This window comes from Streptomyces sp. NPDC030021 (assembly GCF_055574035.1).
In genome coordinates, this window is sequence record NZ_JBVIAH010000010.1 from 156,587 (window position 1) to 212,905 (window position 56,319).

Below are 56,319 nucleotides of genomic sequence, written 5' to 3' on the forward strand. Positions count from 1 at the left end.
GCTGCTGGCCTACGAGGAGATCTGGGCGGCGGCCGGTACCCCGGCCACGGTGTTCCCGATGGCCCCGGAGGAGCTCGTCGCGTACGCGGGGGCCACACCGGCCGATGTGCGCGAGCAGGCTCACGGGCAGGCCGACGCGCAGGGTTCAGAAGGCTGACAAGGCCGACTTCAGGGCCCGGACCAGGGCCTGCGCCCGGGGGTCCGCGGTGACCGACCTGGCCAGGGCGTTGGTGACGTAGCCGAAGCCGACGCCCGCCTCCGGGTCCGCGAAACCCAGGGAGCCCCCGCGGCCGGGATGGCCGAAGGAGGCCGGCGAGAGCAGCGGGGAGGCCGGGCCGTGCAGCATGTAGCCGGCCCCGAAGCGGGTGTTGACGACCAGCACCCGGTCCGGTCCGGCGGAGTGCTCCCGGGCGGCCAGCTCGGTGGCGGCCGGGGTGAAGATCCGTGCGCCGTCCTCGACCACGCCGATGGTGGCCCCGTAGAAACGGGCCAGGGCGCGGGCCGTCCCGATCCCGTTCGAGGCGGGGAGCTCGGCCGCCCGGTAGGCGGGGTCGTTCTCGTCCGGCACCGGTTCGATGGCGGCGAAGGCACGGCGGGTGAGGGAGTCCGGGTCGGCGTAGGCCTCGGAGACGTTGCGCCGCGGCCTGGTCCGCAGCATGCCCGCGCTCTCGGGCGGCTCGACCGGCGCCACCCGGCCCACCCGATGGGTCTCGGTCTCCGGCAGGCCGATCCAGAACTCCAGCCCCAGCGGTTCGGCGATCTCCTCCGCGAGGACCGAGCCCACCGTGCGGCCGGTCGCCCGCAGCACCAGCTCGGACACCAGCCAGCTGTAGGTCTGCGCGTGGTAGCCGTGCTCGGCGCCCGGCTCCCAGAAGGGCTGCTGCGCGGCGACCGCGCGCGCCCCGGACACCCCGTCGGCGGCCTCGGCGGCGCTCAGCCCCCGGTCCAGCGCCGGTATGCCCGCGCGGTGCGCGAGCACGTCGCGGACCAGGATCCGCTCCTTGCCGCCCGTCTTGAACTCCGGCCAGTACGAGCCCACGGGTGCGTCCAGGTCCAGCAGTCCGCGCTGGTGCAGCAGCAGCGGCACGGCGGCCGCCACGCCCTTGGTGGCGGAGCGGACGATCTGCGCGGTGCCCTCGGTCCAGGGCTCGGTGCCCTCCGCGTCGCGGGTGCCGCCCCACAGGTCGACGACCTTGCGGCCGTCCCGGTAGACGGCGACGGCCGCGCCCCGGTCCCCGAGCACCTCGAAGTTGCGTACGAACGCATCTCTGACGGGCTCGAAGCCCTCCGCCACCGTCCCGTGGACATCCACGTCTACTCCCAGCACCTGCTGCGGCGCCCCGACGACGCCTACGCAACAATGCAACGCCTGCCGGACGGCCCTGCTTCCCGGGTCCCCCCCGGAGCGGCTCACCGGGCCCGGGCCCCCGACCGGCGGACGGAGTCCGACGCAGCGGTTCGAAGCCTGGGAGGCGCCCCGGCGCCGATCAGCGCGAGGGGCGCGCCAGAAGGGGCGTGCGCGGGTCGAAGCCGAACGGGAGCTCCAGCCGGTGGGCCCGCATCAGCTTGTCGTCGCACAGGAGCTCCTGCGTGCGGCCGTCCGCCGCGATGACCCCTTCGCTGAGGATCACCGAGCGCGGGCACAGTTCCAGCGCGTACGGCAGGTCGTGCGTCACCATCAGCACGGTGACGTCCAGCGAGCGCAGGATGTCCGCGAGCTCGCGTCGCGAGGCGGGGTCCAGGTTGGACGAGGGCTCGTCCAGGACCAGGATCTCGGGCCGCATGGCCAGGACGGTCGCCACCGCGACGCGGCGGCGCTGGCCGAAGGACAGGTGGTGCGGCGGCCGGTCGGCGAAGTCCGCCATCCCGACCTGGTCCAGGGCCGCGCGGACCCGCTCCTCCAGCTCCGCGCCCCGCATTCCGGCCGCTGCCGGACCGAAGGCCACGTCCTCGCGGACGGTCGGCATGAACAGCTGGTCGTCGGGGTCCTGGAAGACGATCCCGACCCGGCGGCGGATCTCGGCGAGGTTCCGCTTCTCCACCGGCAGCCCGGCGACGGCCACGGTGCCGACCCCGCCGCCGAGGATGCCGTTGAGGTGCAGCACCAGGGTGGTCTTGCCGGCGCCGTTGGGTCCGAGCAGGGCCACCCGCTCGCCCTGCCCGACGGTCAGGTCCACCCCGAAGAGGGCCTGGTGACCGTCCGGGTAGGCGTAGGCGAGGCCGGCGACTTCGAGGGAGGGGGTAGTGGTCACAGGGTCCATCCCATCAGACAGACGGCGAGGGCCGTCACCGGGAGTGCGGCCGCGTACGCCCACTGGGCGCGCGAGGCCGAGACCTCGTCGATCACCGGCATCGAACCGGCGTAGCCGCGGCTGACCATCGCGAGGTAGACCCGCTCGCCGCGCTCGTAGGAGCGGATGAACAGCGCGCCGGCGGTCTTGGCCAGCACCCCCCAGTGCCGGATGCCGCTCGCCTCGAAGCCGCGGGAGCGGCGGGCGATGGACATCCGGCGCAGCTCGTCGCTGATCACATCGCCGTAGCGGATCATGAAGGAGGCGATCTGGACGAGCAGCGGCGGCAGCTTCAGCCGCTGCAGGCCCAGCAGCAGGGCCCGCAGCTCGGTCGTCGAGGCGAGCAGGACGGACGCGGCCACGCCGAGGGTTCCCTTGGCGAGGACGTTCCAGGCGCCCCACAGGCCCGAGACGCTGAGCGACATGCCGAGCACCTGTACCCGCTCGCCCCCGGCCACGAAGGGCATGAGCACGGCGAAGGCGACGAAGGGCACCTCGATCAGCAGCCGCCGGAGCAGGAAGCCTGCCGGGATCCGGGCGACGGCCGCCACTCCCACGAGGAGGGCGGCGTACAGGCCGAAGGCCCACACCGCCTCGCGCGGTGTGGACACGACGACCACGACGAAGGCCAGGGCCGCGGCGAGCTTGCAGTGCGCGGGCAGGTCGTGGACCGGCGAGTGGCCGTGGCGGTAGAGCTTGTGGGCGTGGCCGACCCCCATGTCAGCCTGCCGAGACGGAGGTGGAGACGGAAGCGGCGGTGAGGTCTTCCGTCCGGCGGCGGCGCACGGCCCAGAAGATCCCGGTGCCGGCGACGACGGTCACGCCGACGCCGATGACCCCGGCGAGACCGCCGGACAGGCGGGCGTCGTCGACGTCCTTGACGCTGTAGTCGGCGAGCGGGGAGTTCGCGGCGGCGTGCTCCTCGACCTTCTCGTCGATCCCCTTGTCCGCGGCGACCTTCTCCAGGCCGTCGGGGTCGGCGGAGGCGTAGAAGGAGACGAACCCGGCGAGCACGAGGGCGGTGACCAGGCCGGTCACCCACACCTTCTTCGTCGATCCGGCGCCGGCGGCGACGGGCGCGGCGGCCGCGGCCGGGGCGTCGACGAGCGCGCCGCCGACGCGCAGCTTCAGGGGCGAGGCCAGCCCGCGGGCCCCGTGGACCAGGTCGGGACGTACGGCGATCACGGCGCCCACGGTGGCCGCGGTGATGGCGGCCTCACCGATGCCGATGAGCACGTGCACGCCGACCATGGCGGTGATCACCTTGCCGATGGGCACGTCGGTGGTGCCACCGACGGCGTAGACGGCGGTGAAGGCCGCGGCCGCGGCGGGCACCGAGAGCAGGGCGCCGGTGAAGGCGGCCACGGTGACCGAGCGGCGGGTGGGCGGCAGGATCCCGAGCAGGCCGCGGAAGATCGCGTAGGCGACGACGACGGTGACGACGCCCATGACGGTGACGTTGACACCGAGGGCGGTCAGGCCGCCGTCGGCGAAGAGGATGCCCTGCATGAGCAGGACGACGGACACGCACAGCACGCCGGTGCAGGGGCCGACGAGTATCGCGGCGAGCGCCCCGCCCAGCAGATGGCCGCTGGTGCCGGCCGCGACCGGGAAGTTCAGCATCTGGACGGCGAAGATGAAGGCGGCGACGAGACCGGCGAGCGGCGCGGTGCGCTCGTCGAGTTCGCGCCGGGCGCCGCGGAGGCTGACGGCCACCGCGGCGGCGGCCACCACTCCGGCGGCCACCGAGACGGGTGCGTTGATGAATCCGTCGGGCACGTGCATGCAGTGGCTCCGCTTCTTACTCAGTCTTTAGCTGTTCAACCATAGTGCCCAGTTGCAAATCGTTGGCAAGAGCGGACGCATCACAAATAGAACCGCGCGCTTTCGTGGGAATGTGCGAGGCTGGACGGGACAAAAGGACGCAAATGTTCTGATTTCGAGGAGTCTTGTCGATGTCAGCAACCGCCGAGAATCCCCCTGCGACCGCCACCGGCACCGCGACGGCCACCGCCACCGCCGTCGAGGAACGGGTCCGTGCCCGCGTCATCACGGACGATCCCCTCTACCGGACCATCCCGGTCGCCCTGCGATTCGCCGGCGACGAGCCGCTGGCTGTGCGGATCGTGTTCCCGGCGGGCCTGTCCCCCGAGGGCACCGACAACGAGTGGGTCTTCCCCCGGGCTCTCCTGGAGGCGGGCCTCCAGGCCCCGACCGGGACCGGGGACGTACGCATCTGGCCCTGCGGCCGCGTCCAGGCGGTCGTCGAGTTCCACTCCCCGGAGGGCGTCGCCGTCGTCCAGTTCGACATCGCCGCGCTGCGCCGCTTCCTGCGGCGTACGTACGCCCCCGCGGCCGCCGTCACCCGTCGGGCGTAACCGGGCCCGGCCCCGTACCGCCTGGTGATCAGGCGGTACGGGGCCGGGCTGTGTCCTGTCGGCAGGTGCGGGGCCGACGGGGTCGGGCGGGGTCAGGCGTTGACCAGCTCGCGGTCCTTGTCCGGTCCCTCCGGGGACTGCGCGGCCTCCAGATGCTTGCGCAGGCTCTCGCCCTCCACGTCCACGTTCGGCAGCAGCCGGTCGAGCCACTTCGGCAGCCACCAGGCCTTGTGCCCGAGCAGGGCGAGCACCGCGGGGACGATGGCCATGCGGACCACGAAGGCGTCGAAGAAGACGGCGACGGCCAGACCGAAGCCGATCATCTTGACCATCTGCTCGCTGGCCCCGATGAAGCCCGCGAACACCGCGATCATGATGACGGCGGCGGCCACGACGACCCGCGCGCTGTACTGGAAGCCGGTCACCACGGCCTGGCCCGGGCGCTCGCCGTGGACGTACGCCTCACGCATCCGGGTGACGAGGAAGACCTCGTAGTCCATGGCCAGACCGAAGACGACACCCACCATGAAGATCGGCATCATCGACATGATCGGGCCGGTCTGCTCCACTCCGAAGACCGAGCCGAGCCAGCCCCACTGGAAGACCGCGACGACCGCGCCGAGGGCGGCGACGACGGAGAGCAGGAAGCCGAGGGCCGCCTTGAGCGGGACCAGGACCGAGCGGAACACCAGCATCAGCAGCAGGAAGGCGAGGCCGACGACGAGTGCCAGGTAGGGCAGCAGCGCGTCGTTCATCTTCTGCGAGAAGTCGATGTTCATCGCGGTGGCGCCGGTGACGAGGACGTCGTCGCCGCTGCCGTCGCGGATCTCGTGGACCAGGTTCTCGGTCTGCGTGGAGGACGGACGGTCCTTCGGGATCACGGTGATCACCGCGGCGTCGCCGGCCGCGTTGGGGGTCGGCGGGGTGACCGCGACGACGCCCTCCAGGCCCTTGATCCGGTCGACGGTCTCGTTGGCGAGCTGCTTGTCCCCGTCCACGACGACCATCAGCGGGCCGTTGAAGCCCGGGCCGAAGCCGTCGGACAGCAGGTCGTACGCCTGGCGCTGGGTGGTGGAGACCGGCTGGGCGCCGTCGTCCGGCAGGCCCATCTCCAGCTTGCTCGCCGGGATGGCGATGACGCCGAGGCCGATCACGCCGGCCAGCAGCACCATGACGGGGCGGCGCAGGACGAAGCGGGCCCAGCGGGTGCCGCCGTTGGCCTTCTTCTCGGCGCCCGCCGGCTTGCCCTTGCCGAACAGCCGGCTCTTCTCGCCCGCGGGCAGCACCTTCTTGCCCGCGAAGCCGAGGATGGCCGGGACCAGGGTCAGCGCGACGAGCACGGCGATGACCACGGTGCCCGCGGCCGCGAAGCCCATCTTGGTCAGCATGGGGAGGTTGACGACGGCCAGGCCCACCAGGGCGATGACCACGGTCAGACCGGCGAAGACGACGGCGGAGCCGGCGGTTCCGACGGCGCGGCCGGCGGCCTCGTCCCGCTCGCGGCCCTCGGCGAGCTCCACGCGGTAGCGGGAGACGATGAAGAGGGCGTAGTCGATGCCGACCGCGAGGCCGATCATCGTCGCGAGGGTGGCGGTGGTGTTGCCGAGGTCCAGCACGTTGGCGAGCGCGGTGATGGAGGAGACGCCGATGCCCACGCCGATGATCGCGGTCAGCAGCGGCAGACCGGCGGCGATGAGCGAGCCGAAGGTGATGACGAGGACGATCGCGGCGACCGCGATGCCGATGATCTCGCCGGAGCCCGTCTCGGGGGCCGCCATCAGCGCGTCGCCACCGATCTGGACGTTCAGCCCGGCGGCCTTGGCGGCCTCGCCCGAACCCTTGAGCGCCTCGCGGGTGTCGTCCTTCAGCTCCATGCCGCTGACGGTGTACTTGGCGCTGATGTAGGCGGTCGAGCCGTCCTGGCTCACGGCCTGGACCTCGTACGGGTCGGCGACGGAGGAGATCTCGGCCGCGCCCGGTCCGGTCTTCAGACCCGAGACGATCTTCTGGACCTCGGCCTTGGGGCCGGGGTCGGTGACCTTGGCGCCCTCGGGGGCCTTGATGACGATGCGGGCGGTGGCGCCGTCGGCGGCCATGCCCGGGAAGCGCTCGTCCAGCAGGTCGAAGGCCTTCTGGGCCTCCGAACCGGGTATCGAGAACGAGCCGGAGGTGGGCGCCGCCGCCGAGGCGGCGCCGAAGCCGGCGGCGAACAGCAGTGCCACCCAGAGGAGGGCGACGAGACCGCGGCGCCGGAAGGCGCCTCTGCCGAGTCGGTAGAGGAAGGTAGCCACGTCGGTGGTTCTCCCGTTCTGGTCGTGGGATGGATCCGGATCGGATCAGGGCGTGAAGAGCCGGCCCGACGACGAGAGCGGCGTGTCAGGAGCAGCAGAGGGGCGTGCCGGGGACGGGGAGGAGTGAGGATCAGACGCCGAGGGCGGGGAAGACCACGGCGTCGATGAAGTCACCGAGGAAGGCCCGGTCCACCGGGCGGTCCTCGATCAGCGGGAGCGCGATGAACGCCCCGATGAGCATGTGCGGTACGAAGTCGAGCGCCGGACAGTCCGGGCGGATCTCGCCCCGGTCCACCGCGCGCCGCAGCATCGCCTGGAGACCGTTGATCTCCGGGTCGACGAGCAGGTCGCGCAGGGCCTTGTGCAGCTCCGGGCTCTCGTGGACGGCATGGGCCAGACCCCGCATCAGCGCGGTGTCCTTGGCCATCTGCGCGTCGTCGGAGTGCTCGACCATGAGCGCGAAGTCCCCGCGCAGGCTGCCCGTGTCGATCTCGCGCAGCGAGACCGGCTGCGTGCAGCGCAGGGCCTTGGCGACCAGCTCCGGCTTGCTCCCCCACTGGCGGTAGAGGGTGGCCTTGCTGGACTTCGTACGGGCGGCGACCGCGTCCATGGTCAGCGCCTCGTAGCCGACGTCACGCAGGAGGTCGAGGACCGCCTCGTGCAGTTCGGCCTGCCGCTCGGGGGTGATCCGGCTACGCCGGGCCGCCATCGCCTCGGTCATGTCCGTGCCTCCCGTCGAAGCGAAACTGTTCCGTACGCTTAAGACGATACCCCTCCCCCAAGCGAAACGAAACCGTTCCGTTTCGCTTGGGGGAGTGGCATGGATCACCTGTACGAGTTGCCAGGGCCCCTCTACGCGGAAAGCATTGGGGGGTGAGTCACGACGTCGCGTACCTCCGGTTCCCGCACCTGCACGACGACCTTCTCTGCTTCGCCACCGAGGATGACCTCTGGGTCGCCCCGCTGGTCCCCGACGGCCAGACACCCGGACGGGCCTGGCGCATCACCGTCGACCGGACCCGCGTCGGCCACCCGCGCTTCTCCCCCGACGGCAAGCACATCGCCTACACCACCTGGCGCAGCCTCGACCCCGAGATCCACCTCGTCCCCGTCGACGGCGGCCCCGCCCGCCAGCTGAGCCACTGGGGCGCCCTCGACACCCGCGTCTGCGGCTGGACCCCGCCCGACGAGGACGGCCGCAGCGACATCCTGGCCGTGTCCTCGCACAGCCAGCCCTTCTCCTACTTCGCCTGGTCCTACACCCTGCCGACCGACGGCAGCCCCGGCGGGCGCCTGCCCTGGGGACCCGTCTCCGACATCCAGGTGCACGCCACGGAGGAGGGTGAGCGGCACTCCCTGCTGCTCACCGGCAAGCCCCCGCACGAGCCCGCCGCCTGGAAGCGCTACCGCGGCGGGGCCACCGGCCGGCTGTGGCTGCACGGACAGCGGCTGCTGGAGGACGTCGAGGGCCACCTCGACTCCCCGATGTTCGTGGGCGGCAGGATCGCCTTCCTCTCCGACCACGAGGGCATCGGCAATCTGTACTCCTGCCTGCCCGACGGCACGGATCTGCGCCGCCACACCGACCACGAGGAGTTCTACGCCCGGCACGCCTCCAGCGACGGCTCCCGCGTCGTCTACCAGTGCGCCGGCGACCTCTGGCTCGTCGAGTCCCTGGACCGGGACGCCGTCCCGCGCAAGCTCGACGTCCGCCTCGGCGGCCCGCGCGCGGGCCGCCGTACGTACCAGGTACCGGCCGCCAGCCACGTCGACTCACTCTCCGTGGACGCCACCGGGCGCGCCAGCGCGGTCGTGGTGCGCGGCAGCCTCTACTGGCTGACCCACCGCGACGGCCCGGCCCGCACCATCGCCGACACCCCGGGCGTGCGCGTACGGCTGCCGGAGATGCTCGGCAGCGGCGGGCAGGTCGCCTACGTCACCGACGCCGAGGGCGAGGACGCCATCGAGATCGCATACCTGCCGCGGGCCTCCGGGGAACGGGAGCCGCGCCGGCTGGCCTCGGGCGAGCTGGGGCGGGTCACCGAGCTGCTCTCGGACCCGGACGGCGAGCGGCTCGCCATCGCCTCCAACGACGGCCGCCTGCTGCTCATCGACGCCACCGAGGGGTCCAACGGCGAGGTCACCGAGCTGATCCGGTCCATCAACGGCCCCGTCACCGACCTCGCCTTCTCGCCCGACGGGGCCTGGCTGACCTGGTCGCACCCGGGCATCGGGCGTTCGCTGCGGCAGATCAAGATGGCCCGGATCTCCGGCCCCGGCGCCCGCACCGTCGTCGACGTCACCAACGGCCGCTTCGAGGACGAGAACCCGGTCTTCACCCGGGACGGGCGCTACCTGGCCTTCCTGTCCTGGCGCGGTTTCGACCCGGTCTACGACGTGCACACGGGCGACCTGTCCTTCCCGCTGGGCTGTCGCCCCTATCTGGTGCCGCTGAACTCCGCGACCCCCTCCCCCTTCGCGCTCTCCGCCGAAGGCCGGCCCGCGGCCGGCGGACTCGACGTGGCGGACGGCGACTCGGGCGAGGCCGACGGCGCCGTGACCGTGGAGGTGGAGGGGCTGGAGAGCCGCGTCACCCCGTTCCCGGTGACCGCGTCCAAGTACTCGGCCCTGTACCCGGTGCACGGCGGCGGGCTGGTGTGGCTGCGCTGGCCCATCTCGGGCGCGCTCGGCGAGACCTTCGCCAACCCGGCCGACATCAGCGGCAAGCCGACGCTGGAGCACTTCGACCTCACCAAGGCCCGCAAGACCGAACTGGCCTCGGGGCTGGACTGGTTCGCGGTCAGCGGCGACGGCACCCGGCTCGTGATCAACGACGACGGCGACCTGCGCGCGGTCCCGGCGACCGAGTCGGGCGACAGCGACTCGACCGTCTACCTGGACCTGCGGCGCATCCTGCACGAGGTGGACCCGGCGGCCGAGTGGCGCCAGGCCTACGAGGAGGCCGGGCGGATCATCCGCGCGTACTTCTGGGAACCGAAGATGTGCGGCATCGACTGGGACGGGATCCTCGCCCAGTACCGCTCCCTGGTCGAACGGGTCGCCTCGCCCGACGAGTTCGCCGACCTGCTGCGCGAGGTCCTCGGCGAACTCGGCACCTCGCACGCCTACGTCTCCCCCGCGCGCCGCAACGAAGGCCCCCCGCACTACCAGCGGGCGATCGGCCTGCTCGGCGCCAACCTCTTCCCCCGGGACGGGGAATGGGTGGTCAGCCGGATCCTGCCCGGCGAGTCCTCGGACTCCAAGGCCCGTTCCCCGCTGGCCGGCACCGGCATCCGCGAGGGCGCGGTGCTCACCCACGTGGACGGCCGTCCGGTGGACCCGGTCGCCGGGCCCTATCCGCTGCTGGCGGCGGCGGGCGGCACCACGGTGGAGCTGACCTTCCAGCCCGCGGCGGGCGAGGGCCGGGCCCGCCGGGTCGCCATCGTGCCGCTGATCGACGAACGGCCGCTGCGCTACCAGGACTGGGTGTCCAAGCGGCGCGAGGCGGTCCGGGAGATCAGCGGCGGCCGGTGCGGCTACCTGCACATCCCCGACATGGGCGGCTCGGGCTGGGCGCAGTTCAACCGCGACCTGCGGATGGAGATGTCCCGGCCCGCGCTGATCGTGGACGTACGGGGCAACGCGGGCGGGCACATCAGCGAGCTGGTGGTGGAGAAGCTGACCCGCTCCATCCTCGGCTGGGACCTGACGCGCAACGCGCAGCCGGTCAGTTACGCCTCCAACGCGCCCCGCGGTCCGATCGTGGCGCTGGCCGACGAGGCGACCTCCTCCGACGGGGACATGATCACCGCGGCCTTCAAACTGCTGGGCCTGGGCCCGGTGGTGGGCCTGCGCACCTGGGGCGGGGTGGTCGGCATGACCGGCCGCCACACCCTCGGGGACGGCACGGTGATCACGGTGCCGATGAATGCCGCCTGGTTCCCGGAGTACGGCTGGTCGGTGGAGAACCACGGCGTGGAGCCGGACCTGGAGATCCAGCGCACTCCCCTCGACTGGGCGGAGGGGCGCCACGCCCAGCTGGACGACGCCGTGCACCTGGCGCTGGAACTGCTCGAACAGGACCCGGCCGCGGTGCCGCCCGGCTACACGGACGTACCGGACCGGCGCCGTCCCAAGCTGCCGCCGAGGGAGTGAGCAGGCGGGGCATGCGGGAGGGGCGCGATCCCCGGATCAGCGGGGAACGCGCCCCTCGGCGCTGCGTGCGGGCCCGTAACGGTCGGGCCAGAAGCCTAGGTCCGGTCGTCGAGCTCGTCCCGGATGTCGTCGAACGACCGCTGCGGCGAGTCCTTCGGCTGCGGGGTCCGCTGGGACTTCGGGTCCTGCGGGACCTTGCCGGGCTGCTTCTGCCCCTTCTGGGCCTTCTCCTTGAGCTCCTGCGCCTTGTCCTGGAACTGGTCCTTGATACCCATGCTGTTCACTCCATGAGGGGTGTTGGTGGTTGGGCCTCGACCAGACTTGCACGGGCGGACAAAGGTCGCATTTCGATCAGTGACTCTGTGTGCGCTCCTTCTCGTCCGCTGCCCCGCCGGCCCCGACGAGCCCCTTGGACACACCGCCCAGACGCGGCTCGAAGCGCTTCATCTCGCGCTGCCCGACCGTCGCGATCATCCCCGGCAGGTAGCCGCGCATCCCCTGCATGCCGCGCAGCCACCACTGCGCGTACACGTGCGGCGAGCGCCGCTCGATGCCCGCGACGATCCGGTCGACGGCCGGCCCCAGCGGGTACGTACGGTTCGACGGCCACGGCAGCCGCTGCCTCAACTCCCGCATGACCTCGTCCTGGTCGGCGCCGCGCACCATGTCCGTGTCGGTCCAGGAGAGGTAACCGACGCCGACCCTGACCCCCTTGTGGCCGACCTCCGCGCGCAGGCAGTGCGCGAAGGCCTCGACCCCGGACTTGGAGGCGCAGTAGGCGGTCATCATCGGCGCCGGGGTCATCGCGGCGAGCGAGGCGATCTGGAGGAAGTAGCCGCGGCTCTCCATCAGTACGGGCAGGAAGGCGCGGGCGGTGACGGCCCCGCCGATCAGGTTGACCTCGATCACCCGGCGCCAGGCGTCCGGGTCCGAGTCGGCGAACGGCCCTCCGGCGGCCACGCCCGCGTTGGCGACGACGATGTCCACCTTGCCGAAGCGCTGCTTGACCTCCTCGGCCACCCGGGCCATGGCCTCGTGGTCGGTGACGTCGGCGTACCAGTGGTCGCTGTCGGTGTGCAGCCGCTCGGAGACCTCCTTGAGGGCCTCCGGCTCCAGGCCGACGAGCGCGATCTTCGCGCCGCGGGCCGACAGCTTGCGCGCGAGCAGCTCGCCGACCCCCCGGGCGGCGCCGGTGACGACGGCGACCTGGCCTTCCAGACTCCTGCGAGCGCTCACGGCGTCTTCTCCTTCACGGTGGTGTCGAGATCGGTGGTGCCCAGGTAGAGCTCGGCGAGCTCGCGCAGGGCGCCGGTGACGGCCTCGGGGGCCTCGACCGGGGTCATGTGCCCCATGCCGGTGAGCTCGGTCAGGCCCACGCAGTTCGGCAGCGCGGCGGCGAGCCCGCGGGCGTGCACGATCGGGGTGAGCCGGTCGGCGGTGCCGCCGATGACGGCGGTGGGCACCGTGAGGCGTGCCACGTCGGCGTCGAGGTCCAGGCCGGCCAGCACCTGGGACCACGCGTGGCGCACCCCGGTGGGGCAGGCGTGGACGATACGGGCGCACGCCTCGACCTTGTCGGGCGCGGACCCGGGGCCCATGGTGGCGTACTTGAGGACCTTCCGGGCGACCGGCGTGACCGGCCCGAGGGGGGCGCGGGAGCCGAGGACCGCGGCGGTGACACGACTCCGGACGCGCCCGGCGCGCACCGGCAGGACCAGCGCCTCGGAGACCAGCCGGGAGCTGCCGGTGCTGCACAGCAGCACCGCCGCGGCCCGCTCGGCGAACTCCGGCCGGCCCGCGGCCGCCATGATCGTCATTCCGCCCATGGAATGCCCGGCGACGACCGCCCGCTCCCCGGGGGCGAGGGTGGCTTCCAGGACGGCCACCAGGTCGTCGGCGAGCGCGGTGGTGCTGTGCCCCGCCGCCCCGGCGGTGGTGCTGTGCCCCGCCGCCCCGGCGGCGGGGCTGCGCCCGTGCCCGCGCTGGTCGTAGGCGACGACCCGGTGGGTGGCGGCCAGGGCCCTGATCTGCGCGGCCCAGAAGGCGGTGGAACAGGTCCAGCCGTGGGCCAGCACCACGGCCGGCGCGTCCTCGTCCCCGTGGACCTCGACGTGCAGACGGGCCCCGTCGGCGGAGACGGCGACGAACTCCCGCCGCGCGACGGGCGGGGCGTAGGGCCCGGAGACGACGTGCATCGACCGGCTCACGCGAGTTCCTCCGACTCAAACCCAGCCCCGCCAGGGGGCACCTCCCAGCGGTAGCTGGGGGAGTTTGAGGCGCGGGGGTCCGGGGGCAGAGCCCCCGGCAGCGGCGCCGCAGCGGACCCCACGGCGGCGGCCGAAACCGCCACCGGCTCCCGCTCGTGCTCCCCCACCCGCAGGACCTCGTACTCCGCCAGATCGACGCTCCGCGTCTCCCGGCGGAACTCCCCCGTCGTGCCCGGCCAGACCGTCGTGTTGCGCCCCTGCGCGTCCAGGTACCAGCTGGTGCAGCCGCCGGTGTTCCACACCGTCCGCTCCATCCGGGCCTGCACCTGCCGGTTCCACCGGTTCACGGCGGACGGCCGGGCGCCGAGCGCGACCTTCCCGCCCAGGCTGCTTCCATCGAGGAGGGCGAGCTGCCGCAGGTAGTCGGCCATGTAGTTCAGCTGCGACTCGATCATCAGGATCATCGAGCTGTTCCCGAGTCCGGTGTTCGGCCCGATGATCGTCATCCAGTTGGGGAAGCCTGCGGCGGTGGCCCCGCGCAGCGCCTGCATCCCGTCCTTCCAGGCGTCCGCAAGGGTCTGGCCCTCCGCGCCCACCACCCGGTCCGCGATCGGCATGTCCGTGACGTGGAAGCCGGTGCCGAAGATGATCGCGTCGGCCTCGGTCTCGGTTCCGTCGGCGGCGACCAGCACCGAGCCGCGGATCTCCTTGAGCCCGGAGGCGATCAGGTCCACATCGGGCCGGGCCAGGGCCGGGTAGTACTCGCTGGAGAGCAGGATCCGCTTGCAGCCGATCCGGTAGGAGGGCGTCAGCTTCGCGCGCAGGGCCGGGTCCTTGATCGAGCGCGCCATGTTGGCCTTGGCCAGGGACTCGATGAGGCCGAGCTGGTTCGGGCGCTTGGTGAAGGCGCTGACCTGGAGCTCCCGGATCCCCCACAGCAGCCCGCGCCGCGCCGCCCGGGTGAAGGGCAGCTGGCGGTGGAGCCAGCGCTCCACCGCGGTGATGGACCGGTCGGTGCGGGGCATGACCCACGGCGGGGTCCGCTGGAAGAGGGTGAGGCGCTCCGCCTCGGGGGCGATGGCCGGCACGATCTGGATGGCGGAGGCGCCGGTCCCGATCATGGCGACGCGCTTGCCGCGCAGGTCGTAGTCGTGGTCCCAGCGGGCGGAGTGGAAGACCTTGCCGGGGAACTCGGCGAGCCCGGGGATCTCCGGCATCTTCGGGTCGGACAGCGGCCCGGTCGCGGAGACGACGACGTCGGCGGCAAGCGATCCGGCCGAGGTCTCGATCTCCCAGCGCAGCTCGTCCGCGTCCCAGCGCATCATCCGCACCTCGGAGTCGAGCCGGATGTGCGGGCGCAGTCCGAAGGTGTCGGCGACGTGCTCCAGGTAGGCGCGGATGGCCGGCTGCCCGGAGAAGGTCCGCGGCCAGTCGGGGTTGGGGGCGAACGAGAACGAATAGAGGTGGGAGGGCACGTCGCACGCACACCCGGGATAGCTGTTGTCGCGCCAGGTGCCGCCGACCGAGTCGGCCCGTTCCAGTACGACGAAGTCCGTGATCCCTTCGCGCCGCAGCCGTACGGCCGCGCCGAGCCCGCCGAATCCGGACCCGATCACCGCCACCCGTACGTGCTCGCGTCCGCCCATGCCACTCGTGCCACCCATGCCCGCCGCCTTCCGCTCATCCGCAGTCCCAGCCACGCACCGCAACGCCGCACCGCACCATCGAAACACTGCCAGCAATCACTGGCACAATCGGGAGGGTAGAGCAGCCCCGTACCCATGGGTAGGGGTCCGACCCGGAAAGTTACTGCCGGTACGCCATAAGGTGCGTCTGTGGCGAAGGAAGAGACGCGAGCGAAGACGGTGCGCGAGTACCGCACGGAGGAACTGGCCGAAGCGGCCGGCATCCCGGTCCGCACCCTGCGCTTCTACCGCGAGCGCAAACTGCTCCCACCACCCCGCCGCGAGGGGCGGATCGCCTGGTACGACGACCATCACCTGGCCCGGCTGCGCACCATCGCCGCCCTGCTGGAACGCGGCCACACACTCGGCGGCATCGCCGAGCTGACCGCCGCCTTCGAGAGCGGCCGCGACGTGAGCCAGCTCGGCGAGCTCCTCGGCATCGGCTGGTCCGAGGAGACCCCGGTCCGGCTCACCCCGGAGGCGCTGGCCGACTACTTCGAGGGCGAGGTCACTCCGGAGAACCTGGCGGCCTCCCTGGACCTCGGCTACGTCGCCGTCGACGGCGACGCGATCGTGCACGTCAGCCGCCGCCTGCTGGACGTCTCCTCGGCCCTGGTCCGCGAGGGCGTCCCGCTGGCGGCGGTCCTGGAGACCGGCCGCCGCGTCCGCGAGCACGCGGACGCGATGGCCCTGCTCTTCACCGAGCTGATATCGGCCCACATGTCACCGGACGCGCTCACCCGGTTGCGCCCGCTCGCGAAGAGCGTGGTCGAGGCCGAGCTGACGATGGCGATGGACCGGCTGCTGGCCACGGGCGGCTCCGCCGCCGGCACCGAATCCGGTCAGACACCCAGCTCGTAGACCACGGTCACGGGCGCGTGGTCGGACCAGCGCTCGGGGTGCGTCTCGGCCCGCTCCACGAAGGCCTTCACGGCCTTCGCCGCCAGCCCGGGGGTGGCCACCTGGAGGTCGATCCGCCAGCCGGCGTCGTTGTCGAAGGCCCGCCCGCGGTAGGACCACCAGGAGTACGGCCCCTCGGTGTCCGGGTGCAGTTCCCGCACCACGTCGACGTAGCCCGCGTCCGAGTACACCTTGCCGAGCCACTCCCGCTCCTCGGGGAGGAAGCCCGCGTTCTTGCGGTTCGTCTTCCAGTTCTTGAGGTCGGCCTCCTGGTGGCAGATGTTCCAGTCACCGCACACCACGACCTCGCGGCCGTCGGCGGCGGCCCGCTCCTTCAGCGCCGCCAGGTACGTCAGGAACTCCCCCATGAACCGGTACTTCTCGTCCTGCTTCTCCGTCCCGGCCTCGCCCGAGGGCAGGTAGAGGCTGGCCACGGTCACACCCGGAAGGTCGATCTCCAGGTACCGCCCGGCAGTGTCGAATTCCTCACTGCCGAACCCGGCCTGCACGCGCTCGGGCGCCCGCCTCGTGTAGAGCGCGACCCCGGCCCGCCCCTTGGCGGCGGCCGGCGCGAAGACGGTGTGCCAGCCCGTGGGGGTCCGGACATCGGCCGGGATCTGCCCCTCCTCGGCCCGTACCTCCTGCAGGCAGACCACATCGGCGTCGGATCCCTCAAGCCACGCCCCGAAGCCCTTCTTGGCGGCGGCGCGGATCCCATTCACATTCACGGAGGTCACTGTGAGCATCCCAGCACCATAGCGGGAGGGTTCCGTACGATATTCGAATGTCTCACCGGATAGACCTCCGCACCGTGCCGTACGACCACCCGGACGCGGTCAAACTCAACGACCAGGTCCAGCTGGAGTACCAGGAGCGGTACGACGGTGAGGGCGACGTCACCTTCCTGGACCCGGCGATGTTCGCCCCGCCGCAGGGCCTGTACCTGCTCGCGTACGACGCCACGGGCACCCCGGTGGCGAGCGGCGGCTGGCGCACCCAGGACGAGAACGACCAGGGCTACGCGGACGGCGACGCGGAGCTCAAGCGCATGTACGTCGTCCCGGAGGCCCGCGGCCTGGGCCTCGCCCGCCGCATCCTGGCGGTCCTGGAGGCGGACGCCCGCGCGGCGGGCCGCCACCGCATGGTCCTCGAAACGGGCGACCAGCAGCCGGAGGCGATAGCCCTGTACCTCTCCTCGGGCTACACCCTGTCCGCAAAGTTCGGCCACTACCGCTTCTACGACTCCAGCCGCTGCATGACGAAGCCCCTCGCCCCGACCCCACCCAGCCCCGCCGGCGCTTGAGGCGATCCTTCAGCCCCGCAGGGGGGCAGCTCCCAGCGGTAGCTGGGGGAGTTTGAGGCGCGGGGTCCGGGGGCAGCGCCCCCGGCAACGGCGCCGCACCCGCCCCGCCCCGCCCCGCCCACCCCTACCGCGGGAGCCAGACGGCCCGGTCCGTCCCCCACCGGGACGGCCCCACCCCCCACTCCCCGAAGGGACTGGCGGCGTGCCGCAGCACCCCGTACCCCGACGGAGTCACCCGCAGCCACGGCTCCGCCGCATACCCCGAAGCCCGCGTCCCCGCACCCGCCCCCGCTCGGGGGAGCCCCCGCACCAGCCACGACCCCGTCCCGGCGAGGGAGAACCGCAGCCCCCGCCCGCCCCCCTCCGCCAACGCCCGCAGCACCCCGGCGGCCACCAGGTACCCCGTCCCGTGGTCCAGCGCCTGCGCCGGCAGCACCCCCGGCCTCCCGTCCGGCCCGGCACACGCGGCGGCGATCCCGTACCCCGCCTGCACCAGCGAGTCGAACCCCCGCCGCCCCGCCCACGGCTCCGCCGCCCGCCACCCCCACGCGCACAGCTCGGCCACCACCAGCCCCGGCCACCGTTCCAGCAGCTGCCGCGCCCCGAGCCCGTACGGCTCCAGCGCGCCCGGCCGGTAGCCCGTCACCACCACGTCGGCCTCGGCGAGCAGCCCCTCGAAGACGGCCCGGTGCCCCGCCTCCGCCAGGTCCAGCAGCGCCGAGCGCTTCCCGAAGCCGGTGTCCGCGTACGCGTCGTGCGCCTCCGGCAGCCGCGGCGGGTCGATCCGCAGCACGTCCGCCCCCAGCAGCCCGAGCGTGCGCGTGGCGACGGGCCCGGCGATGACCCGGGTCAGGTCGAGTACCCGTACTCCCGCGGCGGGCCGGCCGGCCGGGGCATCGCCGAGGGTCCGTCCCCGCGCCCCTGTCACGCGTACGGGCTCCACCAGCGGCTGCGGCTCCCCGTAGTCCCGTGCCACGGCGACGGCGAGTCCACCCTCCCCGTACACGAGCTCCTGCACCTCGACGGCGGTGCGCCCCGCGACCGCGCCGCGTACCGCCTCCGGTGTCGCCGAGGGCAGCCGCAACGCCCGTACCAGCGCGGCTTCGTGGTGCGGATAGTTGGCGTGCGTGCGCACCCAGCCGTCCGACGTCCGCCAGAAGCCGGACAACGGCGCGAAGGTCACCGGTGTGCGCCCCTCGGCCCGCAGGTGCCGCTCGCTGACGAACGCCGTCGCCACCGCGCCCTCGTCCACCACCGGCGGAGCCACGTCCGCCGCCCCGCCCCCGGCCCGCACCGCGGCCAGCTCGGCCGCGGCCAGCCCGCACACCCCGACGGTCCCGCGCGCCAACTCGGCCACCGGAAGCGGCCCTTCCCCCAGGTCGCCGACTCCGCGGTATCGCACCCGCCCGACGAGCTCGGGCGCCCCGCCGAGCGCCTCCCAGGCCTGGGCCGTTCCGCTGTCCCGTTCCTCGCCGAGTGTCATGAACCCATGATCGCCCACTCTGCCTGCTCGGCTCTCAAGCGCGTCACAGCCCGCTTATCTCGTTGCCCGGAGCGGATTCTTCGACGATCATCCGCCCACAGAACCCGGACAACCGAAAGGCGCCATCACCGTGAAATACCGTGTCATCGGAACCGCCGCCGAGACCCGCCGCGAAGTGAGCGTGCTGAGCCTGGGCACGATGACCTTCGGCACCACCGTCGACGAGGCCACCGCGTACGCGATCCTCGACCGTTTCGCGGAAGCGGGCGGCACCTTCATCGACACCTCCAACAACTATGCCTTCTGGGTCAACGGCACCCGGGGCGGCGAGAGCGAGGAACTGGTCGGCCGCTGGCTGCGCAGCCGTGGCGTCGGCGACGGGATCACCGTCGCCACCAAGCTGGGGGCCCGCCCCAACCAGCCGACCAGCGGCTTCAGTCTGGACGTGGAGGGCCTGTCAGCGAAGGTCATCCGGGAGTCCGCGGAGCGCAGCCGGGAACGGCTCGGCATCGAGCGCATCCACTTGCTCTACGCGCACATCATGGACGAGAACACCCCGCTGGAGGAGACGGTCCAGGGGTTCGCCGAGGTCGTCGCGAACGGCACGGCGGGCCTGCTCGGCGCCAGCAACCACTGGGCCTGGCGGGTGGAACGCGCCCGCGCGCTGGCCGCGGCGGCCGGCGTACCCGGCTACGAGGTGCTCCAGCACCACCACAGCTACCTGCGCCAGCGCACCGACCTCCCCAGCCTGCGCTCGCCCGACGGCAACCAGGGCCTGGTCAGCGGCGATCTTCTCAGCTATCTGCGGGACAACCCGTCGCTGACGCAGGTCTCGTACTCCCCGCTGATCGCCGGCGCCTACGTCCGCGACGACAAGCCGCTGGGCCCGGGCTTCGACCACGCGGGCACCGAGCCGCGCCTGCGCGCGGTCCGCGAGGTGGCCGCCGAGACCGGAGCCACCGTCAACCAGGTGGTGCTTTCCTGGCTGATGGGCGGGGACATCCCGATCCTCCCCCTGGTCGGGGCCTCGTCGGTGGCTCAGCTGGAGGAGAGCCTGGCCGCGGTGGACCTCGACCTGACCGCAGACCAGCGCACGAGGCTCGACGCGGCTTACTGACCCCTTGTCAGTGGGCGCCTCTACGGTTCTACCGTGCCGAATTCCTATACGACCTTGTGGACCAACGACCTGTGCCGAGAGCTCGAACGCACGGATCGTGCCGGGCAGCGCCTCACGATGCTGTTCGGGGGCCCGCACCAGTCGCTGCCGAGCTTCGTACGGGCGGGGGTCCGGCCCGGCGACACCGTCTTCCCCGTCCGGGCCTTCCGCAAGCGGCTCCACGTGCTGGGAGCCATGGAGGTGTCCCGGATCATCCCCTACGAGGACGCCGGGGCCGAGCTCCACGACGACGACTACGCGAAGCTGCTGGACTGGCGGACGCTGAAGGCGGGCTGCGTGACCGAGGTGCTGCTCGGACCGCCCGGTTCCGCGCTCGGATTCGACGGGGCCGTCCCGGCCGATCTGCTGGGACGGCTCACGTACACCTCCCGCCGCGGTGAACGCACCCTCAAGCACGTCGTGGACGGCGAACTGGTCCGCTCCGCCAGCGTCCAGGGCATCTACCGGCTCGCCACCGACTCGGCCGCGGAGCTCCGCCGGCTCGTCCTGGAGCACAGCCGGTGACCGGCGGCCGGTGCACGGGGCCGCTCGCTCGGTGCGACGGCGGCTCCGAGGCCGTCCAGGACCTCCCGGAAACGCCGAGATCCCGCCCGGTCTTCCGACCGGACGGGATCTCGTGACGTTCACGAGAGCTACTCGCGAACTGTCGTCTGTGGACCTGTGGGGATTTGAACCCCAGACCCCCTCGATGCGAACGAGGTGCGCTACCAGACTGCGCCACAGGCCCTTGCGACGTGTGAAACATTAGCATCCCCGCGCGGGTGCTCCAAAACCGATATCCCGGAGCGTCCGCGCAGGTCACCGATCACTCGTTCGCGGCGCGCGGGCGGTCTTCGCCCTCGTACTGGTCGAACAGCGGGGTACGGCCCTTGCCCTGGCCGCGCGGGCGCGGGGCGGTCTGGGGCTTCAGGTCCGGCTTGGGGGGTCCGGGCTGGGCGCGCAGGCGGGGTTCCGTCGGCTCGGCCGTGCTGGAGCGGGTCGCGCTCCAGGCGTCCGGGGCCGCCGGGCCCGTGGCGCGGGGGGCCACCGGGGCGGTCACGTACGTCGGCAGCGGGACCGGGACCGGCTCCCAGCTGTCACCGCGGGCGGGGCCGCGTTCGCGCTCGCGCTGCTGGTCCACCCACTCGGCGTGGTCGGTCTGTTCGACCAGTGCGCGCCGTCCGGCCTCCTGCGGGGAAACCGGTGGCGCAGGGTCCGGTTCGGTGCTCGCCGCGGCCTCGGGCTCACGGCGGCTCGGGCGGTTCTCCCGCAGCTGCCGCGCGGCCGCCTCGGCGCGCCGCCGGTCCATGGTGAACTCGTAGCGCCGTCGCTCCTGGACCCGCAGGTGCACGATGTACGTGCTCAGCAGCAGGGCGGGAACGGCGGGAGCCCACAGGTAGTGCAGGCCGCCCACCGCGGCGACGACGGCGCCGAGGGTGAAGACCAGGAAGAGGAGTGCGGTGGTGCGCCGGCGGCGCGCGAGGACCTGGAGGCGCTGTTCGCGCCGGGCCCGCTCCGCCCGCTGCTCCCGTTCGACGGCGGCCGGCCTCGGCTCCGCCCTGGTCGGGGGCACGACGAAGGCCCGGGCGTCGGCGTCGACGGAATCAACTGTTTCCGTCGCGGCGTCCGGGTCCGCGTGGGGCTCCGCCTGCTCGTCACCACGCTCACGCAGCCCCTTGGCGTAACGGCGCTCCATTCCCGCCCGGCCGGAAAGCAGCCGAATGGCAGTGGAGAAGCGTTCCGTCGGACGGGCTTCGTTCAGCTCGTCCTGCCTCCGGAGCCACATGGGCACCAAGTAGGCGGCCCAGGCCCCGACAATGACTGCGTAGATGAGGCCGCTGCTGCTCACACCTCACACCGTAGAGGGGCGCGGCCGAGGGGATCGGCCAATTGAGCCGGTGTGTCGCGCGATCTCGCTGATATCACGGACTTTTTTTGTGATTCTTCGGATCAGGTTATGGGCGAATCGGTTACCCGGGGCCATTAATTCGAACAGATATTCGTTTATCGGTGGTTCGGGCGGTCCCCGCTATTTCGGCGGGGACTGCGAGTGGCGCGCACGGTGCCAGCGGCGCAGCAGCCCCTCCGGGACCTCCTCCGCCGTCACCGCGTAGACGAGGTGGTCGCGCCAGGCCCCGTCGATGTGCAGATAGCGCGGCCGCAGCCCCTCCTCGCGCAGGCCCAGCTTCTCCACGACCCGCCGGCTCGGAATGTTCTCGGGGCGGATGCACACCTCGATCCGGTGCAGGCCGACCTTCCCGAAGCAGTGGTCCACGGCCAGTGCGACCGCCGTCGGCATCACACCGCGGCCCGCGACCTCGCGGTCCACCCAGTAGCCGATGTGGCCCGCGCACATCGAGCCCCAGGTGATCCCGGCGACCGTCAGCTGGCCCACCAGCCGGCCCTGGTACTCGATGACGAAGGGCAGCATCCGGCCCGCGTTCGCCTCCGCCCGCAGATGGCGGACCATCTGGCGGTACGTGGGCCGCTGGACCACCGGCCCCCACGGCGCGGGCGGCGGAATCGTGGCCTCCCACGGCCGGAGCCAGTCGCGGTTGCGCCGGTTGACCTCGCGCCAGGCCTTCTGGTCCCGCAGCTTTATCGGCCGGAGCGTGACATCGCCGTCCGACAGGACCACCGGCCAGGTCGGGCCGTTCAGCTCGTGCTCCCGGAGGTTGCCGCCGGTCTGGGGTGGTCGCCGCCCCGCATCTGGTCCACCGCGTGCGGCAGGACGCGGGCCAGGACGGCGAGGCCGTCGCGCACCCCGCCCGTCGAGCCGGGGAGGTTGACGATGAGGGTGCGCCCGGCCACGCCCGCCAGGCCCCGGGACAGGGCCGCGGTCGGCACCTTCGCCAGGCCTTCGGCGCGGATGGCCTGCGGGATGCCGGGGATCTCGTAGTCCAGCACCCGCGCGGTGGCGTCCGGGGTGCGGTCGGTCGGCGAGATCCCGGTCCCGCCGGTGGTCAGGATGACGTCGTACCCGGCGGCCACGCCCTCGCGCAGCGCCTGCTCCACGGGATCGCCGTCCGGGACGACCCGCGGGCCGTCCACCGTGAAGCCGAGCTCCTCCAGCGCCCCGGCCAGCAGCGGGCCGCCCTTGTCCGCGTACACGCCCTGCGAGGCCCGGTTCGAGGCCGTGACGACCAGGGCCCGGCCCAGCGCCTGCGCGGAGCCCACCGCCTCGGCGGCGGCACCGTGGGTGTGGCCGGGGCCGTGGGTGTGGCTGTGGACCTCGCCGCCGCGCGGGGCGTTCACGAGCGCGCCCAGTCGCCGGACTTGCCGCCGGTCTTCTCCTCCACCCGGACGTCCGTGATGACCGCGCCCTTGTCGACCGCCTTCACCATGTCGATCACGGTGAGGCCGGCGACCGCGACCGCGGTCAGCGCCTCCATCTCGACGCCCGTGCGGTCGGTCGTCTTCACGGTGGCGAGGATCTCGACGGCGTCGTCGGCGACCCGCAGGTCCACCTTCACGCCCGAGACGGCCAGCGGGTGGCACAGCGGGATCAGGTCGGGGGTCTTCTTCGCCCCCATGATCCCGGCGATGCGCGCGGTCGCGAGGGCGTCGCCCTTGGGGACGCCCTCGCCGCGCAGCAGCTCGATCACCCGCGGGGCGACGAGTACGCGTCCGCTGGCCCGTGCCGTCCGGGTGGTGACGTCCTTCCCGGACACGTCGACCATCCGGGCCGCGCCGGCCTCGTCGATGTGGGTGAGCCTGCTTTCGGTACTCATTGCTGCGCCGCTCCGCTCTGGGCTCCCGGGGAGCCTGTGTGGTGCGACACACGCTACCCGCACCGGCCCGACTTCAGCCGAGCAGGATCACTTCCAGCTCGGTCCCCGGCTCCACCGAGGTGACGTCCTCCGGTACGACCATGAGGGAGTCGGCGTGCGCCAGCGCGGCGATCAGGTGGGAGCCCGATCCGCCGACCGGGCCGACCGTGCCGCTCTCGGCGTCGTACTTGCCGCGCAGGAACTGGCGGCGGCCGGCCGGGGAGCCGAGTGCCTTGTCGGCGCTCAGCACCGCGCGCACGCTCGGCCGCCGGACCTCGGACTCCGGCAGCCCCATGAGGGTGCGGATCGCGGGGCGCACGAACAGCTCGAAGGAGACGTACGAGGACACCGGGTTGCCGGGCAGCGCCAGCAGCGGGGTGTGGTCCGGGCCGATCGTGCCGAAGCCCTGCGGTTTGCCGGGCTGCATGGCGAGCTTGCGGAAGTCCATCCGGCCGCCGTCGACGTCCTGGCCCGAGCCCTCGTCGGACTGCCCGACCGAGGACAGCGCCTCCTTGACGACGTCGTACGCGCCGACGCTGACCCCGCCCGTGGTGACCAGCAGGTCGGCCCGGATCAGCTGGTCCTCGATGGTGGCGCGCAGGGTGTCCGCGTCGTCCGCGACGGCGCCGACCCGGTAGGCGATGGCTCCGGCGTCCCGCGCGGCCGCGGCCAGCGCGAAGCTGTTGGAGTCGTAGATGGTGCCCGCCGTGAGCGCCTCGCCGGGCTGGACCAGCTCGCTGCCGGTGGACAGGACCACCACGCGGGGGCGCGGCCGCACCCGTACGGTGCCGCGCCCGATGGCGGCCAGCAGGGCGATCTGCGGCGGCCCGAGGACGGTGCCGGCCGCGAGGGCCAGGTCGCCGGCCTGTACGTCGCTGCCGCGCGCGCGGACGTGCGCCCGTGCCTCGGCGGCGCGGTGCACCCGTACCTCGCCGCCCGCGTGTTCGGGGGCGGCGCTGGCCGGGGTCATCCCGGCGGCCGCGCCGCCGCCCGTGCCGCCGTCGGTCCACTCGACCGGCACGACGGCTTCCGCGCCGGGCGGCAGCGGGGCGCCGGTCATGATCCGGGCAGCCTCGCCGGGGCCCACGGTGGGCAGCTCACCGCTGCCCGCCGCGACGTCCCCGACGACCGTCAGCACCGCGGGGAACTCCTCGCTCGCACCCTGGACGTCGGCCGTTCGGACGGCGTAGCCGTCCATGGAGCTGTTGTCGAAGGGCGGGAGGGCGACGGGCACGGTCACGTCCTCGACCAGGACACAGCCCTGGGCGTCCAGCAGTTGGAGCTCGATGGGCTCCAGCGGCCGGACGGCCGAGAGGACGTCCGCGAGGTGCTCGTCCACGGACCACAGACGGTGGCCGGTGTCCTGCGGTGCGGAACTGCTCAAGGTGCTACATCTCCTCCGTGACGTAACGGTGAAGCCAGGTGCGGAACTCGGGGCCAAGGTCCTCGCGCTCGCACGCGAGGCGGACGATGGCCCGCAGGTAGTCGCCGCGGTCCCCGGTGTCGTAGCGACGGCCCCGGAAGATCACGCCGTGCACCGGACCGCCGACGGTCTCGTCGGCGGCCAGCTTCTGCAGGGCGTCGGTGAGCTGGATCTCCCCACCGCGGCCCGGCTCGGTCTCCCGCAGTATGTCGAAGATCGCGGGGTTGAGGACGTAGCGGCCGATGACCGCGTAATTGCTGGGGGCGTCCTGGGGGTCCGGCTTCTCGACGAGGCCGGTGATGCGGACCACGTCCGCCTCGTCCGTGGCCTCGACGGCGGCGCAGCCGTAGAGGTGGACGTTGGCCGGGTCGACCTCCATGAGCGCGATGACGGTGCCGCCGGTGCGGGCGTAGATGTCCGCCATCTGGCGCAGCAGCGGGTCACGCGGGTCGATGAGGTCGTCGCCGAGCAGGACGGCGAAGGGCTCGCGGCCGACGTGCGGCTCGGCGCACAGCACCGCGTGGCCGAGGCCCCGCGGGTCACCCTGGCGGACGTAGTGCATGGTGGCCAGGTCGCTGGACTCCTGGACCTTCTTCAGGCGGTCGTCGTCGCCCTTGGCGATGAGGGCCGACTCCAGCTCGTAGTTCCGGTCGAAGTGGTCTTCCAGGGCACGCTTGTTACGCCCAGTGATCATGAGAACGTCATCGAGCCCGGCCCCAACGGCCTCCTCGACCACGTACTGGATGGCCGGCTTGTCCACAACCGGGAGCATTTCCTTCGGGGTCGCCTTGGTCGCCGGAAGGAAGCGGGTGCCGAGGCCAGCGGCCGGAATCACGGCCTTCTTGATCACGGGGTGCAACATAGTCATGCCCCGAACGATAGTGGGCTTCCGTCGAACACCGGACGAGATCGCATCAGGTAGATATAGATATGCCCCGATTCGGAAGGATATTTGATTTCCTCGTGGCAGAGAACCGGCCCACCGCCTCCGCCAAGGCCGAACTGCGTCGGGAACTGCTCGCCGCACGCCGCGCCTTGTCCCCCGAGAACCGCCGTACGGCGGCCACCGCACTCGCCGTCAGGTCCTTCGAACTGCCCGAACTGGCCGGTGCCCGCACGGTGGCGGCCTACGTCTCCGTCGGCACCGAACCCGGCACCCGGGAGCTCCTCGACGCCCTGCGCGCGGCCGGCAAGCGGGTGCTGCTCCCCCTCCTGCTGCCCGACGACGACCTCGACTGGGCGGCGTACGAAGGCCCGGCCACACTCGCCGAGGCCGCCCACCCGGGCAAGATGCGGCTGCTGGAGCCGACCGGCCCCGCGCTCGGGCCGGACGCGGTCACCGGGGCCGACGCCGTGCTGCTGCCCGGCCTCGCGGTGGACGGCCGCGGCATGCGCCTCGGCCGCGGCGGGGGCTCGTACGACCGGGTGCTGGAGCGGCTGGAGCGCGCCGGGGCGCATCCCGCACTCGTCGTGCTCCTCTACGACGACGAGGTGGTCGCGCGGGTCCCGGAGGAACCGCACGACCACCCCGTCCAGGCGGTGGCCACCCCGTCAGGGGTGCGCCGCTTCAGTGCATGACGACCTGGTCCGCGCCCTGACCCTTACGAGCCCTCGGGCTTGAGGGTCAGGGTGTCGACCGTGGCCTTCTCGACGGCGTCCTTGCCGAAGGGCCACTCCAGCAGCTCGCCCTTGGCCCACATCGTCGTCTGGTCCGTGTAGTGCGCGTTGTACGCGTGCCCCGAGGCACCCGTCAGGTTGATCCAGCGCGACTTGTCGAGGTCGTTGAGGTTCACGACCATGCGCATCGAGGGCACCCATGTGACCCCGTACCCGCTGGAGGCGTTCCAGCCGGTCGCATTGACCGTGGCCTCGCCGCCGCCCACGTTCCACGGGCCGCGGTTGAGGAGCCACTGCATGAAACCGGGGCCCTCGGTGCCGATCGTCTGGTTCTTCAGCGTCAGCTGGTGCAGCCGGCCCCAGCTCCAGGTGGACTGGTCCTTGCCGAGCTTGGCGGTCAGCTCCCAGCGGGCGTCCCTCATGGCCCGGGCGAAGAGCTCGTCGCGGGTGGTGGCCGCCGGCTGGGTCACGGTCTGCGGCGAGGTCCACCACGGCGACTTCTCGTCCTTGACCAGGCGGCGGACCACCTCGAACCAGCGGTCACCGCCGTCGGGCTGCGCCGAGTCGGAGTCGCGGGTGCCGCATTCGCGGACCGTCTTGGCGAGGTCGTCGGCCGGGCCGGTGCCGTTGCCGAGGACGTTCATGCAGCTGCCCTCGATCCGCAGCTCCTTGGGCATCTTGTCGCCGAAGGAGAGCTTGAGGATGTTGCGCCAGACCGCGTTGAAGTAGGCCGCGGCCGCCGAGTCGGGCTCCTGCGTGTAGTTCCAGCCGTCCAGCAGCTTCTGCGCGGCGCGCACGCCCGGGTCCGAGACCTCTATCTTGGCCAGCATCGGGGTCAGCAGCGCGGCGATCTCGCTGCTGTTGTCCATCTGCATGGTGCGCATGTCGTCGGTCGAGATCCGGCCGCCGTCCTTGATCTTCGCCTCGATGAGGTCGTTGATCCGCTGGCTGCGGGCGCCGTAGCCCCAGTCGGTGGTCAGCAGGTACGGGTACTTGCCCGCGCCGGTCCCGCTCTCCACGACGGCCTGGTTGGCGGTGACGATGTAGCCGCGGGACGGGTTGAGGTCCCAGGGCATCTCGTTCTGCTGGATGTAGCCGGCGTTGCCGTCCTTGCCGCCCTTCCAGGCGTACTTGGAGTCCCAGCCCGGGGCGGGCATCCGGCCGTCGCCCTGGCCGCGCACCGGGATGCGGCCCGGGGCCTGGTAGCCGATGTTGCCGTTGGCGCCCTTGTTGTCGGCGTAGATCAGGTTCTGGGACGGGACCTCGAAGTCGGCGGCCGCCTTGCGGAAGTCGTCGAAGGTCTTGGCCTTGTCGAGCCTGAAGACCGCGTCCATGGACTTGCCCGGGTCCAGCGCCGTCCAGCGCAGGGCGACGGCGTAACCGTCACCGCGGTCGGGGGCGGAGCTGGCGACGGGGGCGCGGGTGCCGACCGTGCCGAGCTGCTCGCTGCGGTCGGAGACGAGCGGACCGTTGTTCGTGGTGCGGACGGTGATCTTCTTGCTGTCGCCGCCCGCGACCTTGATGACCTCTTCGCGGGTGGTGAAGGGGAGCACCCTGCCGTCGTAGACGTAGCCCTCGGGCTTGACCTGCTCCAGGTAGAGGTCGGTGACGTCGGCGCCGAGGTTGGTCATGCCCCAGGCGATGTCGGCGTTGTGGCCGATGACCACGCCAGGCATGCCCGAGAAGGTGTAGCCGGCCACGTCGTACTGGCACTGGGCCGAGACCGCGCGGCAGTGCAGGCCCATCTGGTACCAGACCGAGGGCAGCTGCGGGGACAGGTGCGGGTCGTTCGCGAGCAGCGGCTTGCCGGTGGTCGTGTACTTGCCGGAGACGACCCAGGAGTTCGAGCCGATGCCGCTGCCGTTGGGGCCGAGGATCGCGGGGATCTTGTCCAGGGTGTCGGCGAGGGAGGTCAGCTGGGTGCGCAGGCCCACGGTCGCGCCCTGGGCGGCGGTGTTGTCGGCCAGCCCGTTGGCCGGGCCGTCGACCGGGCCCGTGACGGCCGAGGTCTGGGTCCCGGCGGCGTTGCCGCTGCCCGAGCCGGTCCCGGTGCCGGTGCCCGAGCCGCTGCCCGCGGCGGCGCCCTGCGGGGTGTACTTCCCGCCGTCGACCTTGCCGCCCTCGACGATCGGCTTGTTCCGGTCGAAGGGGTACGGCGGGTAGAGCTCGTCGATCTGCGCCTGCGAGAGCTTGGTCGCCATCAGCGCGCGGTCGATCTCGTCCTGCATGTTGCCGCGCAGGTCCCACGCCATCGCCTTGAGCCAGGCCACCGAGTCCACCGGCGTCCACTGCTCGGGCTTGTAGTCGTCGCTGAGCTTGAGCGCGGCGTGCTCGACGGAGAGGTCCTTGCCGGACTTCCCCTTCAGGTACGCGTTGACCCCGTCGGCGTAGGCCTGGAGATACTTCTTGGTCTCGGCCGACAGCTTGGTGTCGTACTCGGCCTGCGCCACCTGGCGCCAGCCCAGCGTGCGCAGGAAGGCGTCGGTCTCGACCTGGCCGGAGCCGAACATCTCAGAGAGCCGGCCGGACGTCATGTGACGTCGTACGTCCATCTCCCAGAACCGGTCCTGCGCGTGCACGAAGCCCTGCGCGCGGAAGAGGTCGTCGTCGTTGTCCGCGTAGAGCTGGGGAATGCCGTGGGCGTCGCGCTTGACGTCGACGGTCCCGGTCAGGCCCGGCACCTTGAGGGAGCCGGTCGTCTGGGGGAAGGAGGCGCGCACGCTGTCCACGCTCCAGTACGCCCCGTAGCCGAGGCCCGCGAAGAGCGCCAGGACCAGGACGAGCACGATCAGACGGGCGCGTCGTCCCTTCTTCTTGACGGGAGGAGCGGTTTCGTTGGCGGGCATCGCTGTCCTTAGAGGGGCAGGGTGGTCCTGGGAGTACTGGGAGCAACCATAGGCGCACGACCGCCTTCGTTGATCCGCCAGGGGTCGAGGTGCTGAGGACAGGGGGGAACAGGCGTTTCACAATGTGGTTATCGCGTAAAGGGCGCGTCAAAGATTAGGTAAGGTAACGAACTACTTGCCGAACTTGTCGCCGGGAGGATCGATCCGCCGGGCGCATTGAGGAGGGCCGCCCGCTGACTGTCCACACGCTCAATGAGCTTCTGCTGGTCTGCTCGCTCGTGCTGCTCGTCGCCGTGGCGGCGGTACGCATCTCTTCACGCAGCGGCCTCCCCAGCCTGCTCATCTACCTCGGCATAGGCATCGCGATAGGACAGGACGGCATCGGCAACGTCGTATTCGACAATGCCGAGCTGACCCAGGTCATCGGTTATGCCGCGCTCGTCGTGATCCTCGCCGAGGGTGGTCTGGGCACCAAGTGGAAAGAGATCAAGCCGGCCCTGCCGGCCGCGGTCATGCTGTCACTGGTGGGCGTTGCGGTCAGCGTGGGCGTGACGGCGGCGGGAGCGCATTATCTGGTCGGACTGGAATGGCGCCAGGCCCTGCTGATCGGCGCGGTCGTCTCCTCGACCGACGCGGCGGCCGTCTTCTCGGTGCTGCGCAAGGTGCCGCTGCCCGCCCGGATCACCGGTGTGCTGGAGGCCGAGTCCGGCTTCAACGACGCACCCGTCGTCATCCTGGTGGTGGCCTTCTCGACCGTCGGCCCGGTGGACGAGTGGTACGTCCTGATCGGCAAGATCGCCCTGGAGCTGGCGATCGGCGCCGCGATCGGCCTGACGGTGGGCTTCCTGGGCGCGTACGGGCTGCGGCACGTGGCGCTGCCCGCCTCCGGCCTCTACCCGATCGCCGTGATGGCCATCGCCATCGTGGCGTACGCGGCCGGCGCCATCGCGCACGGCTCCGGCTTCCTCGCGGTGTACCTGGCGGCGATGGTGCTCGGGAACGCGAAGCTTCCGCACTGGCCGGCCACCCGGGGCTTCGCCGACGGGCTCGGCTGGATCGCCCAGATCGGCATGTTCGTGCTGCTGGGCCTGCTGGTCACCCCGCACGAGCTGGTCCACGACTTCTGGCCCGCCGTGGTCATCGGGCTGGTGCTGACGATGGTGGCGCGGCCCCTGGAGGTCTTCCTCAGCCTGCTGCCCTTCCGGATCTCCTGGCAGGAGCAGGTGCTGATGTCGTGGGCGGGCCTGCGCGGGGCCGTGCCCATCATCCTGGCGACCATCCCGATGGTGTCCGGGATCGAGGGCAGCGACCGGGTCTTCAACATCGTCTTCGTGCTGGTCGTCGTCTACACCCTGGTGCAGGGCCCGACCCTGCCCTGGCTCGCGCGCAAGCTGAACCTCGGGAACGGGGACGAGGGCGCCTTCGACCTCGGGATCGAGTCGGCGCCGCTGGAGAAGCTGCGCGGACACCTGCTCTCCTTCTCCATCCCGCCGGCCTCGCGGATGCACGGCGTGGAGGTGAGCGAGCTGCGGCTGCCGCCCGGTGCCTCGGTCACGCTGGTGGTCCGGGACGCGAAGAGTTTCGTACCGGCGCCGTCGACCGTGCTGCGGCACGGGGACGAGCTGCTGGTGGTGGCCACGGACCCGGTGCGGGACGCGGCGGAGGCACGGCTGCGGGCGGTGGCCCGGGGCGGCAAGCTCGCGGGGTGGCTGGGCGCGGGCGGCGGACCCGTTTCGCGCTAGCGCGCCGCCGGAGCGCCGTTAGAGCGTCGTTCTAATTCGACAATTTCGCTGAGATATGCCCGATTTTGCCTGCTTTTCCGGGCTCTTTACATGCGAAGCAGCCGTTAATCCCAGGTGAAGACACCTCTTGTCGCCGAATTCACAGGGCGTGGTAGTGGCTTTCCCTGTACGATGAAGGCACACCAGATCGAACCAACTCTGCCTGACGCAGAGCTGGCGCGACCGCAAAGCGGCCGTGGCACCACCCCGACGTGGGCGCCCAGGTATCACTCGGTTCTGCGCAAGAGGACAGCTCTCGGGGCTCCCACATGTACGGGTGCGGTCGCTCACAAGGCGAAGCACCGTCCGCAGACGGGGACGCTCTACCAGGCAGCGGAAAGGCAAGGCCGTGACATCCGCGGTCACGACCGACACGTCCGCCCGCCCCGGCTACGGGCAGCTCCTGCGCACTCCCGGCGCCCTCGGCTTCGTACTCCCCGGCTTCGCAGCACGACTCCCCTTCGGCATGCTGACGATCAGCATCCTGCTGCTGGTCCAGCACACCACCGGTTCCTACGGCAGCGCCGGCATCGTCGCCGCCGTCACCGGTATCTCCATGGCACTGTCCGCCCCGCTGATGGGCATCTTCACCGACCGCTTCGGCCAGACGGCCGTCCTGCTGCCCGTGGTCCTCGCGCACTCCGCCGCCGTCACCGGCCTGGCCGCGCTCGCGCTGCTGGACGCGCCGGTCTGGGCACTGGCGCTGGCCGCCGTACCCACCGGTGCCTCGGTGCCGCAGGTCGGACCGATGGTCCGGGCGCGCTGGGCCGCCAAGCTGGAGGGCTCGCCGCTGCTGCCGACGGCCGCCGCCTTCGAGTCCGTCACCGACGAGTTCACCTTCGTCATCGGCCCGGTCCTGGCGACAGCGCTGTGCACCGGCGTCCACCCCGCGGCCGGCCTGGTCACCGAGGCCACGCTGACCCTGCTCGGCGGCCTGCTCTTCGCGGCCCAGCGGGCCAGCCAGCCCACGACGCACGCCCCGTCGCTCACCGGTGAGAAGCGCGCCTTCGCACTGTCCTTCCCGGGCCTGCGCGTCCTGATCTTCGCCTTCCTCGGGATCGGCGCCGTCTTCGGCGGCATGCAGGTCTCGCTCGCCGCCTTCTCCAACGAGATCGGCAACCCCGGCGCCAACGGCCTGCTCTACGGAGTCTTCGCCGCGGGCAACATGATCGCCGGTATCGCCATGGGCGCCATCGCCTGGAAGATCGGCCCGCGCCGCCGGCTGATCCTGGGCTACATCGGCCTCACCGCCGCCGCGTCCGTCCTGTGGGCGGCGAACTCGATGATCCTGCTGGGCGCGCTCGGCCTGGTCGTCGGCCTGTGCATCGCCCCGGCGCTGATCACCGGCTACACGATGGTCGAGCAGCTGGTCCCCGCGAACGCGCGGACCGAGGCCTTCACCTGGCTGACCGGCTCGATCGCCTTCGGTCAGGCCATCGCCGTCATCCTGGCCGGCCGCCTGACGGACGCGCACGGATCCTCGTTCGGCTTCCTGGTGCCCATGGGTGCCACCGCGCTCGCGCTGACCACCCTGCTGGCGCTGCGCGCGAAGCTCGCCCCGAAGGCCCCGAGCCGGATCGTGAACGCGTCCGCGCAGGAGGCCGCGCCTGCGGCCGCAGCCCCGGCGCCGGCCCCGGCCGCGGCCCCGGCGAAGACGCAGGCGAAGGCCCAGGTGGCCACCCGCACCGCCCCCTCGCCGGCCTCCCGTAACCGGGTGAACGAGCGTGGGATGGGTCACCGCGTGCCGGTGACGGTGGACTGATCCGCCGGAATACGTCACCATGGAGCGTCGTTAGCACTCATTGAGTCAGAGTGCCAGGAGGAAATTCGTGCCGACCTACCAGTACCAGTGCACCGAGTGCGGTGAGGGCCTTGAGGCCGTGCAGAAGTTCACCGATGACGCACTGACCGTGTGCCCGAGCTGCGACGGACGCCTGAAGAAGGTGTTCTCCGCGGTCGGCATCGTCTTCAAGGGCTCCGGTTTCTACCGGAACGACAGCCGTGGCGCGTCGTCGAGCAGCACCCCTGCCTCGAAGCCGTCGTCCAGCTCCTCGTCGTCCTCGACGTCGACCGCTGCCGCCGCTCCTGCCGCCTCGTCGAGCTCGTCGAGCAGCAGCTCCACGTCGGCCGCCTGATCGCTTCTCCCCGAGGCCCCGCCGCCCCTGTCGGCAGCGGGGCCTTCGGCATGCCCACGGCAGGGCCTTAGGGTGGACCGCATGGTGAACGCAGAGATCGGTGTCATCGGCGGCTCGGGCTTCTACTCCTTCCTGGAGGACGTCTCCGAGATCCAGGTGGAGACCCCGTACGGACCCCCGAGCGACTCCCTGTACGTGGGTGAGCTGGCCGGGCGCCAGGTGGCCTTCCTGCCCCGGCACGGACGCAGCCACACCGTCCCCCCGCACAAGATCAACTACCGGGCCAACCTGTGGGCCCTGCGCTCGGTCGGTGTTCGCCAGGTGCTGGGCCCGTGCGCGGTCGGCGGTCTGCGGGCCGAATACGGGCCGGGCACGCTGCTCGTTCCCGACCAGCTGGTCGACCGTACGAAGGCCCGCGCCCAGACCTTCTTCGACGGTGAGCCCCTGCCGGACGGTTCTGTTCCGAACGTTGTGCACACCACCTTCGCCGACCCGTACTGCCCGGTGGGCCGGTCCGTGGCGCTGGCGGCGGCCCGCGGGCGGGACTGGGAGCCGGTGGACGGCGGCACCATGGTCGTCATCGAGGGACCGCGCTTCTCGACGCGCGCCGAGTCGCGGTGGCACGCGGCGGCGGGCTGGTCGGTGGTCGGCATGACCGGCCACCCGGAGGCGGTCCTCGCCCGGGAGCTGGGGCTCTGCTACACCTCGATGGCCCTGGTCACGGACCTGGACGCGGGAGCGGAGACCGGTGAGGGCGTCTCCCACACCGAGGTCCTGAAGGTGTTCGGCGAGAACGTCGGGCGGCTGCGCGAGGTCCTCTTCGACGCGGTGGCGGCCCTGCCGGCCACGGAGACCCGGGCCTGCCTGTGCACGCACGCGCACGACGGGTGGGACCTGGGCATCGAGCTCCCTTAGCCCCCTCCGGGGCGTCCCTGGGGACGCCCCGGCCGGGTTGTCGGTGGCGGCCCCTAGGGGGTGTCTTGTCGATCAGGGCGGGTCAGGGAGCGGGGTCCGGTGCCATGGGGTCTCCCCAGGCCCGCCAGGGCCGAGGGGAAGGATCGCAAGGCGGACGAGGGAGGCGACGCGGAGCGTCGCCGACCGAGGACAACGCGGCGAGGCGCGGCACCAGACCCCGCGAGCCCGCCCTGATCGACAAGACACCCCCTAGCCTGCCCGCATGGGAAATTGGGGCGGGATGGCCGTGGCGCATGCCACGGTGGCAGAGCTGCGGGAGTTCGCGGCCGGGGCCGGGTGCGCGGACGTCGACGGCGACGCGGACCTGGGTGGTGGCTGGTCGGCCGTGTACTACCCCGACCAGCCGGACGGCGCCGCGGCGGCGCTGGCGCGGCGGACCGGGGCGCCGGTGCTCACGGTGGCCTATCTCGACAGCGATGTCGGCTTCGTCGAGGGCGCCACCTTCGCCGGGGGCCGCTGGAGGGCGCTGCTCAACCGGGACACGGCCGAGGACTACGAGATACCCGTCGACCGGTTCCCCGTCGAGGCGGCCCTGGCGGGCGCCCTCGACTGGGCGGCCGCGGGCGGGCTGGCCCCCGACCCGGAGGGTGTGCGGGCCGTCCTCACCGGCTCCGAGGCCTTCGCGGAGGACCTCGCGGAACGGCTCCTCGGCGCGCTCGGGATCGCGCCCGCGGCGCCCGGCGAAGAAGGCGCTTAGAAAAGGGGCCGGCGGCTGTCACATCCGGCGCGGCTGTCCGGTCCTCCCTGGTGAAGGCGGAAACGAAGACCGCCCCGGCCAGGGAGACGACTGTCATGCCGCGTATCTCGCTCACCCCGCCCCGCACCCTGCTCATGCGGATCGGTGCCTGGTACTCGCGCCGTACCTACGGCAAGGTGCTCGACCCCGGGCAGGCCTACGGGCACAACTCGCGCGTGCTCTTCTCCTACGTCCGGCTGGAGCGGAGCGTGGCGAAGTGGAATGCGCTCGACGCCGGGCTGAAGCATCTCGCCGTGATGGCGGCGGCGGCCCGTATCAACTGCTCGTGGTGCATGGACTTCGGCTACTGGGAGGGCCACGAGCTGGGCCTGCCGGCCGAGAAGATCGAGCGGGTGCCGCAGTGGCGGGAGGCCCGTGAGGTGTTCACCGAGCTGGAACTGCTGGTCATGGAGTACGCCGAGGCCATGACGGAGACCGAGCCGACGGTCACGGACGAGCTCGCGCGGGAACTGATCGCGCGGCTCGGCGAGGAGGCCTTCGTCGAACTCACCGCGATGGTCGCGCTGGAGAACTGGCGCTCGCGCGTCAACAGCGCCTTCGGCCTGACCAGTCAGGGCTTCGCGGAGGCCTGCCAGGTTCCGGTCCGGCGGTGACCTCGACAATGGCGGCGTGAACACCGACCTCCCGCTCTCCGACCTCCCTCGCGCCGACCGCAGGGTCATTGTCGCCCTCGACTTCGACGACCGCCGGGCCGCCGAGGCGCTCGTCGAGCGCCTCGGCGACGCGTGCGGCTTCTACAAGATCGGCCTGGAGCTGCTGACCGCCGCGGGCCCCGGACTCGCGCGGGACCTCGTCGGGCGGGGGCACGAGGTCTTCCTCGACCTGAAGCTCTTCGAGATCCCGAACTCCGTCGCCGGGGCGGTCCGGGCCGCGGGCGCGCTCGGCGCGTCCATGGTGACCGTGCACGCCATGGGCGGTACGGGGATCATGTCCGCGGCGGTGGAGGCGGCTCGCGAGTTCCCGCGGCTGCGGGTACTGGCGCTGACGGTGGTCACCAGCATGACCGGGAGCGACCTCGCGGACATCGGCGTGGCCGCGGACACCGAGGAGCAGGTGCTGCGGCTGGCCCGGCTGGCCGTGGGCGCGGGCTGCGACGGGGTCATCGCCTCGCCGCGGGAGGCCGGGGTGCTGCGTGAACTCCTGGGGCCGGACCGGCTGATCGTCACGCCGGGGGTGGTCCTGGAGCCGGCGGGCGCGGCGGGCGGGCACGCCCGGCCGGGGACGCCGCAGGCGGCCTTCGCGGCCGGCGCCTCGCACGTCGTGGTGGGCCGGTCGGTCGCCCGGGCGGCGGACCCGGTGGCCGTGCTGCGGCGGGTGCGGGCCTGCGCAGGCTGACTCGTGCGGGTGACGGGGTTGTCCACAAGCTGGGGATCGTCCACAGGCTCCGGCGGGGTTTCCGGGGAGGCGGGATCGTGAGATGTGTCCGGGCGCCGGGTCCGGACACAGCGACTCACTCGTCTGGTGGTGTTCGTCATGTCCCGTACGTCCGCGGCCTCTTCGGCCCGCTCCGCCTCGCCCGCTCCCTCCACCTCCTCCATCGCCTCCGCTCCCTCCGTCTCCTGCGCCACCTCCGCTTCCCGTGCCGCCCTCGCTCCCGCCGCGTGCGCGACGTCCTCCGCATGTCCCCCCGCGCGCCCGGTCCCGCCGTTCCCGCCGCTTCGCGTGGGGCGGGGCGGCGACCGGCTGCGCCGGGCCGTGCGACGGCGGCGCCGGGCCGCCTCGGCCGCGCTGGCCGTTGTGGCGGCGGCCGTGGCGGTGGGCGGGACGGAGGCGCAGGCCTCGCGGGGTGCCGCGCGGCCGGAGGTGCGGGCCTCTCAGCGTGCGGCGCCACCCGCCGCGGTGCGGATGGTGTCGGCGCCCGTGCGCATCGCGGACGCGGCGACGGTGCGGCTGCTGCGGCCCGGGGACCGGGTGGACGTGGTCGCGGCGGAGCGCACCGGGCCGCCCAGGGTGGTGGCCGCGGGGGTGCTGGTCGCCGGAGTTCCCGATCCGGACAAGGGTGTTGCGGACGGTGGGGCGCTGGTGGTGCTGTCCGTTCCGCGGGACACCGCGCCGGATCTCGTGGGCGCCGGCGCCACGACGCGGCTGGCGGTGACGTTGTGCTGATTCGCACACACGGGCAGTCAATTCACCTCAAGGTGGGGGCCGATTGGACACTCCGCGCCTGGACTGCCGTAGCTTTCGGAACCGTTGGCTCCGTGTTCGGCAGATGTGAAGAGAGGCTCAGTGGTGAGCGAGAAGAAGAAGGAGAGCGTGCTGGCAGGCTTCAAGGCCTTCCTGATGCGCGGCAATGTGGTCGACCTGGCGGTGGCCGTGGTCATCGGCGCCGCGTTCACGAACATCGTGAACTCGGTGGTCAAGGGGATCATCAGCCCGGTGGTGGGCGCGGTCGGCACACAGAGCCTGGACGGCTACAAGTCCTGCCTCAAGGCTCCTTGCGCCATCGGCCCGAACGGCCAGCCGACGGGTGTGGAGATCCTCTGGGGCTCGGTGCTGAACGCAACGCTGACCTTCGTCATCACCGCCGCGGTCGTGTACTTCCTGATGGTGCTGCCGATGTCGAAGTACCTCGCCAAGCAGGAGGCCCGGCGCAAGGCCCGGCAGGGCGTCCAGGAGACCATGGAGATCACCGAGCTGGAGGTCCTGAAGGAGATCCGGGACGCGCTGGTCGCACAGCGCGGTGGTGGCACGGCCCCCACCGGTTCACGCAACGGTTTCTGACCTCTCCGGCCGCCCGGGCCGCCCCGGCCGGTCAGACGTGGTGCGGGGGCTTCTCGTCGAGGAAGCGGGCCAGGTCGGCCGCGCTTCCGCCGGCGGGCGGCCGCTCGCCCCAGCCGTGGTCGGTGTCGTCCGAGGACTGCTGGTCCAGCGGGTCGTCGAAGACCAGCCTGGGCTTGGGCCGCGGCTTGTCGGCCTCGGGGGCGGTACGCGAGGGCTGCCGGTCGGGGGCGGGGGTGCTGCTCATGCCTCCAGGGTACGGCCGCCCTCTTCCCCGCCCCGGCCCCCTGCCCGTCCCCCTGCCCCATCCGGCCGGGCGCCCCGGCTCCGGGGCGGGCGCAGGACCGCCGGCACACCGCCGGACACCTGGCACGCAGGCCGGTGAGGGGTCGGTGACGGAGCCCGCCTCCGTCCGCGACCGCTTAGGCGGTGTCGTGTCGATCAGGCCGGGCTCGCGGGGCCTGGCACCGCGCCCTGATCCGGCCCGATCGACACAGCACCCCCTGGGCAAGGCCGCAGGCCGCGCCTGGCATCCGCCCGGGGCACACGGGCCCTGGGGGCCGCGCGTCCGCCCTGCCGGTGGTCCCTGCCTCTGGTCTCCTGGCCGGTATGGCCTACTCCCCCATGACCGCTCGCAGCCCCGACGAGCTCCACCGCGCCGCCACCCCGCTGGAGCTGTTCTTCGACCTCTGCTTCGTCGTCGCCATCGCCCAGGCCGGCGCCCGGCTGGTGCACTCGCTCGCGGAGGGCCATCCCGGCGCCGGGGTGGTCGGCTACTTCTTCGTCTTCTTCGGCGTGTGGTGGGCCTGGATGAACTTCACCTGGTTCGCCTCGGCGTACGACGTGGACGACGTCCCGTACCGGATCGCGACGCTCGTGCAGATCGCCGGTGTGCTCGTGTACGCGGCCGGGGTGAGCCGGGCCTTCGACGACAACGACTGGGCGGTCGCGGTCACCGGCTACATCATCATGCGCGTCGCGCTGACGGCGCAGTGGTTGCGGGCCGCCTCCTGCGAGCAGGGCCCGGCCCGGACGGCGGCGCTGAAGTACGCGGCCGGACTGGTGATCTGCCAGCTGGGCTGGATCGGCCTGCTGTTCGTCCCGGACGACCTGAAGCGCTGGCTGTTCCTCGTGCTGCTCATCGCCGAGCTGGGGGTTCCGGTGATCGCCGAGCGCGGGCACCAGACGCCCTGGCACGCGCACCACATCGTGGAACGGTACGGCCTGTTCACCATCATCGTGCTCGGCGAGACGATCGCCGCGGCCACGGTGGCGGTCAAGTCCGCGATCGACGAGCACGAGGCGCTGGACCAGCTGCTGCCCATCGCGGCGGGCGGGCTGCTGATCGTCTTCGCCGCGTGGTGGATCTACTTCGCCGTGCCGATGCACGAGCACCTGACCTCCAACCGCGAGGCCATCCCGTGGGGTTACGGGCACCTGCTGATCTTCGCGTCGGGCGCGGCGATCGGCGCCGGCATCGAGGTCGCGGTCGAGCACGCGGTGGGCAAGGCACACATCTCCCAGGTCGCCGCGAACGCCGCCGTCATGGTCCCGACCGCACTGTTCCTGATGATGGTGTGGCTGCTGCACTCCCGGCACTTCAAGCACGGCCTCGCCCAGCAGCTGGTCCTGCCGGTGTCCGCCCTCGTGACGGTCGCCTGCACCTGGTCGGGGACGTACGCGGTCCTCTGGGCGGGCCTCGTCGGGGTGCTGACGGTGGCGGCCGGCCTGACCCTGTCCACGCGGGCCGGTGCGACCGCCGGCGCCGCCGTCTGACTCCCGGGGCCGCGCCCGCGACCGCGGCCCGCACCCGCACCCCGCCGAACCGTCACTCCCACGCCCCCGCCGCCGTTCTCCAGCACAGAACGACGCGCACCGACTGGAGGCCCTGCCATGACACTCCCGGCACAACGCCACGGCACCGACCCCGGCAGGGAGCTGGCCGAGCCAGGCTTCTGGCAGCAGCCCCCCGCCCACCGCCTCGCGGCCTTCGCCCGGCTGCGCGCGGCCGAGGGCCCGGTGTTCGTCCCCGAAGGGTCCGGGCGCGGCCACTGGGCCCTCGTCCGCCACGCCCAGGTGCAGGAGGCCAGCCGCCTCCCCAAGGTCTTCGCCAGTGCCCCCGGCGTGACCACCCCCGAGCCGGCCCGCTGGGTGCGGGCCCTGTTCGGGGACTCGATGGTCAATCTGGACGGCCCCGACCACGCCCAGCTGCGCAAGATCGTGCAGCGTGCCTTCACGCCCCGCCTGCTGGCGGCCGCCGAGGAGGACATCCACGCCGTGGCCGCCCGCATCGTGGACGACGTACTGGCCGGGCGGCCCGACGAGTTCGTCTCGGCCGTGGCCTCGCGGCTGCCCCTGGAGGTCATCTGCAACATGATGGGCATCCCCGAGCACTACCGGGCCGAGATCGCCGACCGCGTCAACCACGCCTCGGAGAACATCGGTGTGGAGCGGGGCCTGGCCTCCCGGCTGCGGATGCCCGGGCGCGGGCTGCGTGCGCTCGCCCGGATGCAGCGGATGGTGGCGGGCATCGGGCGGGAGCGGCGCAAGCACCCCACCGACGACCTGATCTCGGCGCTGGTCTGCGCGAACGTCGACGGGCAGGCCCTCGGGGCCCGCCAGCTCGGCGCCTTCTTCTCCCTGCTGATGGTCGCCGGGGTGGAGACCACCCGGAACGCGATCACCCATGGGCTGTCCCTGCTGACCGACCATCCGGACCAGCGGGACCTGCTGCTCTCGGACTTCGAGAAGTACGCGGACGGGGCGGTGGACGAGATGATCCGGCACTCGACGCCCATCATCCAGTTCCGCCGGACCGTGGCCGCCGAGCACACCATGGACGGGCACGTGTTCCGGCCGGGCGACAAGGTGGTCCTCTACTACGCCTCCGCCAACCGCGACGAGGCGGTCTTCCCCGACCCGGACGCCTTCGTCATCACCCGCTCGCCCAATCCCCACCTGGGCTTCGGCGGCGGCGGACCGCACTTCTGCCTGGGTGCGCACCTGGCCCGGGTGGAGATGAAGGCCCTCTTCCGTGAGCTGCTGACCCGGCCGGTCGGGCTGCGGGCGGTGGGCCTGCCGGACCTGGCGGGGTCGAACTTCGACAACCGGGTCCGCTCGCTGCGGTTCGCCTTCGAACGGCCCTGACCCTGCCCCCGGCCCCGGCCCCGGCCCCGGGTGGAGCGGAACCGGCCACCGGGCAGGCTGGGAGCCCGGCGGCCGGAGCGGGTGGTGGCGGCACCCGGCCTGTGGTTACCGCTGTTACCGCTGTACGCGCCGCACGGCGAGGACGCAGTGGGCGCTGCTGGTGAGCACGGACTCGTCGCCCGCGAAGGCCTGCAGGGTCTCCGGTGCGACCGGCCGGCCCGGGACCGCCTCGGGCCAGGCACGGGTGGCGAACAGGAAGTACGCCTGCCCGCTCTCGTCCGCCGCGGCGACCCACTCGTCGGGGGCGGTGCAGCGCGCGTTCATCCCGGGCAGGGTGAGCGCGATCTGGTTGCCCTCCAGCAGGATCTGCACCGGGAAGGTGGCCGCCTTGAGGGTGCCGTCCATGACCACGTCGCCGATGGGCAGGCCGATCTCCTCCAGCAGCCCGCGGGCGGCCGCCTCGCCGGCCTCCCGGCCCTGCGGTCCGTCACCGAGGGTGTAGGCGAGGAGGTACGGGATGTCGTGCGCCTCTTCGGGGTCTCCGATCCAGGCGAGCACCGAAAGGGTGCCGAGCTGGGACCGGTCGATTTCGGCTTGAGTAGAAGTCATGCGCGCACCCTAGTGGTCTCTCCGCCGCGCCTTTCACGGCCCTTCACCCGGGCGGGCTAGACGGCCCAGAATCCCTCTCCGGAATTCGCCTGCATGTTCGCGTCCTGGTACTGGAGCCGCACAATGCGCGCGCTTTCCGGGATTTCGAACACCACCCACCCATCGGCCCGCTCACCGACCTCCAGGGAATCGAAGACGATCGGTTTGCCGGTCGTCAGCTCGCCGGTCTTCACCACCGGGTGACGCTGCCCCGCGCTGTCGTGCGCCCACATGTGCCCGAGGGCCCCGTACGAGGCCCCTCCCACGTTGACGAAGGACATCGAGGCGGCCACCCAGCGCTTCCCGGCGGGCGGGGCGAAGTTCTTGTCCACGCTGATCGCCGGGTCCACGAACGCCCCGAGTTCGACCTGGAGGTGCCGGCCGACCTGCATGCCGTGCACCCGTGCGGTGCCACCCACATGGGCGTCCCGCACACCGGGCCGTGCGGGGGCCTGCGCAGCGCCCGGCGCCCCGTCGTCCACCACGACCGCCGGAGCGGCGGCGGGCGCGAGCGCGTCCGGCTCCGGGGCGCTCTGGCAGGCGGTGGCACCGAACAGGAGGAGCGGGAGCAGGACGAGGACGGGCAGGGGGAGAGCGGGCTGGCGCATGCAAGATCCCTTCGGGGACGTATTTCGGCCAGTTTCACGCGCCCGGGCAGGTAATTGCGAACAACGACACGAGCGCGCGGAGCAAGTGCGTACGCCCACCTGCCAGCACAATGCGTTCCGATGGAATCCCACCATCCGCAGCACCTGGAGGAAAAATGCTCGTCCCCGCCCACAGAATGGCCCTGACGGCCTTCTCCGCACTGGCCGCCACCACGCTATTCACCGCTCCGGCCGGCGCCACGGTTTTCAATCAAGGGATTTCCGTACATCGTGACGCCTACGTCGCCAAGGACGGCGCCGTCACCCTTTCCGGGATGTATCACTGCGAGCAGGCGTCACCCATGGGGGCGATGCAGATCAAGGCGACCGTCGAGCAGGAGGGCGGCGGCCGGCTGAGCATCGGCGCCGAGCAGATCGTCTGCGACGGCCAGGATCACCGCTGGGTGGCCAACGCCCCGGGCGCCTTCGTGAACGTGCACCCGGGCCACGCGGTGGTCACCGCCGAGCTCCAGGAGGTCCGGCTCTCGGGCCTGATGCCGAGGTCGGTCACCACGGTCGCCCAGGACTCGCACGACGTCGAGGTCCGCGAGCACTGAGTGGTGGGGGCCCGCGGCTCGCGCCCGGGGCCGGTAGCCGCCGCTACCGGCAGTCGGGGGCGACGTCCGTCATCGACATGAAGGCCACCGACCGGCACGCGGGGTCCGCGTGCGGCCGCCCCGTCGCCCGGTCCACGACGGCCGACACCCCGGCCACCAGCAGGAGCACGGCCAGGGCGCCCGTCACGGCGGCCTTGGTCAGCCCGCGCACAATACGATCCGTTCCATGGCTCGCATCATCACCCCGCCCCCGGCGCCCCACAACCCGGGGTGATCGTCCGGTCACCCCGCGCTCCGGGGGCTGCCGCCCGCGTCGAACTCGCACCACACCGCCTTGCCGTCGCCCCGGGACTCCACGCCCCAGTGCGTGGCCAGCGCGTCCACCAGCAGCAGCCCGCGCCCCGTGGTGGCCGCCTCGCCCGGGGTGCGCCGGCGCGGCCACACGCTGGAGCGGTCCTTGACCCACAGCCGGATCCGCCGGACCGGCTCCGGCAGCACCTCCATCGTCAGCACCGCCCCGCCGTCGGTGTGCAGCAGGGCGTTGACCAGCAGCTCCCCGGCCGCCAGCTCCACGTCGTCGGCGAGCTCCGGCATGCCCCAGTCGCGCAGGGCCTGGCGCAGGGCGTAGCGGGCCTCCGAGAGGCCTTCCGGGTCGGCCTGGTGGACGTACTGGTGGATGCGCGGCGCCCGGTGGGTGCCCGGGTCGGGGGCCCGGCGCAGCACCAGCAGGGCCACGTCGTCCCCGGAGCCCCAGCGCTCCCAGAGCCGGTCGGAGAGGTGGTCGGCGAGCGCCCCGGCCCCCTGGGGGCCGCTGCGCACCGCCTGGGCGAGGGCGTCCATCCCGGCGGTGATGGTGGTGCCCGGCTCCTCCACCAGGCCGTCCGTGCACAGCACCATGGTCTCCCCGGGCACCAGGTCGAGCCGGGTCTCGGGGAACTCCTCGTACCCGAAGAGCGAGGCCAGCCCGAGCGGCAGGCCGCCGCGCACCTTGGGCCAGCCCGTACGCCCGTCCGTGTGCCGGATCAGCGGTCCGAGGTGCCCCGCGCGGACCGCCCGTACGCCGCCCGTCTCCAGGTCCACCTGCGCGTACATGCAGGTGGCGAAGCGCTCGGTGTCCAGCTCGGCGAGGAAGCGCGAGGCCCGGGCCAGCACGGTGGACGGCGGATGGCCCTCCCCCGCGTACGCCCGCAGCGCGATCCGCAGCTGGCCCATGATCGCCGCCGCGTGCGTGTCGTGGCCCTGGACGTCGCCCACCACGACGCCCACGCGGTCGCGGGGCAGCGAGATCACGTCGTACCAGTCCCCGCCGACCTCCCGCCCGCTCCAGGCGGCGTGGTAGCGGACCGCGATCTCCCCGCCGGTGATCTCCGGGATCCGGCGCGGCAGCATGGCGGCCTGCAGGCCGGTCGCGAACTCCCGTTCCTGGTCGAAGAGGAGCGCCCGCTGGAGGGACTGGGCCACGATGCCCGCCAGGCCCAGGCAGAGGTTGCGTTCCTCCGGGCTGAACTCGGTGCGCCGCCGGTAGAAGAGGACCAGCCCGCCGATGGCCTTGGCCTGCGCGATCAGCGGCAGGTAGGCGGCGGCGTCGTACCGGATCCGGTTCAGGTAGTCCGCGAGGAGCGGGAACTCCCCGCCGAGTTCGGTGAGCGAGGTGACGAAACGTGCCTGCCGGGTGAGCACCGCGCGCGACAGCGGCAGGGAACCGTCCAGCCGGGTGAACTGGCGCTCGCTGAGGATCTCCAGGGACTCCCCGCTCAGCGCGATGATCTTGATGGTGCCGCCCTCGACCAGCCCCAGGGCCAGCCCGTCCGCACCGAGCCGTTCCAGCGCGCCCGCCCCGGTCAGCGCGGCCGTGACGTCGTCGACCGTCACCGCCCGCGACAGGGCCTCCGTGGTCCGCTGCACGATCGTCGTCTGCTGGGCGCGCGCCGCCTCCAGCTTGCGCAGCAGCGTCGCGTGGGCCAGCTCGGCGGTCGCGTCCCGGACGATCCCCACGATCCGCTCGGGCTGCCCGGCGCCGTCCCGGAGCACCCGGCCCGAGGTGTGCGTCCACTGGTCGCGGCCGTCGCGCCGCTGCACCATGAAGTACGCGCCGTACGTGTCCCCGCCGTCCGCCAGGACACCTTCGATGATCTCGGTCAGCCTGACCCCGTCCTCGTGCGGGATGCGCCGTCCGACACCGGGAACGGTGCCGTCGAACTCCTCCGGCCCGAGGTCGAATACCTCCATCGCGGCCTCGTCCAGCACCACCGTCCCGGCACCCAGGTCCCATTCGAGACTGCCCATGCCGTTGAGCGCGAACCGCTCCCCGGGCACGGTCACGGGGGAGTGCCGGACCGGCTCGGGTCCGTCCCGTTCCGCCGCTGCCACGTTCCACACCACCTAACGGCCGGGCCAGCACGGCTGGGAGATCAGCCGCTCCCACTCCTCGTCAGGATGCCCCGGAAGGGTGCGCCCGGCCTCCTTCCAGCGCTTGACCACGGAGAGGTAGATCGTGGGCTGGTCGGCGTGGGAGGCCGTCGCGTACGGACCCGCGTACGGGCCCGCGTACGGCCCCGGATACGCGGTGCGGTCGTACCCGGCGGCCCTGGCCCGACCCGCGGGCTGTTCCCCGCGGCTGGCGGGAATGCGTACCCAGCCGCGGCCCTGCGCTCGCTCCGAGCTCATCACGGACCCCTTCTCTCCGCGGATCTCACCGCAGATACGTCTTCGGATGCCCTGGGGATACCCCCGGAACGTGCCCGGGGGAAGCAGCCAGGCCCGGCCGGGCGACACCGGGAGAACCCGGCCGCGGACCCCGGGCACCGAGGCGCTTGCGGACTCCTCTCACCAGTCTCCCCGCCGTGAAGCCCGCGCCGTGCACGAATCGCATGGAAGGGCCGAATGAGGGAGCCGTCAGCAGCCCCGCGAAGAACAGCCCGGGCCACGAGGACTCGAATGCGGGGCTCAGCTCCGGCGCCCCGCTCTCCCCCACGGTCTCCAGCGCCGCCCGCAGCCCCGCGTCGAGCAGCTCCAGCCGGGCCAGCTCCGGGACGAAGCCGGTGGCCGCGATGACGTGCGCGGTGTCCAGCACCACGGACTCCCCCGCCCGGTTGGTCAGCCCGAGCCGGGTCCGTTCGCCCACCGCCACCGCGCGGTGCAGCCGGTGTCCGAGGAGGACGGGGACGCGCCGCTCGAAGCGGTCCCGCAGCCACCAGGCACCGGCCGGGCCCAGCGCCGTCGCCGCGATCCGCTCCCGGGTGGGCGCGGGCAGCCGGCGCACCGCCCAGGGCAGCTCCGACCACACCCAGCTGCGCCAGCCGGTGCCGAGACCGCTGTGCGGATCGCGCAGGGCCCGCAGCGGGGGCCGGTCCAGGGGCTGCGGGACGGTGTTCCAGTTCAGCCGGGAGCGCCGGGCGACCAGGCAGGGCCGGGCACCCTGCTCGGCCAGCAGCGCAGCGGTCTCCAGAGCCGCCTGCCCGGCTCCGAGCACGGCGACCTCGCGGCCCGCGAACCGGCTCAGGTCCCGGTGGCCGCTGCTGTGCGAGTAATGCGCGGGCGGGAGGTCTCCCAGTGCCTCGGGGTGACGGACGAAGGGCATCACCCCGACCGCGAGGACCACCGTACGGGCGAGCAGGGGCGGTCCCTCGGCGGTGCGGACGCGGAAGCCGTCGCCCTGCGGGGTCACCTCCAGGACGGTCACCTCCTCCACCTCGGGTGCGGCCTGCCGGGCGAACCACATCCCGTACGCGCTGAACGTGCCGATCGGCAGCGGAGTGCCGTGTTCCGCGGCCATGCCGAGGGTCGCGCAGTAATCGGCCAGGGTGTGCCGCCCGTCCGGCGCGGACAGGTTGGACGACCAGGGCTCCGACTTCAGGTACATGCCGTCGGGCATGTGGTCGCGCCACGAGGCCATGGGCCGCCCCAGCAGCCGTACGCCGAGCCCCGCGGCCGCCGCGTGGGCGGCGATCGACAGCCCGTACGGGCCCGCACCGATCACCACGAGATCGTCGATCCGCGTCAACGCCGCTCCTCCAGCTCGATGGTCACCGGCCCGGCCCGGTCAGCCGCGCCGGTCCGGGTCAACGGGTCACCAGCTCGTCCGGCTCGGCCGAGGCCTCCGGCGGAACGGGACGGGAGGCCTGCGCGCCGGATCCGGTGGAGCCGCCGGCACCACCGGCACCGCCGGATCCGGCGGGCGCCTGGTTCCGGCCGCGCTGCCGGGGCGCGCGGACGACGGCGAGCGCCGTGCGGCGGCCCTGCTCCGGGACCCCGCGCAGCGCCCGTACGCCTTTCCCCGCGCCCCGCCCCAGCAGGGCGCCGAGCATCGCCAGGAACGGCAGCAGGTCGTCGGCGGCGAACCAGGCCGTCTCGACGCGCCCCCGCTCGGCGGACCGCTTGGGGGCCCGCTTCGGAGCCGGCCCCTGCTCCCCGCCCGGACCCGAGGACGCGGACGCTCCCGCCGGCCCGGCCGGGTCCGCGGGGACCGCCGCCGGGCGGCGCGGCATCGACCCGCCCCGGATCCTCGCCAGCAGCGCGTAGTTCTCCGCGACGAACACCCGGCCCGGCCCGCCCGAGGACTGCGGGACCTGCTGGCCCGTCAGGTCCAGGTACATCGCCTGTACGACGTCCAGCCCGGCCGAGTCCGCGAACAGCCGGAACTGCGCGCCCGGCCGGGGATTGAAGTCCACCAGCCGGAAGCAGCCCACCTCGTCGCGGCGGAAGTCCAGGTCCAGGATCCCCTGGTAGCCCAGCCGTTCGGCGAGCCGCAGCCCCGCCTCCTCCACCGCCGGATCCGGCAGCCAGCGCCCCACGGCCGTCAGCCCCGTCCGCACCGGCCAGGACAGCTCCTTGCGGCCCGAGCCCGCGAGCAGGGGACGCCCGCCCCGCGCGAAGGCACCGTGGAAGAACCAGTCCGTGTCCGGACCGGCCGGCAGGAACCGCTGGAGCAGCAGCCTGCTCCCGGCCTCGGCGGAGCGCTCGTAGAGCCGGCGCGCCTCGGCGGTGGTGTGCACGAGCATGGTGCTGCGCAGCCCGTCGGCCCCGGCGGGCAGCAGCCAGGGCCGGCTCCACTTGGCGACCACCGGCAGGCCGAGCCGCCAGGCCGCCTCGGCCGCCTCGGCCCCGCTCGCCGGGATCACGGTCTCCGGGTGCGGGACGTCCCACCGCGCGCAGAGCCGCGACAGCTCGGCCTTGTCAGCCACCCGGGCGGGCAGGTTGTCGGGCTGATGGGGAATCCGGAAACGCTCCCGGAGCATCGGCGCGACCCGGGACACGGCGATCGCGCTCAGGTCGTCCATGGCGATGAGCACGGCCGGGCGGCCGATCCGCTCCGACACCCCGGTCAGGCACTCCAGCAGCGCCTCGGGCGCCTCGGGGTCCAACCCGCCCGCCGGCCCGGGATGCACGGCGCGCAGATAACGCGAACGCCCCATGGGACCTCCCCCGGCCTCGACGACGGCATGGACCTCCACGCCCTTGCGGCCAAGGGATCTGACGGCGCCGAGGGTTCCGTGGTGGAACGGATTGCGGTCGAGTCTGAGCACAACGGCGGGCACATGGTTGAGATACGCGGACATGGCAACGGTGTCTTTCACCTAGTCGGACCAAGCGGGGGTGGTGCGCACCTGCTAATGGCCTACGCGGCAGTCACCGGACAGGCCATTCGTCAGATCTGATGCCTAACGTCTTTGGTAAGCACACCGATTCAGGAAAGCTCGGGAGACGCCATGCCCAGACCACGCCGCCGACTGGCGAGCACCTGCATCGGTACGGTCACGGCCGGACTGCTGGCCACCGGGGCCGCGATCGCGGCACCCGAGAAGGACCGGCCCGAGGGCTCGGACATCGCCATGGGCGCCTATCTCGACTACGGGCCGCCCGGGGTGGCCCGGATCCCGTACCTGTCGAGCTGGCTGGGCGGCAAGGAGATCCGGGTCGGGCACACCTATCTCCCCGGCGACAAGTGGGCCGGTATCGAGGGCAGGGTCTCGTTCCTGGAGGACTGGGCCGACTGGCGCCTCGCCGAGGACGACCGGCTGTTCGTCCTCAACGTGCCCATGCAGGAGCGGAACGAGGGCCGGGTGCCCGACTACATGGTGGCCCAGCTGATCAGGGCGGGCGCGGAGGGCCGGTTCGACCGGCACTTCCAGCGGCTCGCCGAGCGGCTGGTGGAGCTGGGCGTCCCGGACACGGTGATCGTGCTCGGCTGGGAGATGAACGGCGTCACGTACACCCACCGGTGCGCACCGGACCCCGAGAACTGGAAGCTGTACTGGAAGCGCATCGTCAGCACGATGCGCGCCGTACCCGGGCAGGAGTTCAAGTTCGACTTCGCCCCGAACAGGGGTGCGGACGCGATCGCCTGGACGAAGTGCTACCCCGGCGACGACGTGGTCGACGTCATCGGAATGGATTCGTACGACCAGGGCCCCGGCCGGACCTTCGACGACCAGATCACCCAGCCGTACGGGCTCCAGCAGCAGGTCGACTTCGCGAAAGCACACGGCAAGCCGATCTCCTACCCGGAGTGGGGGCTGTACCGGCGCGGGGACAATCCGGAATACGTGCGGCGCATGCTGAAGTGGATCACGCAGCACAAGCCGCTCTACCACACCATCACCGACTACTGCCCGCACGGCGTGTGGCAGTGCAAGCAGAACCCGGAGTCCGCGAAGGCCTTCCGCGACGCGCTGACGCCCGAGCGGCCCGGACCGGTGGTCCCGACCCCGGTGGTGCCCACGCCCGTGGTGCCGACCCCGGTGGTCCCGACCCCCGTGGTGCCCACGCCGGTCGTGCCGACCCCGCAGGTCCCGACGCCCCAGGTGCCGACGCCTCAGGTGCCGGCCCCGCAGGTGCCCGCGCCCCAGGTGCCCGCGCCCCAGGTGCCCACACCTCAGGTCCCGACGCCGGAGATCCCCACGCCCACGCCGGTGGTCCCGACGCCCCTGGTCCCCACACCCGTGGTCCCGAAGCCCACTCCGGTGGTCCCTAGCCCGCAGACCCCGCTGCCGGTCAGCCCGAGCCCGGTCAGCCCGAGCCCGGTCGTCCCGGCGCCGGTCACCCCGAGCCCGGTCACCCCGAGCCCGGTCGCCCCGAGCCCGGTCGCCCCGAGCCCGCAGGTCCCGCTGCCGGTCACGCCCAGCCCGCTCGTCCCGACACCCGAGGTCCCCGACCCCGACCCCGACACCGATCCCGAGCCCTCCCCCCGGCCCTCGCCGGCGGTCCCGACGCCCCAGGTCCCGGCGCCCTCGCCGGTCGCCCCGAGCCCGCTCACTCCGAGCCCGGTCACGCCGAGGCCCGAGCCCACGCCGCCGAAGCCCCTGCCGCAGCCGGTCAACAGCAAGCACTGGTGTGTGCCGCTCAACTTCGGCGAGTGGCTCTCCAAGCTGGTCGGCATGCAGTCGGTCTGCATCAAGCTGGACTTCGGCAAGGAATCCGGCTTCTGGCCCTTCTAGACGGGTCATCGCACCCGCAGTTCGTTGAGCCGCGCCCGCCAGTCCCTGGCGGCCGGCAGCGCCTCCCGCAGTACGTCCACCGCCCGCTCGCGCCCCGTCACCTGCGACTCGTGTACGCGCAGCAGGGGCGCGAGCGCCGCCGTGGCCAGCAGGAAACGCCGGTTGACGACCGTTTCGGGCCGCCAGTGGTTCTTGTACGGCTCGTTGCCGCGCAGGAAGCTCACCACCGGCCGGCCCTCGGCGAGCGCCCGCCCCGCCTCGTAGCGCAGCAGCAGCGTCGCGACGTCCACCTTCCGCGTCCGCAGGTCGGGGTCGGCCCCGTACAGGTAGCCGCCGCTGAGCCCGGCCGACAGCAGCGTGACGTTGGCCGCCACCACCTTGCCGTCCAGCCGGAACTCCGTCAGCCGGCTCTCCCCCGCCCGCACCATCCGCCGCGTCGCCCGGGTCAGGTGCTCGGCGAAGCGGGGCCGCAGGTGCTCGGGCGTCACCCCGCGGCCGCGCCACTGCTTCTCGTGCAGCCGCAGCAGGGTCCGGACGGCGCGCGGCACTTCCTGCTCGGTGACCTCGTGCTCCTCGATCCCGGCCGCGTCGGTCTTGCGCAGTTTGGCCCGGACGCGCTGGGCGCCGGAGGCCGGCATCCGCTTGACCAGTTCGTCGAAGGGCAGCGTCGGCAGCTCCATGCACGTGGAGTCGGCGAGCATGCTGGAGACCCCGGGCCACTGCCGGTACAGCTCCTCGGCGGCGGCTCCGGGACGTACCTCCCGCAGGTCCACGACGGCGCCGCGGGCGGCCCGGTGCAGCCCGCGGGCCAGCGCCGGGACGACCTGGTCGGCGTACTCCGCCGCCACGAGCACGTCGAAGTAGTCGGTGATGGGACCGCCGAGCGGCACCAGCAGGGGCATCGGCCGGTGTACGAGCATCAGCGCGGCCGCGCCGACCAGCTCCTCGCCCCGCCGGACGAGGACGATCCGGAGCCGGCCGTCCTTGCCGTACGACAGCCACCAGGAGTGGAGCCAGGCGTGGCTCTGGAAGGGGGTGGCGGTGGGGCAGCCGCGGAAGAGCCTGTTCCAGGACTCCTCCAGCGCGGCGAACTGCCGGGGGTCGCGGCACAGCGTCACCGACAGGGCCCCGGCGGAGCCCGGACTCATCGAACGGACTCCTTCTCCTTGGCCGAGGCCGGCTCACCCTGTGCGGGCAGCGAGGCGTACTCCTCGACCGGGGACGGGGCGGCGGCCTCCACCGAGGCCTCGACCGGGGAGCCGCCCGCGGACCCGGCCACGGACCCGGTCTCGCTGTCCTCGGAGCGCCGCGCGCGGCCCGGCCGGGCGAGCAGCCACAGTCCGCCCAGCAGCCCGCCGGCGCACATCCCGACGGCGCCGCTGATGGCGGCGGACGGGGAGGCGGGCTCGGACGGGGCGACCGCCTGGTTGAAGAGGAGCAGCTGGACACCGGTGTTCTTGGCGGCCTGATTGCTGCTCAGGGACAGCGCGTCGGCGACCGCGTTCGCGATGTCGGCGGCCTCGGCGGGGCTCTTCGACATACCCGTGACGGCGATCATCGGGGACTCGGGTGAGGTCTCGGCCCGTACCTGGGTACGCAGCTTCGCGGCGCTGATGCCCGCCCGCGGCTGGGCGTAGGCGAGGGTGGAACTGCTGGTCGCGATCCGGGCGTAGGCCTGCGCGAAGCCGAGGGCGGTGGCCGGCTCGGTGGTGTCGTCGGGAACGGCGACGACATAGCTGGTGGCGGCGTACTCGGGGGTCTTGAGCACCCCGTACGCCCCGCCCGCGGCCAGCCCCAGCAGGGCGCAGGCGGGCAGCGGCCACCACAGGGGCGCCGACAGCTTCCGGCGGCGCGGCCTCCGCTCGGAGCGGTGGTCCGCCTTCCGCTCGGAGCGGTGGTCCGCCCTCCGCTCGGACCTGCTCTCGGCCTTCTTCTCGGCCTTCTTCTCGGGGTTCTTCTCGGGGTTCTTCTCGGGGTTCTTCTCGGACGTGTCGGCCATGGACGTGCTCGCTTCCTGGGTGGAGGGGCGTTCTTCGGGTCCCGTCGGGACCCCTTCGGACAGGGGGAGGGATCAGCCGGTGCCGGTCGGCTCCGCCGGTCCGGGCCCGACCGGCTCGCGCCGGGCGCCGACGACGGCTGCGCCGCCGGCGCCCGGCACCGGGCCGGCGGCGGCGCGGCCCCCGGCCGTCCCGGCGGCGCCCGGCGCGGCCGAGAGGGCGAGGTCGTACACGTCCAGCAGCTGCCGCGCGCTGCGGGCGATGTCGTAGCGGCGGACCACCGGCGGCGGGGGCAGCCGGCGCGCGCCCGCCTCCATGTGGCCCCGCAGCGCCGCGACCAGTTCCTCCGTGCCCGTGCCGATGCGCCGGGCCCCGGGGGCCTGCGCGGCGGGCAGGTCGTCGATGGCCGGGCAGGTCACGTGCAGGACGGGGAGACCGGCGGCCAGGGCCTCCACGACGGCGAGCCCGAAGGCTTCCTCCCGCGACGGCGAGACGAACACGTCCATGGCGGCCAGCAGCGCCGGGATGCCCGGGGTGCGGCCGTCCGCGCTGTCGCCCAGCGGATCCCGCTCCCCCAGCAGGTGGATCCGGCTCTGCGCGCCGAGCTCGGCGGCCAGTCGGCGCAGCCCCGCCCGCTCCGGCCCGTCCCCGGCCAGCAGCAGATGCGCCCCCGGCAGCGCGGCCACGGCCCGCACCAGGACGTCGAACCGCTTGCCGGGGACCAGCCTGCCGACCCCGCCGACCACGAAGGCCCGCTCGGGCAGCCCGGTGCGGGCCCGGGTGGCCCGCCGGACGCCCTCGTCGAAGCGGAAGCGGACGGCCTCGATCCCGTTCGGTACGACGTGCACCCGCGCGGCCGGCACCCCCCACCCCTCCAGCCGGGCGGCCACGGTGTCGGAGACGGCCACGGTGGCCGAACCCAGGCGTTCGCTGGCCAGATACAGCGTGCGCACCCCGCCCGAGAGCGGCCTGCCCTCGATCTCGCCCTCGCCGAGGGAGTGTTCGGTGGCCACGGTCGCTCCGGTGCCCGCGAGCCGGGCCGCGAGGCGCCCGTAGACACAGGCCCGGTACAGGTGCGTGTGCACGAGGTCGTACCGGCCGCGCCGGATGAACCGAACCAGCCGGGGCAGCGCCCCCAGGTCCCGGTTGCCCCGCATGCCCAGGTGAACGACCCGGACCCCGTCGGCGCGCAGCCCCTCGGCCACCGGCCCGGGGTTGGTCAGCGTCAGCACGTCGCACTGCATCGGCATGTGGCGCAGCAGCAGCCGCAGTTGCTGTTCGGCGCCGCCGACGCCGAGTCCGGTGATGATGTGCAGGGCCTTGACCGACTGGAGCGTCTTCACCGCTGCACCCCGCGCCGCAGCTCGCGCACCTGGTGGCGGAGCTGCTTGATCCGCAGCCGGGCGCCGCCGTCGGCCTGGCTGACGTGCGTACGCGGCAGTGCGTGCGGGCCGGCGAGCCGTCCGGGGTCGATGGCGCAGGCGTAGCCGTAACCGGCGGCCCGGGTGGCGTCGACGACCCGGGCGTCGAGGTGCCCGTACGGGTAGCAGAACCCCTCGGGCAGGGTGCCGGTCAGCTCGCGCAGCAGGTCGCGGCTGCCCCGCAGTTCCTGCTGGAGCACGTCGTCGGCGGTCGCGGTGAGGTCCTGGTGGAGGAGTCCGTGCGAGCCGATCTCCTGTCCGGCGTCGGCGACTTCGCGGATGCCCTCGGCGGTGAGCAGGGACTTGCGCGGGCCCAGCGGGTCCCACACGTTGTCCACGCCGAGCCGCCCGGGCAGCACGAACAGGGTGGAGGTGCAGTCGTAGCGGCTGAGCAGCGGGAGCGCATGGGTCAGAAAGTCGGTGTATCCGTCGTCGAAGGTCAGCCCGACCAGCCCGGCTCCGCGCCCGGCGGCGCGGGCCCGCAGCAGTTCCCCGACGGAGACCCCGCGCAGGCCCCGGGAGCGCAGCCACAGCAGCTGCGCCTCCAGGGCGAGCGGGGTGACGGTGATCCCGTACGGGTCCTCCGCGGGGTCGGTGAACTCGGCGACCGAGTGGTACATCAGGACCCACGGCGAAGCGGTCCGGCGGGTGGGGACCACCACGGCGGCGGGGGCCGTGTCGGTGTCAGCGGACATTGCGGAACCTCTGCGTGAGCTGGGAGATCTGACCGGGCAGGGCGGTGACTTCGAGGGCGCGTATGGCCATGCCGGTGGCTCCGAACATGGCCGGGACCAGGAGGCAGCCGAGGGCGGCGCTGACCATCGGGTCGGGGATCATCGGGCCGGCGATCCAGCCGGTGGCGCCCGCGGCGACGGCGGCGACGGCGAGCCGGCCGATGCTGACGGCGACCCGGCGGACCTGGATGGCGATGATCCGGGAGCCGAGGCCGGTGAGCAGCAGGACGGCGGTGGTGGAGATGCCGGCGGCGTTGGCGGCGGCGATGCCGTAGGTGCCCCACCAGCCGACGGCGAAGGCTCCGGCCACGACGTTGACGAGCAGTCCGGCACCCATCGCGAACGCCGGGAACCAGGTGGGCCGGGCGGTCGAGAAGAAGGGCCGGGACAGTGCCCCGACGAGGCAGTGGCCGAGGAGTCCGAGTCCGTAGACCCGCATGACGGAGGCGGTGGCGAGGGTGTCCGCATGGGTGAAGGCGCCGCGTTCGAAGAGGACCTGGATGATCTGGGGCGCGTAGCCGATGACGAGTGCGGTGCCCATCAGGACGGCCAGCGAGGCCAGCGCCAGGTCCTGCTCCACCCGCCGCCGGGCCTTCTCCCGCTCTCCCCCGGCCATGGCCTGGGCGACGACGGGGAAGGTGACGGTGCAGATCATCAGCGAGAGCACCATCGGCATCTGCGCGACCTTCTGCGCGTAGTTGAGATGGGAGATCGCCCCGGGCGGGAGCGAGGCGGCCAGGAACCTCTCGACGAGCACCTGCGACTGCCGGAACACCGCGAAGAAGATCACGGGGGCGATGACCCCGAAGGCGATGAGGGTGGGGCGGTCCCGGTCGCGCTGGTTCCGCGGGGCGGCCTTCTTCGCGCGGGGCGGGCCGAAGCCCACGTTCCGGACGAAGGCGGGCAGTTGGACGAGCGCCATCAGGAACCCGCCGACCGCGACGCCCGCGGCGGCGGCCCGGACGCCCCACAGGGCGTGCAGGGCCACCATCGTGCCGATGATGCCGACGTTGTACGAGACGTAGATCGCGGCGGGCGGCAGGAAGGACCTGTGCGCACGCAGCGCGGCGCTGAAGTATCCGGCGATGCCGAAGGAGAGCACGGTCAGCGCGGTGAGCCGGGTGCACTCGACGGCCAGTGCGGGGTCGGGCAGGCCGGGGGCGAGTACGGCGACGACGGCCGGCGCGGCCACGACGAGCAGGGAGGCGACGGCGGCCAGGAACACGACGAGGCGCGGCAGGGTCGCCCCCACCAGGAGCCGTACGGGATCCTGCGCGCGGGCTTCCCTGCGGGTGAGCCCGGCCCGGCTGGCGGCCCGCCGGGCCAGGGCGTGGCTGAAGGCGGGCACCATCAGCAGCGCCATGGCGTCCTCGATCAGCAGCGTCGAGGCCATCTCGGGCACGGTCCAGGCGATCAGGAAGGCGTCGCTGTCGTGCCCGGCCCCGAAGAGGTGCGCGATGGTCTGGTCGCGCACCAGCCCGAACACCGCCCCGGCGGCGGTCAGTCCGGCGGTGACGGCGGCGGCCTTGGCCAGGAACCGCCCGAGCGGCTGGCTCCCGCCGGGACCGCTGCCGCCGGGGGTGGCGGAGAGTTCGCCCGCCCTGCGGGCATGGCGCAGCTGGCCCCTTCCTCCGAGGGCGCTCCCGCCGGGACCGCTCCCGCCGGGGGTGGCGGAGAGTTCGCCCGCCCGGCGGGCATGGCGCAGCCGACCCCTTCCTCCGAGGACGGCAGGCTCGGACAGCTCGCCCGCTGCCCGGCTCCCGCCGGGGGTGGCGGCAAGACCGCCCGCCCGGGCCTCGGGGGCGTCGGCCGGGGCTCCGCCCGGATATCCGGCGGAGCCGAACACGCGCCTGCGCGTGCC

52 protein-coding genes, 1 tRNA gene and 1 pseudogene (2 of these 54 only partly in view) are annotated in these 56,319 nt (G+C 72.7%); 21 read left to right on the forward strand and 33 right to left on the reverse strand.

Annotated features, from left to right (window positions below; genetic code table 11):
* Positions 1–157, forward strand: a pseudogene (locus ACZ4YL_RS21285) (YbaK/EbsC family protein); its annotated part reaches 116 nt to the left of the window's first position; the annotation flags it as partial.
* On the opposite strand, the gene ACZ4YL_RS21290 reads toward ACZ4YL_RS21285, so the two are convergent.
* From ACZ4YL_RS21290 to ACZ4YL_RS21305, 4 genes are all read right to left on the reverse strand, one after another.
* Positions 146–1,312, reverse strand: a complete 1,167-nt coding sequence (locus ACZ4YL_RS21290; protein WP_468118382.1) for a serine hydrolase domain-containing protein — start codon at positions 1,310–1,312, stop codon at positions 146–148. The pseudogene ACZ4YL_RS21285 and the gene ACZ4YL_RS21290 overlap by 12 nt on opposite strands.
* A 175-nt stretch (positions 1,313–1,487) precedes the next feature.
* The gene (locus ACZ4YL_RS21295) at positions 1,488–2,261 is read right to left on the reverse strand and encodes an energy-coupling factor ABC transporter ATP-binding protein (protein ID WP_468118384.1); all 774 of its coding nucleotides are present in this window, start codon (positions 2,259–2,261) and stop codon (positions 1,488–1,490) included.
* On the reverse strand, positions 2,249–3,010 hold the full coding sequence (gene cbiQ, locus ACZ4YL_RS21300; RefSeq protein ID WP_468118386.1) for a cobalt ECF transporter T component CbiQ: 762 nt from the start codon (positions 3,008–3,010) through the stop codon (positions 2,249–2,251). Before cbiQ ends, ACZ4YL_RS21295 begins: the two co-directional genes overlap by 13 nt.
* A 1-nt stretch (position 3,011) precedes the next feature.
* Complete coding sequence (locus ACZ4YL_RS21305) at positions 3,012–4,076, reverse strand: energy-coupling factor ABC transporter permease (RefSeq protein ID WP_468118388.1); 1,065 nt, start codon at positions 4,074–4,076, stop codon at positions 3,012–3,014.
* 170 nt (positions 4,077–4,246) lie between these two features.
* On the opposite strand from ACZ4YL_RS21305, the gene ACZ4YL_RS21310 reads away from it, so the two are divergent.
* Positions 4,247–4,669 (forward strand): SsgA family sporulation/cell division regulator, encoded by a 423-nt coding sequence (locus ACZ4YL_RS21310; RefSeq protein ID WP_390801481.1) that lies wholly within the window; start codon positions 4,247–4,249, stop codon positions 4,667–4,669.
* A 92-nt stretch (positions 4,670–4,761) separates the two neighbouring features.
* Here ACZ4YL_RS21310 and ACZ4YL_RS21315 read toward each other — a convergent pair whose 3' ends face one another.
* A complete protein-coding gene (locus ACZ4YL_RS21315) occupies positions 4,762–6,960 on the reverse strand; it encodes an MMPL family transporter (protein WP_468118390.1) in 2,199 nt (732 codons plus the stop codon).
* Positions 6,961–7,090: 130 nt separating this feature from the next.
* Positions 7,091–7,681: a TetR/AcrR family transcriptional regulator gene (locus ACZ4YL_RS21320; RefSeq protein WP_190620349.1), complete on the reverse strand. Its 591-nt coding sequence runs from the start codon at positions 7,679–7,681 to the stop codon at positions 7,091–7,093.
* A 152-nt stretch (positions 7,682–7,833) separates the two neighbouring features.
* Between ACZ4YL_RS21320 and ACZ4YL_RS21325 the strand changes: the two genes are divergently transcribed.
* Complete coding sequence (locus ACZ4YL_RS21325) at positions 7,834–11,115, forward strand: S41 family peptidase (RefSeq protein ID WP_468118392.1); 3,282 nt, start codon at positions 7,834–7,836, stop codon at positions 11,113–11,115.
* 95 nt (positions 11,116–11,210) lie between these two features.
* On the opposite strand, the gene ACZ4YL_RS21330 is transcribed toward ACZ4YL_RS21325, so the two are convergent.
* The 4 genes from ACZ4YL_RS21330 to ACZ4YL_RS21345 form a co-directional block, all read right to left on the reverse strand.
* A complete protein-coding gene (locus tag ACZ4YL_RS21330; RefSeq protein WP_468118394.1) occupies positions 11,211–11,390 on the reverse strand; it encodes a hypothetical protein in 180 nt (59 codons plus the stop codon).
* 76 nt (positions 11,391–11,466) lie between these two features.
* On the reverse strand, positions 11,467–12,351 hold the full coding sequence (locus tag ACZ4YL_RS21335; RefSeq protein ID WP_468118396.1) for an SDR family oxidoreductase: 885 nt from the start codon (positions 12,349–12,351) through the stop codon (positions 11,467–11,469).
* Positions 12,348–13,322, reverse strand: a complete 975-nt coding sequence (locus ACZ4YL_RS21340) for an alpha/beta fold hydrolase (RefSeq protein WP_468118398.1) — start codon at positions 13,320–13,322, stop codon at positions 12,348–12,350. The genes ACZ4YL_RS21335 and ACZ4YL_RS21340 overlap by 4 nt, the downstream gene beginning before the upstream one ends.
* A complete protein-coding gene (locus tag ACZ4YL_RS21345; protein WP_468118586.1) occupies positions 13,319–14,968 on the reverse strand; it encodes a flavin-containing monooxygenase in 1,650 nt (549 codons plus the stop codon). The genes ACZ4YL_RS21340 and ACZ4YL_RS21345 overlap by 4 nt, the downstream gene beginning before the upstream one ends.
* Before the next feature lie 189 nt (positions 14,969–15,157).
* On the opposite strand from ACZ4YL_RS21345, the gene ACZ4YL_RS21350 reads away from it, so the two are divergent.
* Positions 15,158–15,868, forward strand: coding sequence for a MerR family transcriptional regulator (locus ACZ4YL_RS21350; protein ID WP_468118400.1), 711 nt, complete (start codon positions 15,158–15,160; stop codon positions 15,866–15,868).
* Here ACZ4YL_RS21350 and ACZ4YL_RS21355 read toward each other — a convergent pair.
* Entirely contained in the window at positions 15,850–16,653 is an 804-nt protein-coding gene (locus ACZ4YL_RS21355) for an exodeoxyribonuclease III (protein ID WP_468118402.1), read from the reverse strand. The genes ACZ4YL_RS21350 and ACZ4YL_RS21355 overlap by 19 nt on opposite strands.
* Before the next feature lie 38 nt (positions 16,654–16,691).
* On the opposite strand from ACZ4YL_RS21355, the gene ACZ4YL_RS21360 reads away from it, so the two are divergent.
* Positions 16,692–17,210 (forward strand): GNAT family N-acetyltransferase, encoded by a 519-nt coding sequence (locus tag ACZ4YL_RS21360; protein ID WP_468118404.1) that lies wholly within the window; start codon positions 16,692–16,694, stop codon positions 17,208–17,210.
* A gap of 124 nt (positions 17,211–17,334) precedes the next feature.
* On the opposite strand, the gene ACZ4YL_RS21365 is transcribed toward ACZ4YL_RS21360, so the two are convergent.
* The gene (locus ACZ4YL_RS21365) at positions 17,335–18,693 is read right to left on the reverse strand and encodes a CoA transferase (protein ID WP_468118406.1); all 1,359 of its coding nucleotides are present in this window, start codon (positions 18,691–18,693) and stop codon (positions 17,335–17,337) included.
* 130 nt (positions 18,694–18,823) lie between these two features.
* Here ACZ4YL_RS21365 and ACZ4YL_RS21370 point away from each other — a divergent pair, with 130 nt between their 5' ends.
* Both ACZ4YL_RS21370 and ACZ4YL_RS21375 read left to right on the forward strand, forming a co-directional pair.
* The gene (locus tag ACZ4YL_RS21370; RefSeq protein WP_468118408.1) at positions 18,824–19,810 is read left to right on the forward strand and encodes an aldo/keto reductase; all 987 of its coding nucleotides are present in this window, start codon (positions 18,824–18,826) and stop codon (positions 19,808–19,810) included.
* Positions 19,811–19,843: 33 nt separating this feature from the next.
* Positions 19,844–20,374, forward strand: a complete 531-nt coding sequence (locus ACZ4YL_RS21375; RefSeq protein WP_468118410.1) for a hypothetical protein — start codon at positions 19,844–19,846, stop codon at positions 20,372–20,374.
* 149 nt (positions 20,375–20,523) lie between these two features.
* Here ACZ4YL_RS21375 and ACZ4YL_RS21380 read toward each other — a convergent pair.
* The 7 genes from ACZ4YL_RS21380 to galU form a co-directional block, all read right to left on the reverse strand.
* Positions 20,524–20,597 (reverse strand) — tRNA-Ala (locus ACZ4YL_RS21380).
* 78 nt (positions 20,598–20,675) lie between these two features.
* Positions 20,676–21,698: a divisome protein SepX/GlpR gene (gene sepX, locus ACZ4YL_RS21385; protein WP_468118411.1), complete on the reverse strand. Its 1,023-nt coding sequence runs from the start codon at positions 21,696–21,698 to the stop codon at positions 20,676–20,678.
* 180 nt (positions 21,699–21,878) lie between these two features.
* Positions 21,879–22,487: a GNAT family N-acetyltransferase gene (locus ACZ4YL_RS21390; protein ID WP_468118413.1), complete on the reverse strand. Its 609-nt coding sequence runs from the start codon at positions 22,485–22,487 to the stop codon at positions 21,879–21,881.
* A gap of 17 nt (positions 22,488–22,504) precedes the next feature.
* On the reverse strand, positions 22,505–23,026 hold the full coding sequence (locus tag ACZ4YL_RS21395) for a MogA/MoaB family molybdenum cofactor biosynthesis protein (RefSeq protein WP_468118587.1): 522 nt from the start codon (positions 23,024–23,026) through the stop codon (positions 22,505–22,507).
* Positions 23,027–23,100: 74 nt separating this feature from the next.
* Positions 23,101–23,580, reverse strand: coding sequence for a cyclic pyranopterin monophosphate synthase MoaC (gene moaC / locus ACZ4YL_RS21400; RefSeq protein ID WP_030012065.1), 480 nt, complete (start codon positions 23,578–23,580; stop codon positions 23,101–23,103).
* A gap of 73 nt (positions 23,581–23,653) precedes the next feature.
* The gene (glp, locus tag ACZ4YL_RS21405; RefSeq protein WP_468118415.1) at positions 23,654–25,003 is read right to left on the reverse strand and encodes a molybdotransferase-like divisome protein Glp; all 1,350 of its coding nucleotides are present in this window, start codon (positions 25,001–25,003) and stop codon (positions 23,654–23,656) included.
* Positions 25,004–25,007: 4 nt separating this feature from the next.
* On the reverse strand, positions 25,008–25,910 hold the full coding sequence (galU, locus tag ACZ4YL_RS21410) for a UTP--glucose-1-phosphate uridylyltransferase GalU (RefSeq protein WP_468118417.1): 903 nt from the start codon (positions 25,908–25,910) through the stop codon (positions 25,008–25,010).
* A 95-nt stretch (positions 25,911–26,005) separates the two neighbouring features.
* Here galU and ACZ4YL_RS21415 point away from each other — a divergent pair, with 95 nt between their 5' ends.
* On the forward strand, positions 26,006–26,620 hold the full coding sequence (locus ACZ4YL_RS21415) for a 5-formyltetrahydrofolate cyclo-ligase (RefSeq protein WP_468118419.1): 615 nt from the start codon (positions 26,006–26,008) through the stop codon (positions 26,618–26,620).
* Positions 26,621–26,643: 23 nt separating this feature from the next.
* On the opposite strand, the gene ACZ4YL_RS21420 is transcribed toward ACZ4YL_RS21415, so the two are convergent.
* Positions 26,644–29,505, reverse strand: coding sequence for a penicillin acylase family protein (locus ACZ4YL_RS21420; protein WP_468118421.1), 2,862 nt, complete (start codon positions 29,503–29,505; stop codon positions 26,644–26,646).
* 215 nt (positions 29,506–29,720) lie between these two features.
* Here ACZ4YL_RS21420 and ACZ4YL_RS21425 point away from each other — a divergent pair, with 215 nt between their 5' ends.
* From ACZ4YL_RS21425 to mscL, 9 genes are all read left to right on the forward strand, one after another.
* Positions 29,721–31,247 carry a potassium/proton antiporter gene (locus ACZ4YL_RS21425; RefSeq protein WP_468118589.1) on the forward strand — a complete coding sequence of 509 codons (1,527 nt, stop codon included), beginning with the start codon at positions 29,721–29,723 and terminating at the stop codon, positions 31,245–31,247.
* 388 nt (positions 31,248–31,635) lie between these two features.
* Positions 31,636–33,048, forward strand: coding sequence for an MFS transporter (locus tag ACZ4YL_RS21430; protein ID WP_468118422.1), 1,413 nt, complete (start codon positions 31,636–31,638; stop codon positions 33,046–33,048).
* A gap of 67 nt (positions 33,049–33,115) precedes the next feature.
* On the forward strand, positions 33,116–33,421 hold the full coding sequence (locus tag ACZ4YL_RS21435; RefSeq protein WP_468118424.1) for an FmdB family zinc ribbon protein: 306 nt from the start codon (positions 33,116–33,118) through the stop codon (positions 33,419–33,421).
* Between the two features lie 81 nt (positions 33,422–33,502).
* On the forward strand, positions 33,503–34,336 hold the full coding sequence (locus tag ACZ4YL_RS21440) for an S-methyl-5'-thioadenosine phosphorylase (protein ID WP_030009687.1): 834 nt from the start codon (positions 33,503–33,505) through the stop codon (positions 34,334–34,336).
* A 262-nt stretch (positions 34,337–34,598) separates the two neighbouring features.
* Positions 34,599–35,093 (forward strand): hypothetical protein, encoded by a 495-nt coding sequence (locus ACZ4YL_RS21445; protein WP_468118426.1) that lies wholly within the window; start codon positions 34,599–34,601, stop codon positions 35,091–35,093.
* A 95-nt stretch (positions 35,094–35,188) separates the two neighbouring features.
* Positions 35,189–35,746 (forward strand): carboxymuconolactone decarboxylase family protein, encoded by a 558-nt coding sequence (locus ACZ4YL_RS21450; RefSeq protein WP_468118428.1) that lies wholly within the window; start codon positions 35,189–35,191, stop codon positions 35,744–35,746.
* 16 nt (positions 35,747–35,762) lie between these two features.
* Positions 35,763–36,488, forward strand: coding sequence for an orotidine-5'-phosphate decarboxylase (pyrF, locus tag ACZ4YL_RS21455; RefSeq protein WP_468118430.1), 726 nt, complete (start codon positions 35,763–35,765; stop codon positions 36,486–36,488).
* Positions 36,489–36,626: 138 nt separating this feature from the next.
* Positions 36,627–37,259 (forward strand): hypothetical protein, encoded by a 633-nt coding sequence (locus ACZ4YL_RS21460; RefSeq protein ID WP_468118432.1) that lies wholly within the window; start codon positions 36,627–36,629, stop codon positions 37,257–37,259.
* A 123-nt stretch (positions 37,260–37,382) separates the two neighbouring features.
* A complete protein-coding gene (gene mscL / locus ACZ4YL_RS21465) occupies positions 37,383–37,874 on the forward strand; it encodes a large conductance mechanosensitive channel protein MscL (RefSeq protein ID WP_468118434.1) in 492 nt (163 codons plus the stop codon).
* A gap of 31 nt (positions 37,875–37,905) precedes the next feature.
* Here mscL and ACZ4YL_RS21470 read toward each other — a convergent pair whose 3' ends face one another.
* Entirely contained in the window at positions 37,906–38,118 is a 213-nt protein-coding gene (locus tag ACZ4YL_RS21470) for a hypothetical protein (protein ID WP_468118436.1), read from the reverse strand.
* A gap of 377 nt (positions 38,119–38,495) precedes the next feature.
* Between ACZ4YL_RS21470 and ACZ4YL_RS21475 the strand changes: the two genes are divergently transcribed.
* Both ACZ4YL_RS21475 and ACZ4YL_RS21480 read left to right on the forward strand, forming a co-directional pair.
* Positions 38,496–39,647, forward strand: a complete 1,152-nt coding sequence (locus tag ACZ4YL_RS21475; protein WP_468118437.1) for a low temperature requirement protein A — start codon at positions 38,496–38,498, stop codon at positions 39,645–39,647.
* Positions 39,648–39,764: 117 nt separating this feature from the next.
* The gene (locus ACZ4YL_RS21480; RefSeq protein ID WP_468118439.1) at positions 39,765–41,018 is read left to right on the forward strand and encodes a cytochrome P450; all 1,254 of its coding nucleotides are present in this window, start codon (positions 39,765–39,767) and stop codon (positions 41,016–41,018) included.
* Between the two features lie 114 nt (positions 41,019–41,132).
* Here ACZ4YL_RS21480 and ACZ4YL_RS21485 read toward each other — a convergent pair whose 3' ends face one another.
* Complete coding sequence (locus tag ACZ4YL_RS21485; RefSeq protein WP_052872786.1) at positions 41,133–41,627, reverse strand: DUF5949 family protein; 495 nt, start codon at positions 41,625–41,627, stop codon at positions 41,133–41,135.
* A gap of 56 nt (positions 41,628–41,683) precedes the next feature.
* On the reverse strand, positions 41,684–42,274 hold the full coding sequence (locus ACZ4YL_RS21490) for a DUF4352 domain-containing protein (RefSeq protein WP_468118441.1): 591 nt from the start codon (positions 42,272–42,274) through the stop codon (positions 41,684–41,686).
* A 155-nt stretch (positions 42,275–42,429) separates the two neighbouring features.
* Here ACZ4YL_RS21490 and ACZ4YL_RS21495 point away from each other — a divergent pair, with 155 nt between their 5' ends.
* Positions 42,430–42,870: a DUF6299 family protein gene (locus tag ACZ4YL_RS21495; protein WP_468118443.1), complete on the forward strand. Its 441-nt coding sequence runs from the start codon at positions 42,430–42,432 to the stop codon at positions 42,868–42,870.
* Between the two features lie 43 nt (positions 42,871–42,913).
* Here ACZ4YL_RS21495 and ACZ4YL_RS21500 read toward each other — a convergent pair whose 3' ends face one another.
* From ACZ4YL_RS21500 to ACZ4YL_RS21520, 5 genes are all read right to left on the reverse strand, one after another.
* A complete protein-coding gene (locus ACZ4YL_RS21500; protein WP_468118444.1) occupies positions 42,914–43,081 on the reverse strand; it encodes a hypothetical protein in 168 nt (55 codons plus the stop codon).
* 71 nt (positions 43,082–43,152) lie between these two features.
* On the reverse strand, positions 43,153–45,240 hold the full coding sequence (locus ACZ4YL_RS21505) for a SpoIIE family protein phosphatase (protein WP_468118446.1): 2,088 nt from the start codon (positions 45,238–45,240) through the stop codon (positions 43,153–43,155).
* 12 nt (positions 45,241–45,252) lie between these two features.
* Positions 45,253–45,537, reverse strand: coding sequence for a hypothetical protein (locus tag ACZ4YL_RS21510; protein ID WP_390801448.1), 285 nt, complete (start codon positions 45,535–45,537; stop codon positions 45,253–45,255).
* A 25-nt stretch (positions 45,538–45,562) separates the two neighbouring features.
* Positions 45,563–46,864, reverse strand: coding sequence for an NAD(P)-binding domain-containing protein (locus ACZ4YL_RS21515; RefSeq protein ID WP_468118591.1), 1,302 nt, complete (start codon positions 46,862–46,864; stop codon positions 45,563–45,565).
* A gap of 67 nt (positions 46,865–46,931) precedes the next feature.
* Positions 46,932–48,428 carry a carboxylate--amine ligase gene (locus ACZ4YL_RS21520; RefSeq protein ID WP_468118448.1) on the reverse strand — a complete coding sequence of 499 codons (1,497 nt, stop codon included), beginning with the start codon at positions 48,426–48,428 and terminating at the stop codon, positions 46,932–46,934.
* Between the two features lie 150 nt (positions 48,429–48,578).
* Here ACZ4YL_RS21520 and ACZ4YL_RS21525 point away from each other — a divergent pair, with 150 nt between their 5' ends.
* Entirely contained in the window at positions 48,579–50,306 is a 1,728-nt protein-coding gene (locus ACZ4YL_RS21525; RefSeq protein WP_468118450.1) for a glycoside hydrolase family 26 protein, read from the forward strand.
* 5 nt (positions 50,307–50,311) lie between these two features.
* On the opposite strand, the gene ACZ4YL_RS21530 is transcribed toward ACZ4YL_RS21525, so the two are convergent.
* The 5 genes from ACZ4YL_RS21530 to murJ all read right to left on the reverse strand — a co-directional run.
* Positions 50,312–51,454, reverse strand: a complete 1,143-nt coding sequence (locus ACZ4YL_RS21530; RefSeq protein ID WP_468118452.1) for a GNAT family N-acetyltransferase — start codon at positions 51,452–51,454, stop codon at positions 50,312–50,314.
* On the reverse strand, positions 51,451–52,305 hold the full coding sequence (locus ACZ4YL_RS21535; protein ID WP_468118454.1) for a YveK family protein: 855 nt from the start codon (positions 52,303–52,305) through the stop codon (positions 51,451–51,453). Before ACZ4YL_RS21535 ends, ACZ4YL_RS21530 begins: the two co-directional genes overlap by 4 nt.
* A 72-nt stretch (positions 52,306–52,377) precedes the next feature.
* Positions 52,378–53,646 carry a glycosyltransferase gene (locus ACZ4YL_RS21540; protein WP_468118456.1) on the reverse strand — a complete coding sequence of 423 codons (1,269 nt, stop codon included), beginning with the start codon at positions 53,644–53,646 and terminating at the stop codon, positions 52,378–52,380.
* Positions 53,643–54,419 carry a polysaccharide deacetylase family protein gene (locus tag ACZ4YL_RS21545; RefSeq protein ID WP_301370335.1) on the reverse strand — a complete coding sequence of 259 codons (777 nt, stop codon included), beginning with the start codon at positions 54,417–54,419 and terminating at the stop codon, positions 53,643–53,645. Before ACZ4YL_RS21545 ends, ACZ4YL_RS21540 begins: the two co-directional genes overlap by 4 nt.
* Positions 54,409–56,319, reverse strand: partial view of a murein biosynthesis integral membrane protein MurJ gene (gene murJ, locus ACZ4YL_RS21550; RefSeq protein WP_468118459.1) — the 3' portion only. The gene runs 393 nt beyond the window's last position; only the last 1,911 of its 2,304 coding nucleotides appear in the window; its start codon lies off the right edge, out of view; the stop codon is at positions 54,409–54,411. Before murJ ends, ACZ4YL_RS21545 begins: the two co-directional genes overlap by 11 nt.

Excerpts from the sequence above, each read along its gene's own strand:
- ACZ4YL_RS21525 (WP_468118450.1), top strand. The coding sequence starts at position 48,579 with ATGCCCAGACCACGCCGCCGACTGGCGAGCACCTGCATCGGTACGGTC.
- ACZ4YL_RS21320 (WP_190620349.1), bottom strand. The coding sequence starts at position 7,681 with ATGACCGAGGCGATGGCGGCCCGGCGTAGCCGGATCACCCCCGAGCGG.
- galU (WP_468118417.1), bottom strand. The coding sequence starts at position 25,910 with ATGACTATGTTGCACCCCGTGATCAAGAAGGCCGTGATTCCGGCCGCT.
- ACZ4YL_RS21530 (WP_468118452.1), bottom strand. The coding sequence starts at position 51,454 with ATGAGTCCGGGCTCCGCCGGGGCCCTGTCGGTGACGCTGTGCCGCGAC.
- ACZ4YL_RS21305 (WP_468118388.1), bottom strand. The coding sequence starts at position 4,076 with ATGCACGTGCCCGACGGATTCATCAACGCACCCGTCTCGGTGGCCGCC.
- ACZ4YL_RS21295 (WP_468118384.1), bottom strand. The coding sequence starts at position 2,261 with ATGGACCCTGTGACCACTACCCCCTCCCTCGAAGTCGCCGGCCTCGCC.
- ACZ4YL_RS21450 (WP_468118428.1), top strand. The coding sequence starts at position 35,189 with ATGCCGCGTATCTCGCTCACCCCGCCCCGCACCCTGCTCATGCGGATC.
- ACZ4YL_RS21545 (WP_301370335.1), bottom strand. The coding sequence starts at position 54,419 with ATGTCCGCTGACACCGACACGGCCCCCGCCGCCGTGGTGGTCCCCACC.
- ACZ4YL_RS21485 (WP_052872786.1), bottom strand. The coding sequence starts at position 41,627 with ATGACTTCTACTCAAGCCGAAATCGACCGGTCCCAGCTCGGCACCCTT.
- ACZ4YL_RS21535 (WP_468118454.1), bottom strand. The coding sequence starts at position 52,305 with ATGGCCGACACGTCCGAGAAGAACCCCGAGAAGAACCCCGAGAAGAAC.
- ACZ4YL_RS21420 (WP_468118421.1), bottom strand. The coding sequence starts at position 29,505 with ATGCCCGCCAACGAAACCGCTCCTCCCGTCAAGAAGAAGGGACGACGC.
- ACZ4YL_RS21440 (WP_030009687.1), top strand. The coding sequence starts at position 33,503 with ATGGTGAACGCAGAGATCGGTGTCATCGGCGGCTCGGGCTTCTACTCC.
- ACZ4YL_RS21365 (WP_468118406.1), bottom strand. The coding sequence starts at position 18,693 with ATGACACTCGGCGAGGAACGGGACAGCGGAACGGCCCAGGCCTGGGAG.
- ACZ4YL_RS21460 (WP_468118432.1), top strand. The coding sequence starts at position 36,627 with ATGTCCCGTACGTCCGCGGCCTCTTCGGCCCGCTCCGCCTCGCCCGCT.
- ACZ4YL_RS21495 (WP_468118443.1), top strand. The coding sequence starts at position 42,430 with ATGCTCGTCCCCGCCCACAGAATGGCCCTGACGGCCTTCTCCGCACTG.
- ACZ4YL_RS21480 (WP_468118439.1), top strand. The coding sequence starts at position 39,765 with ATGACACTCCCGGCACAACGCCACGGCACCGACCCCGGCAGGGAGCTG.
- ACZ4YL_RS21345 (WP_468118586.1), bottom strand. The coding sequence starts at position 14,968 with ATGGGCGGACGCGAGCACGTACGGGTGGCGGTGATCGGGTCCGGATTC.
- ACZ4YL_RS21355 (WP_468118402.1), bottom strand. The coding sequence starts at position 16,653 with ATGCTCACAGTGACCTCCGTGAATGTGAATGGGATCCGCGCCGCCGCC.
- ACZ4YL_RS21475 (WP_468118437.1), top strand. The coding sequence starts at position 38,496 with ATGACCGCTCGCAGCCCCGACGAGCTCCACCGCGCCGCCACCCCGCTG.
- ACZ4YL_RS21470 (WP_468118436.1), bottom strand. The coding sequence starts at position 38,118 with ATGAGCAGCACCCCCGCCCCCGACCGGCAGCCCTCGCGTACCGCCCCC.
- ACZ4YL_RS21510 (WP_390801448.1), bottom strand. The coding sequence starts at position 45,537 with ATGAGCTCGGAGCGAGCGCAGGGCCGCGGCTGGGTACGCATTCCCGCC.
- ACZ4YL_RS21310 (WP_390801481.1), top strand. The coding sequence starts at position 4,247 with ATGTCAGCAACCGCCGAGAATCCCCCTGCGACCGCCACCGGCACCGCG.
- ACZ4YL_RS21445 (WP_468118426.1), top strand. The coding sequence starts at position 34,599 with ATGGGAAATTGGGGCGGGATGGCCGTGGCGCATGCCACGGTGGCAGAG.
- ACZ4YL_RS21490 (WP_468118441.1), bottom strand. The coding sequence starts at position 42,274 with ATGCGCCAGCCCGCTCTCCCCCTGCCCGTCCTCGTCCTGCTCCCGCTC.
- cbiQ (WP_468118386.1), bottom strand. The coding sequence starts at position 3,010 with ATGGGGGTCGGCCACGCCCACAAGCTCTACCGCCACGGCCACTCGCCG.
- ACZ4YL_RS21360 (WP_468118404.1), top strand. The coding sequence starts at position 16,692 with ATGTCTCACCGGATAGACCTCCGCACCGTGCCGTACGACCACCCGGAC.
- moaC (WP_030012065.1), bottom strand. The coding sequence starts at position 23,580 with ATGAGTACCGAAAGCAGGCTCACCCACATCGACGAGGCCGGCGCGGCC.
- ACZ4YL_RS21520 (WP_468118448.1), bottom strand. The coding sequence starts at position 48,428 with ATGTCCGCGTATCTCAACCATGTGCCCGCCGTTGTGCTCAGACTCGAC.
- ACZ4YL_RS21330 (WP_468118394.1), bottom strand. The coding sequence starts at position 11,390 with ATGGGTATCAAGGACCAGTTCCAGGACAAGGCGCAGGAGCTCAAGGAG.